Below are 57,671 nucleotides of genomic sequence, written 5' to 3' on the forward strand. Positions count from 1 at the left end.
GTCGTTTGGGAGCGGCCGCCTCGCTGCTCGCGGCGGCCTCCGGCCCCGCTGCCGCACGGCGGGCTTGTTCATCGCGGCGGCATTGCTCGACAAGTTCGCGACGCTCGTCGTCATCGGCCAGCGAGAAGGCCTCCCACCACTGCGACAGCTCGGGATCGATCTCACCGGCTTGGGCTCGCAGGCGCAGAAAATCGAAGCCTGCGCGGAAACGCGGCTGCTCCGCCAGCGTCACGGCAGCAGCGAATTGACGCCGCTCGAAACGCGGCTGCATCAGCCACATTTCGCGCATATCCAGCCCCAACTTGCCGCGCCCCGAGATATCCCCAATGCGGGCATCGAACACCGCATCGACCGCTTCTTGCAGCGCGGGCATCAAGGGTGCGCCCGTGGCGGCACGGATCTCATCCCAGCGGTGCAGCACGTCATGCCAGAGCATGCACGCCAGCATGAAACTCGGCGCCACCGGCTTGCCTTCCGAAACCCGTCGATCGGTATCGCTGAGCGCCAGCTGGATGAATTTTTCGCGGCCGTTGTGCTGATGCGCGTCATCAAGCACCGCGTCAAGGATCGGAAACAACCCGCGATGCAAGCCTTGCTTGCGCAGCTCTTCCAAACTGGCCAAGGCGTGACCGGTCTGGAGCAGCTTGATCATCTCGTCAAAGACGCGTGATGCGGGCACGTTGGCGAGCAAATCGGCCATCTTGCGCATCGGCGCCCGGGTATGCGGCTCAATCTCAAAGCCGAGCTTGGCGGCAAAACGAACCACCCGAATGATGCGCACCGGATCTTCGCGGAAACGCGCACTCGGGTCGCCGATCATGCGCAACACACGCTTGGCAACGTCCTCGATACCGTGGTGGTAGTCGATCACCACTTGGCGCGCTGGGTCGTAGTAGAGCGCATTGATCGTGAAGTCGCGCCGCGCCGCATCTTCATCCTGCGGACCCCAGACGTTGTCACGCAAGACACGACCACTGGCATCGACCGCGTGGCTCTTGCCCACCAACTCCGCCTTGGACGTCCGCTCGTTGCCGCGCACCGGAGGAGCAACCTCGGCTGGCTCCATCAAGGCCCGGAAGGTCGAGACTTCGATCACCTCGTGTTCACGCCCCCGGCCAAAAACCACATGCACCAGCTGAAAACGCCGGCCGATGATGAAAGCGCGCCGAAACAAAGCCTTGACTTGGGCAGGCGTGGCGTTGGTGGCGACATCGAAGTCCTTGGGCCGATGGCCCAACAACAAATCGCGCACCGCGCCGCCAACGATGTAGGCCTCAAAACCCGCCTCTTGCAAGGTCGAGACCACCCGCGTGGCGCGCTCATCGATCAGGGCGGGGTCCATGCGGTGTTTTTCAAAAGGCACCTCGACACGCCGCCCCGTGACGGATGCGGGGGGGGTGGGCTCTGGCGCAGGGGCCGGGGCAGTCGCTTTGCTGCGCCGAAACAAGGTACTGATGAATTTCTTGATCATGAAAACAATCGCAGGATCTGCCAGCCACGTTCATGGGCCACGGTTTCCAAGGAAGCACCAGGATTGGTCGCCACCGGATGCGTGCCCATGTCCAGCAGAGGAAGATCGTTGATGGAGTCGCTGTAAACGCTGACTTGCTCGAAGTCGCTCAGACGCAGGCCAAGGTCCGCCAACCAAGCGTGCACACGCACGACCTTGCCCTCACGGAAGGTCGGGGTCCCTTGAATGCGCCCGCTCCAACCGCCCACGGCCGTGCGTTCTAACTCGACCGCCAGGAGATGACTCACCCCCAAGGCCGCAGCAATCGGCGTGGTCACAAATTCGTTGGTCGCCGTGACAATGGCCACCAGATCGCCCGCCTCTTGGTGTTGCTGCACCAACGCCAAGGCGCTGCCGTGAAGGGCCGGCCGAATCACTTCCGCCATGAACCGCTCGCGCGCCGCCTCGGCTTCAAGAAGGGGACGGCTGCGCCAAACACGGGTGGCGAAATCGACATAGGCCGCCAAATCCATCGTCCCAGCTTGGTATTGGGCGAAGAAGGCATCGTTGGTGCGCCGAAAGCTTTCGCCATCAGCCCAACCGATCTGCACCATGAACTCACCGAAGCTGTGGTCAGAATCGATCGGCAGCAAGGTGCCGTCCAGATCGAACAAACACAGGCGTTTGGGTTTGACTTTGCCCGTTGAGTTCATGGTTGCTCCTCCGCCGCCAGCATCTGGCGCACCAAAGGCACCGTCACCGCCCGCTGGGCCGCCAAGGCGTAGCGATCAATCCGGTCCAGCACCGCCATCAAGTGGCTGAGATTGCGCGCCAAGCGCCGCAAGAGAAAATCCATCACATCGTCCGAAAGAAAAATACCGCGTCGATCTGCCTCGCGCCGCAACAGCAGTCGCATCTCTTCTTCGGTGGGCGGAATCAACTGAAACACCAAACCCCAGCCCAGACGACTGCGCAAATCATCGCGAACCTCCAAATCGACCGGCGGCAAGTGCCCGGCCGCCAACAAGGGCAACTCGCGACTCACGGCCTCCACAAACATCACGAAAGCCGCATGCTGCTGTGCGGCGTCAAAGCGGTCACAGTCGTCAAGCACGATCAGGCTCGCATCATCGTCAAGCACCCAAGGCATGCTCATGTCCGCATCGAACCAAGCGACTTGTTCTCCCCGAGCCTCGGCTTCAGCACGCGCCGCTCGCAGCAAGTGCGTTTTGCCCGAACCGATAGCCCCCCAGAGGTACACCGGCAACGCCGCCTGCGGCAGACTGAGAATCTGTCGCAAATGGGGCCACTGCGGATGATTGGCGCCAGGCCAATAGGTGTCGAACTGACAAAGACGCTCTGCCTCAAAGGCCAAAGGCACCTGTCGCACGGGGAGAGAGTCGTCAGTTTTCATCACGCCGTCATCAATCAACCGAGATACCACGCACTGCCGTGGTAGAGCGTGCGCAGGCGGCGCAAGGCCACCAAAGCCACCGCGCCCACAGGCAAGGCCGCCAACACACCCACCAAACCGAACAGATGGCCAAAGGCCAACAACATAAAAATCACCGCCAAAGGGTGCAGCCCAATGCGCTCACCCACCAAACGAGGTGTGAGGAAGAATCCCTCCAGGATCTGGCCAGCACCATAAATCAGCATCACCGCCATCGGCCCGTAGAGCCCAGGAAACTGCAACAGCCCGGCCAACAACGCCAACAAGGCGCCGGCGCCAAAGCCCACATAGGGCACCAAGATGGCACAGCCCGTGAGCACCCCCAAGGGCAAAGCAAGATCAAAGCCGGCCAAGGCCAAGGCACCGGCGTAATACACGCACAGCAGCGCGATCACCCGCAACTGTCCGCGCAAGTACTGCCCCAGCACCTCGTTGCACTCCGCCCCAAAGTCACGCATCCACGGTACCAGCCGCAAGGGCACCCATTGATGGGCCCGCTGCATCATGATGGAACGATCCACCAACACGTAATAAAGCACCACCGGCACCAGCACCACGTTGCCTAGCAGCGCCAGCAGAAAACTACCGCCGATGCGGATCGAATTGAACGTGGCCATCAAGCCGTCTTCCAGATTCGCATTCAAATACTTCATCACAAAGGCTTTCAGGCTGGCCTCGTCCAAGGGCACTTGCCAACCCAACTCGGCCAACATCGGTGCCAACCAAGCATGCAACCGCACCGCCAGCAGCGGAATTTGCTCGCGCAACAAGGGCCACTGCTTGGAGAGGACCGGGGCAATCAGCAACACGATGCCCAGCAACAGGCCCAACGCCAACATTTCGACCACCAGCGCAGCCAAAGGCCGCGGCCAAAGCCCCCCCGGACGGGCCAGGCGATCCACCCACGGCAAAAGGATGTAGGCCAAGATCAACGCTTCGACAAAGGGGGTGAGGACCGGCAAAAGCAACCATGCACCCGCCACAAAGGCCAAACCCAAGACGGCCCAACCCATCATCAAGCGCGCGGTTGTCGAGGTGAGGCTCATGGGGGCAGGATTCTAGGCAAGGTGCAGGTCGCGCAATATAGGCTCAGCGCCAGCGCGTCGAGCGCGACGCCCGGGTGGTTCGTTGCCCCGCTTGGCTTTCAAGCTGGGCCGCCTGCAAGAGTTGCCGATGCTCGTCGATGCGCCCCCAATCCGGAGCCTCTTGGGCATGCCGAAGGTACGTGCCCAAATCTTGGATCGCAGCTTCGTTTTGACCCAGTCGAGCCAACGTCAACCCACGGTCACGGTAACGCTCCCAAGCTTGCGGCTCCAAGCTGACCATCCGCCCCTGAACCGCCAACACATGCGACCAGTCCTCTCGATTGCGATGGATCGATTCAAGGTTGCGTAGCAATCGCGCCATCACTTCACGCGGCGATGCCGCACGCAAGTAATCCGCCAAGGAATACGCGGGCAAGCCCACACTGCGTGCCAAGTAAGGCTCCAAACGCTCCCCCATGGCCTCTTTGGACAACGACGTCCCAGACGTCGGGTCGATGATCGCGTCACCCAGGGGCAAACGTAACCGGATCAAGAAGTGCCCCGGGAAGGACACCCCATCAGCGATCAATCCGATTTGTCCGGCCAACTCTAGGTAAATCACGGCCAAGGTGATCGGAATCCCCCGCCGGGTACGCAGCACCTCATGCACATAACTGTTGGCGGGGTTGTAGTAGTCCTCTTGGTTGCAAGAAAACCCACATTCCTCGAAGAAGAACTGATGCAAAACCCGCACCCGTTGCAGCGGACTGTCATCAACGCTCAAGTGCTGACGCAGGCTCAAGGCCAACGCGTCGATCTCCGTCAGGATGTGCTGAACATCCAGATCGGGGTATTCATCTTGGGCGATAGAAAGGGCCGCCTCGGTCAAGGCAAAACCCTCGTCCTCGGCCACAAGGGCGGCGAAGTAGTCGATCGGCGTGACAACAGTCCAATTCATGGCCGCAGTGTAGGGGCAAGCGCTCAAGGTCCGGACGCTCAACCGCGCCGCATGAAGGTTCGCCAAGGCAAACCCAGCGCATGCAAGACGCCGAAATAGATCAGCGCAGCACCACCAAGCACCAACGCCAAGGCGCCGACGCGCCCATCAGCGTGGGCTTGCCAAGCCATCCAGTCGAACCCAGCCTGAGCCCAAGCCAAGAAAGCACCCATCACCCCGACAGCCACCAGCAAACGCCCCAGAAAAGCACCCCACCCGGGTCGAGGTTGATAGTGCCCCTGCCCCACCAAACCTTTGAGCAACCAAGCAGCGTTCACCCAAGCCGCCAAACCAATCGACAGCGCCAGCCCGGCATGCCCCAACCACGGCACCAACACCAGGTTCAGCAGCTGCGTCAGAACCAGCACGCTCACAGCGATCCGCACAGGGGTGCGGATGTCTTGGCGCGCATAAAAACCAGGGGCCAACACCTTGATGCCGATCAGGCCCATCAAGCCCACGCCGTAGCCCATCAACGCGATCACGGTCTGATGCACATCGGTAGCACTGAAGCGACCATAGTGATAGAGCACCGCCACCAACGGTGTGGGAAAAACCATCAGCGCCACCGAACACGGCAGCGCCAGCAAAGCCACCAGACGCAGCCCCCAATCCAACAAAGCGGAATAGCGGCTGGCGTCACCGCTGGCTTGGGCGGCCGCAAGTTGCGGCAACAGCACCACACCCAGAGCCACGCCGAGCAAGGCGGTGGGAAACTCCATCAGCCGGTCGGCATACGTCAGCCACGACACCGACCCGGCTTGCAGATGGGAGCCGATCTGGGTGTTGATCAGCAAGGAGAGTTGCGCCACCGACACGCCCAACAAAGCCGGCCCCATCTGACGCAGGATGCGGTGCACACCCTCATGCCGCCACGCAGCCCGAAAGGCTGTGGGCCCCAGACCCATCCGGGGCATCAGGCCCAGTCGCGCCAAGGCGGGCATTTGCACGCCAAGCTGCAACACACCTCCAGCCATCACGCCCAAGGCCAAGGCATAAATCGGCGGCCAGCCATGGCGCTGCAACCACGGCGCGCCCAGCCAAGCAGCCACGATCACGCACACATTCAGGATCACGGGCGTCACCGCTGGCACGGCAAAACGCTTCCACGTGTTCAAAATGCCGGCCGACAAAGCCACCAAGGACATGCAGCCGATGTAGGGAAACATCCAGCGCGTCATCACGACCGCCGCATCAGCCCCTTCGGCCGGCAAACCAGCCGCCATCACCCAAACCAGCACCGGTGCAGCCAGCACGCCCAGCACACTCACCCCCAGGAGCACCCAAGCCAGCACCGTGGCCACCGCATCGATCAGTCGGTGGGTCGGCTCATCGCCCTCTTGGGTGCGAGAGGCGACCAAAATCGGCACAAAGGCCTGAGAAAACGCCCCTTCGGCAAAGAGGCGGCGCAACAGATTGGGGATCCGAAAAGCCACTTGGAAAGCGTCCGTCAGGGCACTCGCGCCAAAGGTCGCGGCGATCAACTGCTCACGGACCAAGCCCGTGATGCGCGAGGCCAAGGTCAGCAAGGACACCAAAGAGGCGGCGCGCAACAGATTCATAAGGGATTCATCCTGACCTCGAAGGGGCCTGATTATCCCGTCATTTGAGATGGCGGTAGCGCGCAAGCCGGTACGTGCTACAATCCCAGACTTTCCATCATCCGGACACTGCATAACCATGGCAACCGCAAAAGCCAAAAAGAAGACGGTCCGCCTTGCCTCAGGTCGCAAGCGCGCACGTCAGGACGTCAAGCTGAACGCCCAGAATTCTTCGCTCCGCTCCAAGTTCCGCACCGCCATCAAGAGCGTGCTGAAGGCTGTGGCGACTGGCGACAAGGCCAAGGCCGGTGACACCTTCAAGTCTGCCCAAGGCGTGATCGATTCGATCGCCGACAAAGGCATCTTTCACAAGAACAAGGCCTCTCGCTTGAAGAGCCGCCTGGCAGCCAAGGTCAAGGCCCTGGCTGCTCCCGCCGCCGCCTAAATCAGCTGCTCCGGATGGAACGAAAGGCCCGCCTAGCGGGCCTTTCTTCATGGCGACATCACTCGGCAGCGTTCACGGCCGCTTTGTCCGCTTCTGATGTAAACGCATCCGCAAAGAACGCCTCGGCAGGCAACGCGCACTGCGCCACAAAATCGCGCTGCGCCGCGTCAACCATCACCGGCACACCGCAGGCATAGACCTGATGCTGGGCAAGGTTGGGGTGATCCTGCATCACCGCCTCATGAACCAGCCCCGTGCGGCCCGCCCAAGCTTCTTCAGCGCGCGGCTCGGAAAGCACGGGCACATAACGCAGCTGCGGCAGCGTCGTCAAAGCCTGCTTGATCCAATCCTCAGCATACAAATCCGCCTTGGTGCGACAGCCCCAATACAGACTCACGGGTCGGGTGGCCGCTTCAGCTTGCAGGACTTCAAGGATCGCCTTGATCGGCGCAAACCCCGTGCCCGAAGCCAGCAAGATGATCGGCGCCTCACCCGCTTGCACACCAAAGCTGCCAAAGGGGCCTTCTAGGCGGAGGATTTCCTTCTCCTTCATCGCCCCAAACACGTGATCGGTGAACTTTCCACCCGGCAAATGGCGGATGTGCAACTCGATGCTGATCTGCCCGTCACGCGGAGCGCTGGCCATCGAGTAGCTGCGCCGCGCGCCGTCGCGCAACAGCACATCCACGTACTGCCCCGCTTGGTACCGAAAGGTCTGATTCGCCGGCAGTTGCAGTTGCACCACGGCGACATCGCGGGTCAGCTTGCTGATGCTGATGACCCGGGCCGGCATTTTTAGCACCGGAAACTGATCCACCGCCGTCACTTGGGGCGCATCAAGCACGCAATCGGTCTGCGGCACCGCCCGGCAGCTCAAAATCTTGCCGGCCGCTTCTTCCTCAGGCGTGAGCGCCTTGGCTTGATGAGCGCCATGCACCACCGTGCCGCTGATCAGCTGGCATTTGCAGGAACCACAAGCACCATCCTTGCAACCATAAGGCAGTCCAACGCCTTGGCGAATCGCCGCTGCCAGCAGGGTTTCATCAGGCTGAGCCTCAAAATGGCGGCCCGACGGTTGCACCGTCACGCTACAGGTCATGTCGCTATCCTTCGTTCACATCCAAACCATGAGGACCGCGATTGTGCCTTCGTCTTTTTCATCCCTCGCCGGCCGCACCCCGGCGTGCAACAAGCCCCGAGCCTTTCGTCAACCCCGGCTCTTGATCGTCGGCTGCGGGGATGTGGGTCTGCGTGTGGCCCAAGCCTTGGGGGGACGCCTGCGGCTGCGGGCGCTCAGCTCCAGCCCCGAGCGCTTTGCCTTGCTGCGCCAACACGGGCTCCTACCCATCGCCGGTAACTTGGATCAACCCCGCAGCTTGAAGCGCCTGCGGGGCCTAGCTGCGTGGGTGATGCATCTGGCCCCGCCACCCACGCAGCCGTCAACGCCCAACCATGCCACCCAAGACCCACGCACGCGCCACTTGCTGAACGCCTTGGGTGCGTCGGTTGAACGCCTGATCTATGCCAGCACCACCGGGGTTTACGGCGATGCGGGCGGCGCACGTTTTGATGAAACCCGCCCTGTGGCCCCGGCCACAGCCCGCGCAGCGCGACGGGTGGACGCTGAGCGCCAACTGCGTCAGCGCGGCAAGCACCGTGGGGCGCCGTTGCAAACCGCCTTGCTGCGCATCCCCGGCATCTATGCCTTGGACCGCGAAGGCGGTGACCCGCGTGAACGCGTGCGCCGCAGCGCGCCCGTGCTGCGCCCTGAGGACGACGTCTACACCAATCACATCCACGCCGATGATCTCGCTCGGGCCTGCATCGCCGCGCTGTGGCGTGCCAAGCCGCAGCGGGTGATCCACGTCTGCGACCAAAGCGAGCTGCGCATGGGCGACTATTTCGACCTTGTGGCCGATCTCAGCCACCTGCCACGCCCGCCGCGCCTGAGTCGGGTGGACGCGGCCCAACAGCTCGGGCCGATAACGTTGAGTTTCATGAGCGAATCACGCCGGCTCGACGCCACCCGGCTTGAGCGCGAATTGCGGCTGGTGCTGCGTTATCCAGACATCAAGGCCGGGCTGGCGAGGCCGGTGACAGCGGCGCCAACGGCTCGTCCAGATGCGCCTCCACATCCAGCGGCAGCAACTGGATCGTTGCCCGCAGCCCTGGCACCGCGTTCATAAGGGCGTGTTCGACCGAACTGCGCACCGCCGCCGCTTGGCCCAAGGTCCAAACTGAGGGCATATGCATGTGCAGATCGACATAACAGCGGTGCCCTGCCCGGCGGGTGACCAAGTGATCGAAACGAATCGGCAGATCGCGAAAGGTGTCGAGCACCGCGTCGATCTGCTCACGCACCTCGGATTCGACCGCCTCGTCCATCAAACCGGAGGCCGAGCGGGCGATCAACGAGGTGCCTTCGCGCAGGATATTCAGCGCCACGCCGATGGCGATCAGTGGGTCCAACCACCACCAACCGCTGAGCTGCACGGCAAAGAGTCCGCCCACCACGCCGACCGAGGTCCACACATCGGTCATCAGGTGACGTGCATCGGCTTCGAGCGCCATCGAGCGATGCTCTTTGGCCTTGCGCATCATCGCCCACGCCAAGCCGCCGTTGAGCGCCGTGCTGATCGCTGACAAGGCCATACCCCAGCCGATGGCTTCCATGGGCTGGGGCGTGAGAATGCGCTCGATGGCCGCCCAGATGATGCCAAGCGAGGCCACAAAGATCAGCACGCCCTCAAAGCCGCTGGAGAAATACTCCGCCTTGAAATGGCCGTAAGGGTGTTCTTTGTCGGGCGGCTGCGCCGCCAAGGTCACCATGACCAAGGCAAACATCGCCCCGGCCAAATTGACCAGCGACTCCATCGCGTCCGACAGCAACCCGACCGAACCTGTCAGCCACCAAGCGCCGGTTTTCAAGGCGATGGTGGCGATCGCCACGGCGATCGAAAGTTTCAAATAGGCGCTGACTTGCATGGGCGCCCTTTACCGACTCAGCCTAGCGTGACACGCGCGAACTTGCGCTTGCCGACCTGCACCACAAAGCTGCCGGCGTCCACCTTCAGGCCCTTGTCGCTGATCACCGCACCGTCGATGCGCACGCCGCCCTGCTCGACCATGCGCAGGCCCTCGCTCGAAGAAGCCACCAAGTTGGCTTGCTTAAGCAGCGCGCCGATGCCCAGCGGTGCGCCGGTGAGGCTCACTGCGGGCACATCGTCCGGGATGCCGCCCTTGGCGCGGTTGTTGAAGTCTTGCTCGGCCGTATCAGCCGCCGCCGTGCCATGGAAACGCGCGGTGATCTCCTTGGCCAGCAGCACCTTGGCATCCTTCGGATTGCGACCGGCCTCGACCTCAGCGCGCAAACCGGCGATCTCGGCTTCGCTCCTGAAGCTCAGCAAGGTGAAGTAGCTCCACATCAAGGTGTCGCTGATCGAGAGCAACTTGGCGAACATCTGATTGGCTGGCTCGCTGATGCCGATGTAATTGTTCTTCGACTTCGACATCTTCTCGACGCCGTCCAAACCCACCAGCAGCGGCATGGTCAGGATGCACTGCGGCTCTTGGCCGTATTCGGCCTGCAAGTGGCGCCCCATCAACAGGTTGAACTTCTGGTCGGTGCCGCCGAGCTCCAAGTCGCTCTTCAAGGCCACCGAGTCGTAGCCCTGCATCAGCGGGTAGAGAAACTCGTGCACCGCGATCGAGGTGCCAGCGTGAAAGCGGTCGTGGAAATCATTGCGCTCCATCATCCGCGCCACCGTGTAGCGGCTGGCCAGTTGGATCATGCCGCGCGCGCCCAGCGGATCACACCACTCGCTGTTGTAGCGAATCTCGGTCTTATCGGGATCCAGCACCAAGCTGGCTTGGCGGTAGTAGGTCTCGGCATTGAGCTTGATCTGCTCAGGCGTGAGCGGTGGGCGCGTGGTGTTGCGGCCGGAAGGGTCACCAATCATCGAGGTGAAGTCGCCGATCAGGAAGATGACCGTGTGACCGAGATCTTGCAACTGCCGCAGTTTGTTGAGCACCACAGTGTGGCCGAGGTGGATGTCGGGCGCGGTCGGGTCGAGGCCAAGTTTGATGCGCAGCGGCACGCCGGTGGCTTCAGAACGCTGCAATTTACGGATCCAGTCGCCTTCGGGCAGCAGCTCGTCGCAGCCCCGGCGGGTGACCTCCAGCGCTGCGCGCACCCCCGCCGACAAGACAGCGTCCACAGCAACCGCCCCCGCAGGAGCCCCAAAAGTTTCAGACGACGGAGATGACATGCAACAACAACCGCCACAGGCGGGATACGGGTGAGATACGGGTTAACAGAAGTGTGACTTTTGTCACAGCCGATATACTGCGCCGGCTTCCAAGGTGGCCCGGATTCTAGAGCTTCGGCTCAGGATGCCCATCGCTTTGTCGCTGATCATCGGGCAGATCAGGGGCAGCAACGCGAAGGACGGCCCTTGAACATGCCCAAACACCATCTCGACACCCCCGCCAAACGCGCGACAGCCATCACCGTCGTGCTGGCCGTGCTCCTCGGCTTCGGCGCCACTGCGTTCAGCGTGGCACCGCTCACCGTCACCGACAGCGCACCCGTCACCGTGCGCATCCTGACCGAAGCCTTGGCAACGCCGGAAGATCTTGATGATCAAGCCGAAGCCTTGGCGGATCAGCCCGTGATCCTGCATCGCAGCCACCACACCCAAGTGGGTGACACCATGGATACGCTGCTCAAGCGCCTGGGTGTGGATGACCCGCAAGCGGCCCTTTTTCTGCGCCAGCATCCCGTCGCCCGCAAGATCCTGAGCGCGCCCGCCGGCAAGTTGGTTCAAGTCACCACTTCCGGCGGCGGTGTTTCCGGAGCCAGCCTGAGCGACATGGTCGTGCTTGGGCCCCCCAGCCAAGCAGAGCGCCAAAACAGCCACGCCAGCCAGATTCACATCACTCGCCAAGGCAGCACGTTCAAAGTCGAAGAAAGCTTGCAAGCGCTGCACACCCAAACCCATGTCAGCAGCATCCACGTTGCATCGAATCTGTTCACCGCCGCCGACCAGGCCCAATGGCCCGAATCGATCACTCGCCAAGTGAGCGATGTGTTCGCCAACGACATCGATTTTCGCCATGGGCTGCGCCCCGGAGATCACTTCACCGTGATCTATGAAACCTTGAGCCTGGATGCCGAAACCGTCCCTTGGCTCGAAGATCCGCATCACCTGATCGCCGCCCAATGCGTCCATCAAGGCCGCAGCTTCGAAGCCTTCTGGTTTGCCCAAGCGGGCCGAGGCCACTACTTTGATGCCCAAGGTCGGAGCAAAGAACATCAGTTCTTGGCAGAACCCTTGCCCACATCGCGCATCACTTCCGGCTTCGCAGCACGGATGCACCCGATTCACCATCACTGGCAAAACCATCTTGGCATCGACTACGCCGCCCCCAAGGGCACCCCGGTGCGGGCCTTGGGCGCCGGTCAGGTGATCTTTGCCGGCTGGCAAAAGGGCTACGGCAACGTCATTCGCCTGCGCCACAGCGACACCCAAGAAACGGTCTACGCGCACTTGAGTCGCAGCAACGTCAAACTGGGTCAAAACGTGATGCGGGGTCAGTCACTGGGCATGGTGGGCGCAACCGGCTGGGCCACCGGACCGCACCTTCACTTTGAATTCAAGGTGGACGGCCATCAGGTCAACCCGGTCAACGTGGCCCGCCAAGCCCCCGCGCTGACCACCTTGGCCAACAGTTCACGCAAAGCCTTCCAAAGTGCGGCCAAAATCGCCTTGGCTCAACTGGCCGCCACCCAAACGACCGAAGAAGCCCCCCAAGTCGCGATCGCTCGCATGGAATGAACACCACACCGCACGCCCCTTACTTCATCGGCTTGATGTCCGGCACCTCGCTGGACGGGGTCGATGGCGTCCTTTGTCAGGTGGGCACCGACGGCACGTGGCAAGGCTTGCTCGCCCACACCCACCGGCCTTTCTCGCCCACGCTCTATGACGCACTGCAAGCGCTGCAAGCACCGGGCATGAACGAACTGCATCGCGGCGCCTTGGCCGGCAATGCCTTGGCGCGGGTCTACGCCGAGACATGCGCGGCACTCCTTGAACAAACAGGGCTTGGACCGCAAGACATCCGCGCCATCGGCGCCCATGGTCAAACCGTGCGCCATCAACCCGGCATGCACGACGGCACGGGCTACACCGTGCAGCTCTTGCAAGGGGCCTTGTTGGCCGAGTTGAGTGGCATCGATGTGGTCGCCGACCTGCGCAGTCGAGACCTCGCCGCAGGCGGCCAAGGCGCCCCCTTGGTGCCCCCTTTTCATCAAGCCTTGTTCGGCCGAGGAGATCGCATACGCGGCGTGGTCAACATCGGCGGCATCAGCAACATCACCCTGCTCCGTCCCCACCAAAGCTTGATCGGGTTTGACTGCGGACCAGGCAACACCTTGCTGGATCACTGGTGTCAAACCCACCGCCAACAGCCTTTTGACCGCAACGGCGCATGGGCCGCCCAAGGTCGGGTGGATCCAGCCTTGCTTGATCACCTGCATCAAGAAACGTTCTTCGCGCTACCTGCGCCCAAAAGCACCGGGCGTGATCTCTTCAACGCCGCGTGGTTGGCGCATAAGCTCGATACATGGGATGAACCCATTTCAGCCACAGACGTGCAAGCCACCCTGACTGAACTGACCGCCCGCAGCATCGCCAACGAGCTGCTGCGCTACGCGGCAGACGTTCAGGATGTCTTGGTCTGTGGGGGGGGTGCCTTCAACACGCACCTGATGCAGCGCCTGCAAGCAGCTTTGCCGCAAGCCAAGGTGCTGAGCACCGCTGAGGAAGGCTTGGCGCCCGACCATGTCGAAGCCGCCGCCTTTGCTTGGCTGGCTTGGGCACATACCCAACACCAGCCCGGCAATCACCCTTCAGTGACGGGCGCGAAAGGTTTCAGAGTCCTCGGCGCGCTCCATCCGGCCTGAATCAAACTGAGAAGCTTGAACCACACCCGCAGGTGGTGGTGGCGTTCGGGTTCTTGATGACAAACTGCGCACCTTGCAGGTCTTCCTTGTAGTCGATTTCAGCCCCGACCAAGTACTGCAAGCTCATGGCATCGATCAACAAAGCAACGCCATTTTTCTTCATTTCGGTGTCATCTTCATTGACGATTTCGTCGAAGGTGAAACCGTATTGAAAACCCGAACAGCCGCCGCCTTGAACAAAGACGCGCAACTTCAGATCGGGATTGCCCTCTTCGGCGACCAAATCAGCCACTTTGGCGGCTGCGGCATCGGTAAAAAGCAGCGGAGCCGGCATTTCTGTAGCGACCGGGACAGCAACTTCACTCATGAAAGATCTCCTGCGTAACGATGGATGGATATGTGTGGATGGTCAGCGTCAATGGGCGTGCTCAATTGGTCGCGATCAACGCCGCTTTTTCTTCTTCGGTCATCTTGTTCAGCGCCCCTTCAATGACCGCACCTTGATGCATTTCCAGCGCAACGTAGCGAATATCGCCTTGGATATGGGCTCGCGACTGCAATTCCAGCATCTTGGTTGAGATGACTGGGCCATTCACTGCACCGTTGATGATGACATGACCCGCTTTGACCGTGCCGTTGACCTTGGCTTTCTCACTGATAAAGAGCATGTTGTTGCTGCCCCCCAGAGCAAGGACATCGCCAAGCACTTCGCCATCGATGCGCAACCCATCACTGAAGCGCAAAGTGCCCTCAAAAAGAGCACCTTCACCGACCAAACTTCGTATCGCTGGTTGTTTTTTTTGCCCGAACATGTCGGATTCTCCTGACAAACCTGAACCGTGGCCCCAAACAGGCAGTGTACGACGCAGGATCAGAACCGCTGCCCAATCCCGAGCAAGGGGACTCAAGGAGCTTTGCGAGGGAGATGCGAACTCGTGGCTGCTGTGGCGGGACGTTGTTTGCTGGGCACCAGTTTTTCGTAAAACCGGACATCCTTGATCAAGGCCAAGTTCTGCTCTTCCAAAAGATGGACTTGGGCCGCCAAGCGGTCTTGGGTGGCTTTCTCCGTCTTCAACAGGCTGTCGGCCGTGTTGGCCACCGATTGAGCGGCATCTCGCTCACTGCGCACCTTCTGGATCTCTTCGCGCAACTTGGCCAGTTCCTCGTGGGCTCCGACCTCCACCCCAGAAAGCTCCTTACCGATTTCAAACGCCCACAGCGCCAAGGCGGCGGAGAAACCAAGAACCAAAGCAGACAACGCCCAACGCATGGGCCACGGCGTGTGGGTCCGCACCGAGAAACGCGATGAATTGACCGAAAGACGACGACGAAAAACTTTCCAACGCATGAGCAAACCTCGAACGCTCGACGCTGCTGCCAAGCAAGCAACGCACGATTTGCCGCGACGATACACGAAGGGCTGCCATTGGCAGCCCTTGGGTCTGGAACCTTGTCACGAAGCGCGACAGGCACCGACCCCTCAGACAAGGGATCGAAACCTTCGCACTCAGGACATCAGCGCTTGCTGAATTGCTTACGACGACGAGCGCCGTGCAGACCGACCTTCTTCCGTTCGACTTCACGAGCGTCGCGGGTCACGAAGCCAGCGTGGCTCAGATCCGGCTTCAACGTGGCGTCGTACTCGATCAGGGCGCGGGTCACACCGTGGCGAACGGCACCGGCTTGACCGGATTCACCACCACCGTGGACGTTGACCTTGATGTCAAACGTTTCAGCATGATTGGTCAACAGCAAAGGCTGCTTGACGATCATGATGGAGGTTTGACGGCCGAAATACTCTTCGACCGGCTTACCGTTGACAGTGATCTGGCCAGTGCCCTTCTTGATGAAGACACGAGCGACAGACGACTTGCGACGGCCAGTGCCGTAATTCCATTCTCCGATCATGGCAGCTCCTTAGAGAACAAGCGTCTTGGGCTGCTGAGCGGTGTGCGGGTGCGTCGCACCGGCATAAACCTTCAGCTTCTTGATCATCGCGTAGCCGAGCGGGCCCTTGGGCAGCATGCCCTTGACAGCCTTTTCGATGGCGCGACCCGGATGCTTGATCTGCATGTCCTTGAACTTGGTCGCATAGATACCGCCCGGATAACCGGAATGACGGTAATAGACCTTGTCTTCGGACTTGGTGCCGGTCACGCGGATCTTGTCGGCGTTGACGATGATGATGAAATCACCGGTATCGACGTGCGGCGTATAGATGGGCTTGTGCTTGCCACGCAAACGGAGAGCGACTTCGCTGGCCACTCGTCCGAGAACCTTGTCGGCTGCGTCAATCACAAACCACTCGTGCTGCACTTCGGCCGGTTTGGCGCTGAAGGTTTTCATGCTTGTATCGAGTTAGTCATGGTTTCCATCCTGTCGGGCTCGGTGCTGCTTCTGAAAGGCAGCCTCTTGCCCCAGGCCCTGGCCCCTTCCAAAGAAGAGACTTTCTTTCCGGGAAACCGTTTCGGAAAAGCCCTCGATTATGCCTCAAAGCGATTTAGAACCCCGGCGAGTCGGCCTCCATGGCCGCCAAGAACATCTCGCTGCCACCGGCTTTGTCCAGATTCTGTTGACGCTCGGTAGGCGGTGCCCAAGCTTCTTGCAACGTTATCGGCAAGGCAAAAGCGCCATCGGTCCATTGCTGGTTCTGGCGAAACAGCGTCGCGGTCAGGAAATGAAACATCGTCATGGCCGCCTTGCCGATGAAGGGGTGTTCATCAAGCTTGTCGGCAATATCCGCCACCACATGGAAGGCCTTTTCCCAGAAATGCTGAGAGGCATGTTGCGGCTCGTCGAGCGCGATACCAAGCAGCGCAGCGTCTTCTTCACCGATGAGCTGAACAGTCAACTCGCGAGGCAAGGACTTAAGCGGGAAAGGGAGCACATCTTCCATCCACTGCATCAGCGCGTGAGCCATCTCCTGGCTGGCAGCCGAAGCGCCCTTGCGGCGGCGCTTGATGGTTTCGAACAAAAACTGGGCCTCGTCATAAGAACGAGCCAGCAGATCTTCGCGCACACCCATCACATGGCCGATCACGCTCCAAGTGTGGACGTAGGCCTCACGCATCTCCAAGGCGTGATCCTCCGGGTCATCCAGATCAATCAGGCCGAGCGTTTCGATGGCGCGGATGCCGACGTAGGAGAAAGTCAGGATCACGAAGGCCATCGACTCCTGATTGATCGGCTTGCCGTGGGCGCCGTCCCAGTACGCCGAAGTGCCTTCCGCCTTGGCCTTGGCTGCCTGCTGGGTCAGTAGGTGGCGCACGGCAGCGTGCATCAAGCGCACGCGCTGCGCTGCGATCAGGCCGGGGCCGTTCGGGCGCATGCCCCCGGGCTGCATCGTGCTGACCACCATGTGGGCGGTCTGCAAAACGCGGCGATTGACGTGCTTGACCAGCTGCGTGGTCGAGGCCAACACCGGGGCGTCATAGGCGTCGAGATAGCACTCGGGCAGGCTGGCGCAGCACAGGATGGCCGAGGACAGCAGACCGTGCTCCGAGAAGAATCCCTCGCAGCGCTCGATCAGGGCTTCATCTGCCCACGACGGCAGCACGGCGGTTTCGGTGAGGAAGCGATGAACGATGCCCTGTAGCTCTACTGGCAGCGTGGCCGCCGGGCAGACCGCATTCATCAGCAGACGGTTGACCCCATGGACGGCGTCATGGGCATAGACATCAGCCGCCACCTGATCGGCAGCCGAGTCGGCGTCCTGTCGTGCCTGATCGAGAAATTCTTGGGTCCAACGCTGCTGGGCTGTGCTCACTTCTCCGCTCCTTAAGAAAAGAAGCGGCCATTGTGGCGAGGCACTCAGGCCTCGGGCAGAGCGGCGAGAACGGCCAAAGCCATTTCTTGGTCCTTTGTCACGGTTGGATCAGGGTAGCTGGACAACAGCGACGCTAGGCGCTGGCGAACCGGCTCAATCGCACGGCCCGCATGGACTGAGGCCTGCGCCAAGCCGGCCAGTGCACGCAGGGCAAAGAGGCGGTTGCCTTGCCGACGTGCCGTCCGAGCCGCGAAATCGAACAACTCGCAGATCTCGTCGAGTTCTTGGAGACGCTGCGGTGGATCACCGTCAGGACCGTCCATCAGCTGTTGGAAGCGGATGCTCGCTTCAAGCCGTTCGACTTCGGCAGCCATGAACGACTCGTTGGACGTTTCGATCACCCGTCGTGCCTCGGCCAGATGAGCCAGTGCTTGGGCTGGATGGCGATCGAGTGTTTCGACTTCGGCCAGCATGGTCAGGAAGAACGGTACCACCATGCCACTGCCAATACTTCGGTAGGTGAGTAGCATCTGCTCGATATGACGGACCCCAGCTTCAGTTTGACCGTCAAAGACCCAAGCCCGACCAGCAAAGATGTTGCTCCAGATCGTCCAAAACCCGAGGGACTGTTGGGTCGAGATGTCGATATTGCGGGCAGCGTGCTCGGCCATCGACGCCGGGCTCTGGGCATAGGCGTCAAGCCAAGCGGCACAGCCCAAGGCATAACCTTGGCTGAAGGGATGGCGCAGCCGGTCGGCCAGCTCCACGGCATCGCGGGCACGTGCCAGACCGTTGGACGAGTAGCCACGCAGATACAACACCATCGCAGAAACGGCGCGTGCTGACACACCAACATCTTGCCCCGTCAGATAGGCCTGCGGATGATGCTGATCCGGGTTGTAGATCGCAATAGCGGCTTCGAGGTTCTCGTGGGCGAAATCGAGTTGCCCCATGTAGTACTGACTCAGGCCGACCGCGAAATGCGCTTCCAAGCGCATGGCGTCGCTGCGCTCGGCATCGGCAATACGCATCATCTGATGGGCAAATTCGATCGCTTTGCGCTGCTCACTCTTGACCAAATAGAACGCCCAAATGCCCCACAGCACCCAGAACAGCTGCGGCGTCGAGCCGACCCGATCGGAAATCTGCTGCGCACGCTGATAGACCTCGGCCACATCAGGCGCAGCCCAACCTTTGAGCATCGTCAACGCGACACCCAGCGTGGACAACAGCGCCAGTTCAGTACGGTGGCGTTCCTGTTCGTCGGCTATCGCGGCCGCAGCGTCCAAACCTTTGCGCAAGTGATTTTCTGCTTCGACCATCGCCGAGGATGCAACAGCGCGTCGGCCCGCTTCGAGCCAAAACGGCACCGAGCGGACCGGCTGATCGGCCTTGACCCAGTGCTGGGCGATTCGTTCGGGTACGGTGTCACACAACCGGCTATCCCCTTCGAGAAAGGCAGCGATCTGCGCGTGATAGCCCTGCCGGGTGCGCCGCAGCATCGAATCGTAAGACGCGTCTTGGATCAAGGCATGGCGGATGGTGTAGGCGTTGCCGGAAGCATGAATGATGTCCTTCTCGATCAGCTGATCGATGCCCATCGACAGCATCGACGCCTCCTCGGGAAAAATCGCATGCAGCTGCTCAAAGCTCCAGTCGCGGCCAATACACGAGCCAAGTTGTAGCGCCTTGCGCGCTTCAGGCGGCATGCGATCGAGACGGGCCATCAGCAAATCTTGGAGCGAAGCTGGCACGATCGAATCGGGCAACGGACCGTTGATCTGGTACTGCCCCTCAGAGACTTCGCGCAGCGTGCCCGAATCGAGGAACATCCGTGTCATTTCTTCGACGTAGAGTGGATTGCCATCGGTTTTTTCGATCAGCAACGACACGACGGTAGGTGGCAACTGATGGCAGCCGATCACGCGCTGGATCAGCATTTCGGTATCAGCCGCCGACAATGGGCTGACTGGGAGCAAGGTCAGCGAAGCGTTGTGAATCCAGCTTGGCGCAAAACCGGGGCGAGAGGTCAACAACAACAACAATCGGTTGCGAGGCAGCTCCCGCAGCAAGCTGCCCAAAAGCTCAACCGTGGTCGCATCCATCCAGTGCAGGTCTTCGATCACCACCAGCACAGCTTTGGATTGGGTTCGTGAGAGCAAAAGGGTCATCAACGCATGGAGCATCTTTTGCTTTTGCGTCAGCGGATGCATACCGAGCACCGAATAGCCGGTATCGCCCTGGATGCCCAGCAATTTGGCCAGCAAGGGCAAAGCGGTGCTGATGTCGCAATCACACCGTTCCAGATGACTGCGCAAGGCTGCGAGGGCCTCGGCGGGCGTGAGAGCTTGCTCCATGCCCAGCATGGCACGCAGCGGCGCCACCAGTGGGTACAACGCCGTGTCAGCGTAGTACGGCGAGCAGTAACACTCGATGACATCGAACGCGCTAGCCTCGGTATCGATCTCCGTATCGATCTCGGCGCTGATTTTGGTGTTGATCGACTGCCTGAACTCCGACAACAGCCGCGACTTGCCTACCCCAGGGTCACCGGTCAGCAGCACGGCATGACCAGGACATTCGCGTGCCGACAGCCAAGCATTGACCAACGATGCGATGGCGGCAGAACGGCCCACATAGGGAGCCAGCCGATGCTGCGCTGTCGCTTCAAGGCGATGACGAGCACCGCTGGCCCCTTCGACTTCGAAGCATTCGAGCGACCTGTCCATGCCCTTGAGCAGATGGCTGCCTAGGCTACGCAGCCTAAAGTAACCCGACACCAGCCGCTGAGTGAATTCCGAGATCACCACGGTATTGGGCTGAGCCAACTGCTGAACCCGAGCCGCGATGTTTGGGGTGTCGCCCAAAGCCAAGCGGCCGACCCCGGCGAAACCATCGGGATCGCCAACGATGGTCAACCCGGTATTGACTGCGATGCGCACAGCCAGATCGACACTGTGGTCACGGCGGCGGTGCGAACCTTGAAGCGCGCGGATTTCCTGGATGATGTCGAGCCCGGCTTGGACAGCGCGTCGGGCATCGCCTTCTTGGGCCGTGGGATAGCCGAAATAGACCACCACCCCGTCGCCATGAAACTGAGCGATCGTGCCGCCGTGCCTCTTTTCAACGACATCAGCACAGAGGGTGCGGTAGGTCTGCACCAAATCACGGAAATCTTCGGGATCGAGACGGCGCGACAGCTCGACCGAGCCGACCAAATCGCAAAACAGCACCGACAGGTGGCGTCTCTCGGGCACCACGGATTCGCCCGTCGCGACCCTGAGCTGCTGCGGTGCCAACAAGGAAACCTGCGACTGAAGTGAGGGTTGTTGTGGCGTGGCCCGCGAGGGGGCTGGACTCGCTGCTTGGGATGCAGCGTGGGATGCCGTTTGAAGCGATAGCCCACACTCACTGCAAAAACGCGCCCCGACTGCCACGATGGTTTGGCAAGACGAGCATTGGACGCGTTGGCTGACGCCGCACTCCGAACAGAACTTAGCGTTGTCGATGATCTCGGCCTGACAGCTGACGCACTTCATGTGGGGAGTTTCCGTTGAGCAATGGCATGAGCCTGATCGACGCACGATCGGCTCAGTAACCCGGGGGGAAGGACGAAATGGCGGGGAAGTTCAGGCAGCTCCCAGACTCTGAGTCGGGGCCAGAGGTGATGCTCGCGATGGCGGATCAGAATGTCCATAGGTTCATTCCCGAAAAGCCAGCGACCAAGGGTCATAAGAACGGTCGGAGCAGGCAGGGCAAAGGTGCCGTATTGCCCGTCGCGGGCGTGAAGCAGGTGGTGAAAGATGAAGCTTGACGCTCCGATACTCAGCCGCAGCATCGCCCAGTACATCAGAAAGACAGTGGGATTCAGGGCCGCTAGGACGACAAAGAGCAGCGTACGTAGGATCAGCTGAGCGATCTGGTGTGAACTCACTCCATGGCAGAGCACCCAGTGCAGGAACGTCCGCTCAGGCACCAGCAAAGCATTGACAAAAGCTTGGGCATGACTGCCAACGATCTGAAACCGTTCCGGGTCGCGCTCGCCACTGCTCCAACGGTGATGTTGGCGGTGAATAAGCCGGAGCTCGCGGTAGCCCAGCCCCAAGGGGGTGTCGAAGATCGGTGCCCAGCGGTGAAATGCCGGAACTTGCGCTGCGGAGCACACATGCAGCAACTCGTGCAGTCCGAGCGCCAACCGGACGTAGACCAGCGGTATGAGCCAGAGCTGCCACCGGGCTAAGCCGCCGAGCGCGCACAGCAGCATCGCATACAACACCAGGCTCCAGCCCAGCGTGGAGCGGATGTAGCGACGGGCATGGACAGCATCGATAGCATTCATCGGCAACTCAGAACAAATCACGATACGGGGTCTGGCCGAACAAGGTCCGGTGGATGGCACTGCGCAGACGCTGTGGGCCAAGATTGAGCACACAGGCGGCCAGCTCCTTGGACATCGTGGGCGTCAGCATGCTGCGCAGCACGACAGCACGCCGGAATTCGGGGCGGAAATGCCGGTCGAAGCGATCCTGCCAACGTTGTGTGACATCTTGCTTGCCAGAAAGCGCAGAGGATGGCGGATCGGTTTCCTGCGCATCGATGATTTCGGCCACGTTCCGACCGCTGGCAAGCGCATTGCCAATGCCATCGCCGGTCAGCGGGTCCGCCAGCCCAGCAGCATCACCGATCAGAAAGACCCCGTCGCGACTCACCTGAGCCTGTGGACGGCCAAGCGACAGCGGATAGCCAGCACGCTTGCCAACCTCGACGGCCTGCCTGGCGATCGCCCGGGGGATCGGATGGCTGTCGAGGAAGCGCTCGAAGAAGGCTGTGACGCTCGGTGGGGATACTGTCGGCCCCGCTGTCAAACCTTGCACACGTTCACGGCCCTTCCACAGACCGACGCCGATGTTGAAGCGCAGGAACTGATCCGTGCTCTCGACCGGAAAAACCCAGCCATAACCACGCAGGTGTTGCCGGTCGGTGATCAGCGATACCTGTGCAGCCCGATCGGTAAAAGGCGCAATCTTGGGCACCGTCCAGTACGCCCGCAACCCCATCGCGTTGGTGGGGCTGACCGCGGCGCCGCGTGCGTCGATCAAGTGATCGAAATCCGACCATGCAGGGTCTTGGCGATCAAGCCGACGGACATCCTTGCGCACGAAGGTGCAGCCAGCCTGAAGGGCGTTGCACATCAGCAAATGATCAAGCGTGCGCCGAGGAATGCAGCGACCCGGTGTATCGAGCGGATGACGGCTTGATCGGCCCGAAGGTGCGACCAATTCGGTTTGGCGAATGATGACTTGGTGGGGTACCTGGTGCGCAAGGGCCTCAGCATTCAGTCCTTGCCGGGCGAGTTCGTGCAGCGCCATCGGCGTCAGCCAGTCTCCGCAGACCTTATCGCGTGGAAAGTTGGCGCGATCAAACCATGTCACGGCATGTCCGCGCATCGCCAGATGCCATCCGGCCGACGCACCTGCAGGGCCTGCGCCAACGATTGCAATCTGAGCCACGGGTCTTCTTTCTGCGCTGTCTGGTTAAGGCGGGCGATTCTACTGGCCCGTCATCAGGGCGAACCCGTGTACAAATCCATCGCACGACCCTCGACACCCTTGACATAGAAGTTCATGCCGTAGAGAAATTTATCGCTTGCAACCTCATCACGGCGCAGCACCGGCTTGCCGTCTTGCCCCCACAGAGGACCACGCCAAATCACCATCTGGCCCTTTTTGATGTCGTCGCGAACACGCTCGACGTGGGCTCGCAGAGGCGGCGCAATGGCGGGGGACATCGAAGCCAAGACCACAACGTCCTCTCTCAAACCCCACCATAGATCTCCGGAAACCCATGTCTGGGCCAAGGCGGCCTGAATGGCTTGGCGGTAGTACGGTGCCCAATGGACCTCAAAGGTGATCAAGGGCTCACCCCGCGTGCCCAACGGATTCAAATTCAACTGCAACGACACGCCATCGGTGCTGCGCAACACCATATCGACCCCACCATCCCGGTCCCAACCCCGGTCGCCCCAGGCCACACGCGTGATGCTTTTGGGCTCAACCGATTGCGCCCCGAGCGTGAAGGCATTGACGATGCGCACCCCTTCCAAACTCGACGACAGGATCGGCATATCCACGCCCAAGGTGTGGGTCTGACTCAAGGTGCCAGCCACCACCCCCGCCAGATAAGCACCTTCGTAGGTTCTGGCCTCAAAAACACGCAGGTTGGCGGTGCTTCGGGGCCCGCCCCATTGCTCGAAGTGAACAGTTTGCGCATCCGCTGCCACATGACGTGTGGCCGCCATGGATCCAGAACTTCGTTCGGCCATGCTGAAAATCAGGCCGTAGCCCTCGTTCACGAAGGTACGTAACGACTCTTCGGTTTGAACTTCATCCCGAAGTTGCTCCGCAGCTTGGACTTGGATGCGGGCACCAAACTCAGCAACGATCGCTTCACGGGCAAGATCAGCATGCGCATCGGCATAAAGAAAAGCCACTTTGAGCGGCGCGGGTTGCGTCGGTGACACCTCGGAAGGGCGGCAGCCGGCCATGCCAACCACCAACACCGATCCTACGAACTGAAGCCAAGGGTTCATGGCGGACCTTTCTGAACAAACCCGGTACGTCGCGGCGGATGAAGGGGCACAACAAGGACCGTGCGATTATCACGCGCCTCAAACGTCCGGAGTTGTCATGTCCTGTTGCCGCCCCCCTGCCCTTCGAAGTCTTGCCACACTGGTTTTTTTGGCCATGGCCTTGAACACGATCGCACAAGCGCAACCGGTTTATGCGCTCTACGGCACGCTCGATGTGGCCGTGGGATCGTTTCAAGCCGCTGGCAGCGCACGCCTGAGCCAAGTTCAAAGCGGAGCCATGCACACCAGCTTCATCGGCTTGAAGGGTGAAGAGGCCTTGGACAGTGGCGCCAAGGTCCTGTTCAACTTGGAAGGATTCTTGAGACTGGACAGCGGTGAATCAGGTCGCTGGACCGATACCCCGAACGACGGCGCGTGGTCACGGGCGGCGAATGTGGGCTTTGCCGGCTCATTTGGCACGGTCCTCCTTGGCCGCGTACCCAATCTGATGTTCACGCACTCACGCCCCTTCAACAGCTTCAGCGCCCGCTTGGGCGATGCCCCCACGCTGTCCCTGGCTTGGTCAGACCCCCGAGGATCGATGGCACACATCGACGGTGACACGGCGTGGAGCAACGCCCTGAGCTACGTGGGCCGGCCCCAAGGCCACTGGATCTTTGCCCTACAAAGCGCAGCCCCTGAGGGCAACGGCCACCGCAATCTCGGTGTCAACTTGGACTACACCCCTTCGGGGCCCTTCAAAATCAATGCAGCGTGGCAAGACGTTCAAGTCGGCTTGGGGGGCCAGAAAGAAAGCACCGGCAGTTTGGGGCTGAGCTACGACGCTGGGCCGATCCAGTTTTACGCCCAAGCCGCTAGCATTGACGACCGTGCTCAGGGCTCACTCACGAAGGTGGTGGACATGAGTCTGGCGCTCCCCATGGGCCTCAACCACACCCTCTTGCTCGCATGGAACCACGCTGATCTGAACACAGACCGTAGCCAAGCCAGCACGCTGCGTTTGGGCGACACCCATGACGTGAGCCAGCGCACCACGCTGTACGGCGTGATCCAACGCGATCAACGCACAGGCTTGGCAGCGGGTCACAGCTTGGCGGTGGGTTTGCGACACCTTTTTTAATGCCGCATTCGTATCAAATTGTGCACAATCGCACCTCATTCTTGTTCGCCCATTCGCATGAAATTGCTGCGCCGCGTCGCTTGTTTCTCCCTCGTCGCCCTGTGCTACGCCTCAGTTCAACCGGTTGGTGCCCAAACGGCCGATGCGAGCAGCACGTTGCAGGCGCTGCAACAACTTCAGCAAGCCCAACAGCTTGGTAATGCCACGCAGCCTCTGAGCCCCCGCACAGTACCGCTGCCTCAAGGCACCCTCAACCCCAACACCATCAGTCCGGCGACGATTCAACGGATGCTCAGCATCGACCCCAATGCGGGTCAGTCGCCACACCCCCCCAGCAACGATCCGAACAATCCGCCCCAAGACCCCAACAAGGCGGAGGTCCCACTGATCAGCGCCCACGATGCCCTCCCCGATAACGAATTTCAGCGCTTCGTCTTCAGTGCCACGGGCAGTCGGCTGGGGGTGTTCGGGCAGAGCTACTTTATGCAAACTGAGCGCACCTTCGCGCCCAGTGAACGCATCCCCGTCCCGGCGGACTACGTTCTCGGCCCCGGCGATGAGCTGTTTGTGCGGGTCTGGGGCAGCATCGATGTGGATCTGCGCGTCACGGTGGATCGCAACGGCTTGATCAACCTGCCCCGCGTCGGTGCCATCACCATGGCGGGGGTCAAGGTCAGCGAGGCTGAAACCGTTCTGCGCAGCCAAATCGGGCGGGTGTTTCGCAATTTCAGCCTCAATGTGACCTTGGGCCAGTTGCGCAGCATGCAGATCTTTGTGGTCGGCCAAGCGCGCAAACCCGGCAGCTACACCGTCAGCAGTCTCTCGACCCTCATCAACGCCATCTTCGCCAGCGGCGGCCCCAACACCAACGGCAGCCTGCGGCATATCCAACTCAAGCGCAACGCTCAGGTGGTGAGCGAACTGGATCTGTACGACTTCATCCTCAACGGCGACAAAACCCAAGATGTCCGTCTGCAAAGCGGCGACACCGTGGTGTTCTTGCCCAAGGGCCCACAAATTGCCTTGCTCGGCTCGCTGGATAACCCCGCCATCTTTGAACTCAAAGGCAGCACCGAGTCTGCGGCCACGGTGTTGCGTTACGCCGGCCTGAGCCGGATTTCTGTCAATCGCCCCACCGCCTTGCTTGAGCGGGTGGACTCGCTCAACACCAAGTCCCCGCGCAGCGTCAACACCTTGAAGCTTGACGATCAAAGCGCTGAGGCCGCCCTGTTGCGCGACGGTGACATGTTGACCCTGTTCGGTTTGGCCCCGGCTTTTGGCAACGCCATCACGCTGCGCGGCACGGTCGCAGCGCCCTTGCGCTATCCCTATACCGCTGGCATGCGCATCAGCCAGCTGATCCCGGACCGCGAAGCGCTGATCACCCCGGACTACTACCAGCGCAAGAACCGCTTGGTGCAATTTGCAGCACCCACCACCCAAGCTGCTGCTGCCGTGGATGTCAACCAAGTCAACGTCGAACACGATGTGCGCAACATCGTCGATGAGCCGAACTGGGAATACGCGGTCGTTGAGCGCCTGAACCGCGACGACCTGACCATGCAAGTGCTGCCCTTCAATCTGGGCAAGGCGGTGATCAAACACGACCCGGAGCACGATTTGGTGCTGCAACCCGGTGATGTGGTCACCATCTTTGGCATCAACGATGTCAGCAACCCGATCAGCCGGCGCACCCGCTTGGTTCGGGTAGAGGGTGAAGTCCAAGCCCCGGGCATCTACCAAGTCCGTCCGGGCGAATCGCTGCGCAGCTTGATCACCCGCGTGGGCGGCATGACCCCCGAAGCCTACGTCTTTGGCACCGAATTCAACCGCGCCACCACCAAAGCCACGCAACAAGCCGCCCTCAACGAAGCGGTGAACCGGCTGGAAAATCAATTGGCCAGTGCCGGTGCCGACCAAGCCGCCAACCTCGTGACCAGCGATGCCCAAACCGCCATGCAGTTGCGTGCGGCCCACGCTGAGGCCCGCAAAGCACAGATCTCCCGCTTGCGAAGCATCAAATCGACCGGTCGTATCGCCCTTGAACTCGACCCCACCACCAACACACTGAACGATTTGCCCGATATCCCGCTCGAAGATGGCGACCGCATCTACATCCCTCACCGCCCCGGCTTCGTTTTGGTGGTGGGGGCGGTGGCCAACACCAATGGTCTGCTATGGCGTGATGGCAAGCGACTCCGCGACTACCTGAATGTGGCGGGTGTCGAACCCGATGCCAATGAAGCCGGCCTTTTTGTCGTGCGAGCGGATGGTTCGGTCGAACACAACCATGCTCACCGTGGCTGGTTGGATAGCTCACTCGACAACCTGAAACTCATGCCCGGCGACACGGTGGTCGTGCCTGAAAAGACCGATCGTGAAACGTTCTGGACCACCTTGGTTCGCGGCCTGAAGGACTGGAGCCAGATCTTCTACCAGTTTGGTCTGACCGCAGCGGCCATCCACACCCTGAGACTATGAGCGACGAGCGTATCCAAGACCAAGAGACCCACGAAGAGGTCTCCCTGCTGGACCTTGCTTTGGTCTTGCTTGAACACCGCAACATCGTGCTGGGCATGCCGCTGGGCGTGGCCGTGCTGGTGCTGGGCCTGAGCTTCCTGATTACGCCGAAATTTGCCGCCACCACCCAGATCATGTTGCCCCAGCAACCCCAAAGCGGGGCAGCGGCGCTGCTCGGCTCGCTGGGCGGCGGTGGTCTCGGCGGGGCCGCCGGAGCCATCGCCGGGCTGAAAAATCCAGCGGATCAATGGATCGGTTTACTCAAAAGCCGCACCGTGCAAGACGGCATGGTGGCGCGCTTTCATCTGCGCGAGCGCTATGAAAGCAAGTACCAGTTCCAAGCCCGCCAAACGCTGGAGGGCCTGACCCAAATCAAGTCCGGCAAAGACGGTCTGATCAGCATCAGCGTCGAGGATCACGACCCAGCCACCGCCATGGCCATGGCTGATGCCTACATCGACGAGCTGCAAAAACTCAGCAAAACCTTGGCGGTGACCGAAGCTGGGCAACGACGCCTTTTCTTCGAAATCCAGTTGAAAGAGGCGAAAGAGCAGCTGATCAAAGCTGAAGTGGCCCTGCGCCAAAGCGGGGTGAGCGAGAGCGTGCTCAAAACCAGCCCGGATGCTGCGGTGGCCGTGCTCGCCCAGATCAAGGCCCAAGTGGCCGCCGCTGAAGTCAAAGTTGCCGTGATGCGCGGTCAATTCACCACCGACAGCCCCGATCTGAAACAAGCCCAGTTGGAGCTGACCTCCGTCCGCAGCCAATTGGCCAAAGCCGAACAAAACGACCCCAAGAGCGCCCAAGGTTCAGGCTCGCAATACGTCGCCCGTTTTCGCGAGTTCAAGTACCAAGAAACCCTCTTCGAGCTGCTGGCCCGCCAATTCGAAATGGCCAAGGCCGACGAAGCCAAGGACGGCGCCATCATCCAAGTGGTGGACAAAGCCACCCTGCCCGAATGGAAGTCCAGCCCCAAGCGCGGCATGATGACGGTGCTGGCCGGTGTGCTGAGCCTGATCCTCGGCACCGCTTTCGTCCTGATCCGCCAAGCCCTGCGCAACGCCCGGGAACGCGACCCGGTGTTTGCCGAGAAGCTGAAAAAGCTGCGTTGGCGACGTCCCTCTTGATTGGGTCAACGCGATAACTTTGCGACACCCCATGCCGCCCCCCCGTTCGAGCTGAGCTTGTCGAAGCCAGCGTGGGGCACAACACGGCCCTTCGACAAGCTGAGGGCGAACGGGGGTGTGGTGGCGCCGCGCATGGGATGCTTCAAACCCGTCCCACCCGCTCCAGATAGCGCTCAATCACCTGTTCTTCCGAGAACTCGCGCTGCATCTTGAACGCAGAGTGCGCGCCCATGGCGTCCAGCGCCGTGCGCGGCAGCAGGGCCATGCGGGTCAGGGCATCGGCCAGGGCACCGGCGTCGCGGGCCGGGCAGAGCCAGCCGTTGCGGCCGGGCGTGATGGTGTCGCGGCAGCCGGGCACGTTGGCGGCGATCAGGGGGCGACCCATGGCGCCAGCTTCGAGCAAAGTGCGCGGCACACCCTCGCGGTAGGACGGCAGCACCACGCAATGCGCCTCAGCAATGAAAGGCCGCACATCGCCGTGATGGCCCAAATAGCTCACCACCCCCTCGGCCAACCACGCGCTCAATTCTTCAGCGCGGATCGCCGTCGGGTTGTCGGCCGCCGCCAAACCCAGCAGCTGAAAGCGCATCTGCGGCAACTCTTCGCGCACCATGCGCGCAGCTTCGACAAATTCGCGCACGCCTTTGTCACCCAGTAACCGAGCGATCAGCAAGAAGGTGCGTGGCTCGGGACTGCCCGCAGCCGGGGCAACCGCCGGCAACGGTGTGGGCTGAAAGTGCTGCAAATCGACGCCTGAGCCCGGAATGCGCTCACTCTTGGCCTCAGACACCAAGCCAGCTTGGAGAAAAATCTGCCGGTCGTCCTCGTTCTGAAAAAACACCCAGTCGATGCGCGCAAAGGTCAGGCGATACAAGGCTTGCACCAGCTTGGTGAGCAAATTGCTGGCGATGAACGAACTGCCCAAGCCTGAAACATTGGCGATCTGCCGGCACGGCAAACACGAGCGGGCCAAGGCGCTGTAGATGTTGCCCTTGGGGGTGTAGGACAGCACCAAATCAACCCCCTCCTCGTGCAACCAGCGCCGCAGACCCAGCACTGCGCCCAATTCAGCAACCGGATTTTTGCCCCGGCCAGACAGCGGCCAGACGCAGTGCTTGAAGCCCGCAGCGGTGATGCGCGCACTGTCATGCGCGTGCGCCGCATCTGGCGGAGCGATCGCCACCACCTCATGCCCGGCATGGCGCAGCGCCCGCATCAGGTTGAGGCGGAAGTTGGCCACGTACCAAGCTGTGTTGGCCACGATGGCGATCTTCATGCTGTTAAGCCAACGATGACAAAACAGGTCCAAGCATGGGCGTGGGACATCTTTAAACTGCCTACTGGGTACAAAAAAGAACGCGCATCGTAACGGTCACCGATATGTTTCCCCCCGATTGTTGGAACCCGAAGGTCTTTCGCCTCAGCAGCATCGCGCGCGCCGCAGCGCTTGCCTGCGGCCTCGGCAGTGGTCATCCGGGGGTTTGGGCTTTGCCCAGCAGCCTTGCGCCCACCAGCCTGCCGACCCAAGGCGCGGTGATCGCGGGCGCCGCCGCCTTGCAACCCGTGGCCGCAGGCGGCGCCAACTTGGTGATCACCCAAACCAGCCCCCGGGCGATCATCACGTGGGGCAGCTTCAACATCGGCAGCCAAGCCAGTGTGACGTTCCAGCAGCCCGACGCCAACGCCGTGACGCTGAACCGGGTCATCGGCAGCGGCGGCAGCCAGATCGACGGGCGGATGCAGGCCAACGGCCAAGTCTTTTTGATCAACCCGAACGGCATCCTTTTCAGCGCCAGCGCCCAAGTCAACGCGCACGGCTTGCTGGCTTCATCGCTGGACATCCTCGACGCCGATTTCAACGCTGGGCGGCTCCATGCCCAAGACACCCTCGGCTCCAACCAAGCGGCCAGCGTCAGCAACGCCGGCACCCTGGTCACCGACAGCGCCAGCGGCAACTATGTTGTCTTGCTCGGCGGCCAAACCAGCAACAGCGGCCAGATTCAGGCCAACAACGGCACGGCGGCGCTGATCTCCGGCAGCGATATCACGCTCAATATCGGATCCACCGGCCTGATCCAGGCGGTGATCAACACTGGTGCGCTTGAGGCCCTGACCGACAACAGCGGCACCCTGCAAGCCGACAACGGCCTGATTCAGCTGCGCGCCGCCGCTGCGCCATCCTCGTTGGCGCTGACCAGCGCCTTTGTCAACACCCACGGTGTGATCCAAGCCCGGGGGTTGAGCGCCACCTCAGACGGCACGCTTGAATTGAGCGCCGATGTCGTCCAAGCCTCGGGGAGCATCGACGTCTCGGGGCTGCATGGCGGCAAGGTTTTGGTCCAAGCCGGACGCAGCATCATTCAAGACGGTTTGATCGACGCCCACGGCACGGTGGGCCAAGGCGGCACGGTGCAACTCGACGCCACCAGCAGCGCGATTTTGCAAACCCTCAGCAGCCAGATCAACGCTGACGGCCCGGCCGGCGGTGGTTCGATCACGTTCAGCGGCAGCGCGTTGGCCGACATCGCCGGCAACAACCATGCAGCCGGCGGCACGCTCACCAACAAGCTCAGCGCCATCAATCACCGCAGTCTGGATTGGGTTCTCAGTCAACCCACCACCCTTGCCGACGGCAGCACCCTCTACCCGCTGGCTCAAGATTCGCTCGGCGCGGATGCTGGCGGCGCCGTGCTTCAACTGGACCCCCAAGGCCATCTCAGCTCGGTGTTCTACGGCCTGCATCCCAAGGATCACGTCGGCAGCGGCGGCATCACGCCGCTGTCGGGCCTGTCGGGCACCAGCAACAGCACCACCAGCACCAACGCTTTTGTCATCGCCAGCCCCGAGTGGTCCGGGGGTTTGGGCGCCGTGACGTGGGTCGGCTCAAGCGGCGCCCAAGCCATCACCGCTGACCATGCGCTCATCGGCGCCCAAAGCGGCGACCGCGTTGGCAGCGGCGGGGTGGTCGCGCTGACCCATGGCAACTACGTGGTCAGCAGCCCGGATTGGGGCCCAGCCTATGAAGGCGCGGTGACCTGGGGCGACGGTGCCACCGGCTTGGTCGGCACCGTCTCCAGCACCAACTCGCTGGTCGGGGAGATTGCCGGCGACCGCGTTGGCAAAGGTGGCGTGATCGCCCTGACCAACGGCAACTACCTGGTGGTCAGCCCCGACTGGGGCACCAACTATCAAGGGGCCGTGACCTGGGGCAGCGGTGCGGGCGGCTTGGTGGGCCTGATTTCAAGCAGCAACTCGCTCGTGGGCGGCAACTTGGATCGACTCGGCAGCCGAGGGGTGATCGCCTTGGTCAACGGCAACTACGTGATCAGCAGCCCCGAATGGGGGCCGAACTACGAAGGTGCCGTCACTTGGGGCAACGGCGCCACCGGCTTGGTTGGCACCGTCTCCAGCGCCAACTCACTCATCGGCTCGATCTCGAACGACAAAGTCGGCAGCGGCGGCGTGATTGCCTTGGCCAACGGCGACTACGTGGTCGCCAGTCCCGATTGGGGCCCCAACTATGAGGGCGCGATCACGTGGGGCAACGGTGCCACCGGCTTGGCGGGCACGGTCAGCAGCAGCAATTCGCTCATCGGTGCCCCATCCGACCATCTCGGCAGCGGCGGTCTGACACGACTCTCCGCACCCAACAACAACGCTTTCGTGATCGCCAGCCCCGAGTGGTCCAACGGCATGGGCGCGGTGACGTGGATCGGGCCGCAAAGCACCCGGATCAACGCCATCGACGCCAGCAACTCGCTCATCGGCAGCCAAGCGGGTGACCGGATCGGCAGTGGCGGTGTGGTCCCCTTGACCCGTGGCAACTATGTCGTCAGCAGCCCGGATTGGGGATCCAACCGTGAAGGTGCGGCCACTTGGGGCAACGGTGCCACCGGCTTGGTCGGCAGCATCTCAAGCACCAATTCGATGCTCGGCTCGATGCCGGGCGATCGCGTCAGCAGCGGTGGTGTGATCGCCTTGGCTCACGGCAACTACGTGGTCAGCAGCCCGGACTGGGGCGCCAACTACGAAGGGGCGGTCACTTGGGGCAACGGTGCGACCGGCTCAGTGGGGCAGCTCTCCAGCGCCAACTCGTTGATCGGCAACCCGGCGGAGCAACTGGGCCACAGTGTCTGGCCCCTGGCTGATGGTTCGTATCTGGTGATCAGCCATGGCGGCGCCAATTTGCAGTGCTTTGGCGACCGGGGCTGCATCGGCGTGATGCTGCCGTCCAACCGTTCCTTCGCCATGAGCACGAGCACCCAGAGCCAAAGCACCGATCAAGGTGGTACGGTGATTGAGGAGCGCAGCAGCACCGAATCAACCACCGGGTCCAGCGCTGGATCAGGCGGATCAAGTGGATCAGCGACCAGCGCAGCTGCTCACACTGCCCCACCCCCCGTGCCCCAAGCGCCCCAGCGGCCCATCACTGCCGCGCTGGACTCGCTCCACCCCATCTCACGGCCGCCCAGCACTGCCAGCTTGCCCGTCATTTCAGCGGACATGGCGGCGGCCTTGAAGCAGGTGGAGAGCGCCAATGCAGCGGGCATCTCGATCGCGCCCAACCTCGCCCACCCGCAAACCAACACCGCTGCGCCGCCAAACGGTCACGCCGCCGGGCCCGAGAAGCCCTCCACCTTGAGCAGCTTGAAGAGCTTTGCCAACACCATGAGCCACCCAGAAAAGGTGGCCGCTGCCGGACTGGCTGCCGCTGTCGGGGTCACGGCCGCTGGCGCTGGTCTGCTCGGCTCCGGCGCCGCCGTGGCGACCAACAGCTTGATCAGCGTTTTGGGCAAAAACGTCTTGATCCGGGGCGTGCGCTTTGTGCTCAAACAAGGGGTGCAACGCTTGGCCAAGATGCTGCTCAGCCCCAGCAACCCGATTCACCATGTGATCAATCCGGCTGGGCTGGTGCTGGCTTATCTGCGCCCACGGGCCTTGGCGCTGTGGCGGCGCTGGCGGCCCCTGAAAACTTGACGGGCTTGCCCGACTTGCCCCGTCAAGGCAAGTGGTCCTTGCGCGCTTGCTCATCCAGCCAAGCTTGGAACATCAGCACGTCCCACACATGCGCCTGCCAATCGCGCCGACCGTGGACATGGTCGTCCCACTTGCGCCGCACTGCGGCCGCGTCAAAGTAGCCTTCGCGCGCCAAGCGGGCCGGGTCCAGCAAGGCTTCGGCCCAGTCTTTGAGGGGGGCGCGCAGCCAACCCTTGAGCGGGATGGCAAAGCCCATCTTCGGGCGGTCGATCAAGGCTTGGGGCACATGGCGATAGAGCACTTGGCGCAGCGGCCACTTGGTCACGCCGTCATGCAGCTTCAGCCCCTGCGGCAAGCAAGCGGCAAACTCAACCACGCGGTGATCGAGCATCGGCACGCGTGATTCGAGCGACACGCCCATCGCCGCGCGGTCCACCTTGGTCAAGATGTCGCCCGGCAAATAGCTGAGCTGATCGAGCACCATCATGCGTTCGACCTCGCTCAAGCCCGGCATCAAGCTGGCCGAGCATTCGCTCAAGATGGTGGTCGGCTCGCTTGAACCCAGCACCACCTTGGCCGGATCCGGCCAGTGGCTGATCAGCCCCCGGTACAGATCACTGAAGTGCGCACTGCCCAGCAAACCCGCGCCCTTGTAGATCTTGTCGCCCAAAATCGGGTGCCGACGCTTGGCCGGCAGGGCCGACTCCACCACGTCAATCAAGCGGTTCCACTGATCGGGCGAGAGCAGCTGCAACGCCGAGCAAGCCAGATGGCGCAGCGGCCGGGGCACCTTGGAGATGCGATGCCAGAGTTTGTGCGCCAAGCGATAGCGCTCGTAGCCGCAAAACAGCTCATCACCGCCGTCGCCCGAGAGCGACACCGTGACGTGCTGGCGCGCCAGTTGCGAGACCAGAAAAGTCGGGATCTGTGACGAATCGGAAAACGGTTCGTCATAGAGCTTGGGCAGATCGGGGATCACCGCCAAAGCCTGCGCGGGCTCGATGTAGAGCTCGGTGTGTTCGGTGCCCAAGTGCTGCGCCACCGCTTTGGCGTGCTCAGCTTCGTTGTAACCCGGCTCATGAAAACCGATGGTGAAGGTTTTGACCGGGCGGCTCGATTGCGCCTGCATCAAGGCAACCACAGCGGAGGAATCGATGCCGCCCGACAAAAAAGCCCCCAGCGGCACATCAGCCATCATCTGCTGGCCCACGGCGTCTTTGAGCAGCGCTTCCAAGCGATCTACCGCGTCGTTTTCGCTCCCCACAAAGGGCTCGGCATGCCCCTTCAACGCCACCTCAAGCGCCGACCAGTAAGCGTGGATCTGCGGCTCAGGCTGCGCCTGCGACACCTGCAACCAGCAGCCCGGCTCCAGTTTGTGGATGCCTTGATAAATGGCATGCGGCGCACCGATGTAGTTGTGACGCAGCAGCAGCGCAAGCGCGTCGCGGTCCACCACCGCCGCAAAGGCCGGGTGAGCGCGCAGCGCCTTGAGTTCTGAGCCAAACAACAAGGTGCGCGCGTGGCCGCCCACCCCGCCCTGCCAACCCCAGTAAAGCGGCTTCTCACCCATGCGGTCGCGCGCCAAGCTCAGGGTGCGCTCTTGGCGATCCCAAAGCGCGATGGCAAACATGCCCACAGCGCGCTTCAAGGTCGCCTCCAAGCCCCATGTCTCGAAGCCGGCCAACAAGGTTTCGGTGTCCGAATGCCCGCGCCAAGCGGGTGAACGCCCCAGCTGCGCCAGCTCAGCACGCAGTTGGGTGTGGTTGTAGATCTCGCCGTTGAAAGCGATCACATAGCGCCCGCTCACGGACGTCATCGGCTGATGCCCGGCCTCGCTCACATCGACAATCGCCAAGCGCCGGTGCCCCAAGCCGATGCCCGCCTCCCGATCCGACCACACCCCGGCACTGTCCGGCCCCCGATGCCGCAACGCCCCCGCCATCCGCCGCAGCAACGCTTCAGCATCTAGACGAGGCCCGATATCGCCCAAGGACAAAAAACCTGTCAATCCGCACATCAGGTTGATCCCTTCTTGGTTGACGCCACAACTTGGGCGTACACCGCTTCAGTGCGCTCACGCGCCCGACGCATTGAAAACTCGCGCTTCACCCGAGCATGCGCTCGGCCACCGAAAGCAGCGCGGTCATCGGCACTCATCGCCAGTAGATCGAGCAAACCTTGCGCCAAGACTTGCGGGTTTTCGCGTTCGACGACCCGTGCGGTATCACCCACCAGCAAGGCGGTATCGCCCACATCGGTGACCACACTGGGACGCGCCATCACCATGGCCTCGCCCACCACGAGGGGGAAAGCTTCGGTGCGCGAAGAAGAACAAAACACATCCATCGCCGCCAGCAAGCGCGGCACATCGCTGCGTTCACCGAGCAACACAAAACGCTCCGCGCACCCGGTGGCCGCAATCCAAGCGCCCAAAACAGCGTTGTCGGAGTCAAGCCCAGCACCCACCATCAGAAAGCGCGCCTCGGGCCGACACTCGGCCACCCGCGCGGCAGCTTGGACAAAATTGCGGTGATCTTTGGCGGGGTTAAAACGCCCGACACAGCCGATCAGCACCTGGCCCGCCGTTATGCCCAGCTCAGCGCGCAAGGCAGCGGCCTCTGCGGCAATCGGTGCGACATCGGCGTCAAAACCATTCGGCATCACGGTGATGCGCGCTGCGTCATAGCCCAGCGCCACATGCACACGGCGTGAGGCTTCAGCCACACACAGGATGCGGCTCGGCAGCCAAGACGAACTCCAAGCGCACAGCTTTTGCACCACCCGGGTTGGGTGTGAGCCGCTGCGTTTCAGGTCCAGCGAATGAATGCCCCAGATCACCGGCACCCCACCGGCCATCTTGGCCGCCAAGCCCCCCAACAGATCGGCGTGATACATCCACGTTTGCACCACATCGGGCTGGATCTGACGGATCAGGCGCTGCAAGGCCCAAAGCGCACGTGGCACACCCAGCGCACTACGCAACCCCAAGGGATGCACCGGCACCCCCATGGCTTGCAGCACATCACCGTAGACGCCCATGGTGGTGAGCGAGATAACCTCGTGCTGATAACTCGTGTTGCCTCGATGGGCTTCCACCAGCCGCTTGAGCATCATTTCTGCCCCGCCGCGACCCAAGCCAATGATGACGTGGACAACCTTCAAGGTTGCACCACCGTGGGTGTCGAGCGACTCACCGTCGCAAACAAGCCGTCCCAAACGTTGAGCACCGCTTCCAAGGCATAGCGATCAATCACCGAAGCGCGCGCATGGCGGCCTAAGTTGTGGCGCAAAGCCGCGTCGCCCATCAATTGCGCCAAAGCAGCACGCAAGGCATCGCGGTCATGCACCCCGACCAACAAAGCATCGATCCCGCCGCGACTCATCTCGTATGGGCCGCTGGGGCAATCAGTGCTAACACAGGGCAAGCCCACGCCCATGGCTTCGAGCAGCGCATTGGGAAAGCCCTCAAAGCGCGACGCCATAACAAAGGCATCGGCCTCGCTCATCACTTGCCAAGGGGCATGGGTACGGCCGCGCAGAAAAATGCGCTGCCCTAGCCCCAAATGCACGATCTGCGCTTCGAGTTCTGAGCGTTGTGGCCCTTCGCCGTAGATCGCCAGATCCCAGTCCGGAAACTTAGGCACCAACTGGGCAAAGGCTTCGATGATCCGTCCGACCTGCTTTTCTTCCGAGAGCCGTCCAAGGCTTAGCAGGGTTTTGCGGCCGGTGTTCTCTTGCTCCAAATGGTTGGCCTGCCAGCCCAGAACATCCATGGGCAAGGGATTCGGCACCACGGCCACCCGCTCCAAGCCGCCATAAACCTGATGGATGCTGGCTTGCACCGCCTCGGTTTGCACGGTGACCCAATCAGCATGCCGATACAACCACTGGCACGCCATTTTCCAAACCCAACCCACCGGCTGGATCGACGGATCACTGCGCTCGCAAACGATGCATGGCACGCCCGTAAAAGCGGTCGCAGCCAAGGCGGCGATATTCACATTCGGCAAAAACGAAATCACCACATCTGGTTTTTTCTCTTTCACCATCTGCCGCAGCGCCCTCAACCGCGCCCCATACCTTTTGCCCCCACCTTGAACAACCCCAACCCGCTCTGACAAATAGATCAAGTTAATATTAGGATGCAACTGATAGAACGGTTTCCCGCCGCCCGAAAACGTTGGCACCAACGTCACGTCATCCCCCCTCTGTGCCCACGCATTACAAAGCGTGGCCGCCACACGTTCTGCACCACCGGAGCTGAGAGAACTTATAAGAAAAAGAATTCTCACTATTTGGACCTTTTGTGCATTTCATCATTTGCAACGTATGACGCAACAAGTACAAACATGATTGCATACTTAAATAAAAAAGGTTCTTTCACTTCAATAGCAAAGAAGATACCCATTAAAGAATAACGAACAACATATGGCAACCACTTAAGCAATCGCGACAAAATATATACGTACAAAGCATAAAACAACACAACAACCACAAAACCCATAGAATAATAATTCTGAATAAAGCCACTATCATGATTACTTGGATTATATCCATCCACAACACTAACAAGACCATACCCAAACATAGTTTCCAAACCAAGCGGCGCGATAGGCATGGATGACAATTCACCAACAGTCACATCTTTGCCGGACATAAATCCAAAAGCCCAATCCAGGAAAAAGTCAACAGAAAAACCAGGCGGAAGCATATCTTTAATATAGCACAAACTACCGCCAACAATAGGAATCAAACCGAGAAAAATAATAAATATCTCTCTCCATGCTAGGCCGGCACGAATAAATATCAAACAAAACAAGCCTGACAATATAAGACCCGTACGACCAACAACAACACACGAGGTCAGACAAAGCAACATTAAAAACAAAATGCAATACCTAGAAAAATCCCGGCAATCCTTAGTAAACCAAAGCAAGAATCCGCCAGACAAAACACCCATTGACTGAATAACAGACAAACTACTACCTGAATCACTTGTAAAACCAGGTGCGCGATAAATATTATCCGCACCGAAATTCCCACCAGACACAATATAAGAATCAACCCATAGACGATACTCAATACTCACAAAAGAAAATAGCAATATAATCGACTGCAAAGAAACAGCTCCAAGCACCGCCCACAAAACAACATCTAATCGACCAGCATATCTAGCAACCAACGCAGCACCAACAAAAGAATATAAGTACAAATGCATAAATCTACTCAATTGACCAAAATCATGAACAATCGCAAATTGAACGAAAACATAAGGTACCGGCAAAAATATAAGCAGCAATCGCCAATCAATTAAATCAAAGCCTCGCCGATCAACAGCCGCCCAAAAAACAATCAAGAAAAATATAACCATCCGAGCAGACGTCAAGCTTTCATTAAATTTTGTAGATATATTGTATAAAATACAAAAAATAATTATAGCCAACAATACAATTCTACCCAAAGGTAGTCGATCAGATAATTTTTTCGACTTCAAATTCATAGGTCAGGCCATAATATGACGCTTAACAAAAGCAACGCCATATTTTGTAGCAAAAAACCATTTAAGCAGGAATATTACCCTATGCGTCCAAGTAGCATAAAACCAATCACCACCACCAAGACTAATCAAACGGAAAAACCCATTTTTATCACCAGCAACAAGCCTACTAATTGCAAAAGATTTATGCCTAATTAATCTACCAGCTTTTACATCAGCAAGCGATGCCCCCAACTCAATTGCACGATCAAAAGCAGCACCATATGCCAATTCAATTTTTGATCTATAAGCTTCACTCTTCGATACACCGTCAGCATGCCAACGATAAGCACCCAAACAATTTTTATTAAGATGAATAGTACCTCGACTAGCCTGTTCAATATGAGAACAATAATCAATTATATCGACAACGCCCTCATGATCAAAGGCATTAATAGCACGATACATAGTACTACTATTAACAAAATATGTACCCAACTTAAGTAATGCACGCATATCACCCCATTCCGGCAGATCAACAGATGACCCAATACATCTCTTTTGACCAACAACCTCCACCGCATGTACAGAAAGTGCGACTTCTGGAAAACTATTTAGTAGAGCAACTTGCGCAGCAAGTTTACCCGGCAAAGCATAATCATCTCCATCTACATGGGCCACATAATCACCTCTAGCTAATGAATGAACATCAATATAATTTTTTGCTGGCCCAATATTTTTTTCTCGAAGAACTGGGCGAATAATATTTGGGTATTGAGTGGCGAAGTCGCTCACAATGGCGCGAGTACTATCTGTTGAACAATCATCCCCCACAATGATTTCAAATGGGAAATCTGTTTCCTGATCAACCAAACTTTGCAGACATTGGGCGATGTATTTTTCTTGGTTATACGTCACCACGCACACCGAAACCTTCGGGCGAGGGTTTTCTGGGGATGAAGGTGTCGTGGTGGTCATGGAGATGCGGTCAAAAGGTTAGAGCCAGCCATTTTTGGCGGATGAAGCCTCGGCATGGGGCGGAACTGAGGGCGGCCAAGGTCATCACCGCCATGCCGATGAGCAGCAAAAGCGCCACCAGCCCGAGACGGGATGCAGGAGGACTCAGGAAGGCCATGGCTGACAGGGCGGCAACCGCCGTGACCAAGGCCACAGGCCCGACATCCTGAAAAAGCCAGCGCCCATGCAGTCCCGGCGCAAAACGTCGGTGAACCAAGGGCACCCAGAAGAGGAAATAGGCTGCGTTGGCACCCAACCAAGCCCAACCGGCGCCAGTGGCACCAAAGTTCAGCGTCGCCCAAATCACGGTGGGGATCAGCACCACCACGAAAAGCACGTTGCCAAGCAGGTGCAGACGCACATCGCCCTTGGCGAACTGGAGGTAATAGGGAAAAGCGCCCAGGGCCAAGATGCCGTTGCCCAAGGCGTAAAGGCTCAGGATGGGTGCGGCGTGCGCGGCGGTGGTGGCGTTGCCGGTCCAGGCCCAGAGCAGCGACTCGGCAAAACAAGCCAGCATCAGGGCCACCGGCAGCGCAATCACCGCCACCCACTGCGTGGCCTTGCGGTAAAGGTCGATCAAGCCTTGCTCGTCGTGCTGCGCTTGCAGCCGACTCAGGCGCGGCAAAAGCGCGGTGCTGATCGGACCGCTGACGATCGACACCCCACCCGCCACCAACACCGCCAAGGTGAAATAAGCGTATTCGCCCAAGGGCAAGAGTTTGGAGAGCACCAACTTGTCGGTCTGCGTCACAAACACCCACACCGCACTGGTGAAAGCGATGCTGAGCGAAAACTTGAGCACGCCGCGCAAGGGTGCCCACGACCAACCCACGCGTGACCCCGAAACCGATGAAGGCAAAGCCGGCATCAAGCGATAGGTTTTGACCGCCAGCACCGCCGTTTCAACACCCGCCACCGCGAGCTGATAGCCGAAGAAATGCGCTGGCGTGGTGCCCCATAGATAAAAGACGGGCAACACCAAGACAAAACGCGCGGTGGCCATGGTGGCGTTCAACTGACCGAGCCAAACTTGCTGCTCAAAGCCCCCAATCGCGCCGCGATACAACCCGGCCACCCAACGCAGGCCGATGATGGCCGCCATCAACTCAATCGCCAGCCGCACCTGATCCAGCGGCAAATGCTCCACCTTGAGCCAGCGCGCCGCGATGGCGTCGGCCCCCACCATCAGCGCCAGCGCCCCAAGCAAGCCCACGGCATAGAAAACGCCTTCCAGCGCGCGCAACAACTGCCGCAGCTGCAAGGCGTCCATCGCCCCCCCGGCAAAGCGCGCCGTCTCACGCGACATCGTGGGTGCCAAGCCCATATCGAGCAGCAGAAACCACGCCTGCAACATCGCATAAAAGCCAATCAACCCATAGGCCTCAGCACCCATGAACTGGATGTAGACCGGCACGATCACGATGCCGATCAACGTGACGTAGATCTGGCTGGCGTAGCTGGCGAGGACGTTGCGCTTGAATGACATGCCAACAACTGAAGAAATCAATCCCAATACTTGTTCTTGGCGACATGAGAAACATAGTCCTCACGCGTCACCCCGACCACCACTTTGTCGTGGTGTTGGCCCTCTCTGAAAAACCAATCGCGGCGAATACCCTCGTGCTGCCAACCACACTTATCGATATAGAACTTAATGGATCGATGATTGTAGGCAATCATGTCACCATCAAGACGATGAAGCCCAAGCTCCATGAATGCATATTTCATGATGGCATGAACAGTATCCAAGGCGTAGCCTTTTCCACGAAGATTGGCTTTACCAATCATCATACCGTGATACGCATTTTTATTTTTCCAATCGATATTCACAAGATTGGCCGTACCAATCAAGCCTTCTTCGGGCGTATCGATGCAAAAAACATGGTCGGTTAGATTGCCGTCTTTTCGACCTCGGACCCAATCTTCTGTGGATCGACTCGAGAACGGAAAATGCCATCCACCCAGCATGCGCCATATTTCTGGATCATTGCTCCAACGGTGCAAATCAGGAATATCAGCCAATTCAGGGGCTCGCAGTGTGACAATTTTTCCGCAAATATTCATAGAGCACCTTGGTGAGTCAAATTATGCGCAAAGAATCATTGCATCCATGGTCGAACAAGTTTAATCATTCGATCCATATCTTCCGAACCATACCGTTGATCGCAAGGCAAAGCCAAACACCGATCAGCGTAATGAACGGCCCATGAGGACGCATCGGCACGTGTGCGAACGTCTGGCCAATAGGTGGGCACAAAAATGCGTTCGGCAATCAATTTTTGCCTCAACGAGGCGTCATGAACAAGCCATGGATAGCTCAAAGGTCCGTTGACCGTCTCTGCCCGGATCTGGAAAAGATTGCTGGTACCGAGCGCAGCATGCAAAACACCGAAATTGGCATTGCGCTTGATCCGGGCTTGTTCAACGTCGAGTGTTTGAAAGAGCTTGCTTGTCAAGCAAGACATCGCCTTGGGTTCGATGTCTTCTTCAAGACTGGCTTCGGCACGCTGATAGTCGCTATAGCCCGACTCCGGCGTCTCAGAGCAACGACGGAGCAAATGCCGCATACGGTCTAGGCTGCGCTCATCCACCGCCACAGCCGGTTCAATGGGCTGCGCGGTGAACATCAAACCGCCATCGGGCAGAGGGAAGAATTTTCTGGGCGAATAGATGGTGGCCAAACATACCCGAGGTTGCGCATAAAAAGCTTGGGAATAATCCAGCACCACCTGTTGCGGATCAAATCGGGCCAACACTTTGTCCACTTCGGCGTCACAAAGACCAAAGTAATTGACATACAAGAGCATGTCGGTTGACGCCAAGGTGATATCGGTCGCGATGCCCAAATGGGCATCCACCGCATAGAAACAAAGCTCGATCCCCGCCTGACGCACCGGAGCAAGCATCGCGTCACAGATATAAGTCGGCAGCCATACTCTTTGAGGCCGACAGGTCCGCAGCAAGGCCAAAAAAGCCGACCGGGCGGATTGATACTTCAGTGCAGCCGAATATGTGTCATGGGTTCGATCAGGAAGAGCAAGCTCAAAATAGCCACCCATGGCCTTAGGGGTTGCCATCATTTTCCTCAAGCTCATAAATTCCCAGCAAATCAATCACATGACTGGGACTGCACCACATCAAAGTATCAATCATGGAGAGGTAGGGCACAAAGTCGGCCGAGCCTTGGGCATAGGGCTGCAGCAGCGGCTTGGTAAAGCGAAGTTCAATGCCAGCAGCCTGGAAATGCTCGGTGCTGTACAGGCTCTTTCCACCGATGGAGTTGTGATAGTGGGTGGCCTTTTTTTGACGGCAAACCTCTATCACGCGATCTTCAGCGCGGCAATCATCAGCCACTGTCAGATCGGAGGCAAAAGAAAAGACCCGAGGCACCTTCAAATAATCAAAAACCGCCGTGATGCTCTGGGCATTCTTGCGGGCAACACCAAGGTCTTGGTCGTTGATCACACCTGCAATGATCGGATACACGGCCTCAAAAAATGGTGCCTTGGTGTAAGCCGAGCGAATCTGTTTGAGAAACACCTCAAATCGGCCGGTGTAGTTGTGTTGCGCAATCGTTCTGAAACTGCTGATCGAAGCCACCGGCAGACTGAAATCAAAGCGCGCGCGATTCAACAAGATGGCGTTGCGATTGATGAAGCCCTGCTTGATGAAATTGGCATCGTCATAGAAGACGAATTCATCGACCGAAAACGCCAGCTGGTAATAGCCGATGTACGGAAAAACATAGGGCTGCATCAAGGCAAGCTTCATGCCGACTTCATCAAGCGCAAGCGCGAATCTGCGCCACCACGCGGTCTTGATCCGCGTCGCTCAAGGCGGGATAGATCGGCAGGCAAAGCACTTTGCGGGCGATCTCGCTGGCCACCGGCAAGTTGCCGGGGGCGGCGGAGGGCAGGCCGCGATACATGGGGAAGTCGGAGATCAGCGGGTAGAAGTAGCGCCGGGGAAAGATGTTGTGCTCGCGCAAACGCTGATAGAGCGCGTCGCGGCTGAGGGAGAAATCGGGCTCGATCAGGATGGGGAAATACGAGTGGTTCGCCACCGCTTCACCGGCGTCCCCCACACAGCGGATGCCGGGCACCTCAGCCAGCGCAGCGCGGTAGCGGGCGGCGATGGTCGCGCGGCGCGCCATGGCGGCATCGATGTGCTTGAGTTGCAACAGGCCAAACGAGGCGTTGAGCTCGCTCATCTTGCCGTTGATGCCGGGGGCGACCACGGTGACTTCATCGACAAAACCGAAGTTCTTCAGGTGGTCGATGCGTTGCTTGGTTTTGGCGTCGGGGCAGACGATGGCCCCGCCTTCAAAGGTGTTGAACACCTTGGTGGCGTGAAAGCTCAGCACCGACAAGTCGCCAAACCGCAGCACGCTGGTGCCCGGCGTGGTTTGCACCCCAAAGGCGTGAGCGGCGTCGTAGATCACCTTCAAGTTGTAGTTGTCGGCCATCTTCTGGATGGCGTCCACATCACAGGGGTGGCCGTAGCAATGCACCGGCAAGATGGCGGTGGTCTGCGGCGTGATGGCGGCCTCGATCCGGCGCGGGTCGAGGTTCAAGGTTTGTGGGTCGATATCGACAAACACCGGCTTGATGCCGTTCCACAGCAGCGAGTGCGCCGTGGCCACAAAGGAGTACGGCGTGGTGATCACTTCCCCCGTGATGCGCAGCGCCTGCAAGGCCGTGACCAGCGCCAACGTGCCGTTGGTAAAGAGGGCAATGTGCTCAACGCCAAGGTGCTCACACAAGGCCTTTTCAAGCTGCTGATGAAACGGCCCGCCGTTGGTGAGGATCTTGTTCGACCAGATCTGCTCTAGGTAGGGCTGAAACTCGGCCAGATCGGGCAAAAACGGCTGGGTGACGTAGATCGGCGCGGGCACAGGCGCGGCGGCGGGGGGCGTCGTCGTCATGAGCGGTCAGATCACTTCGTGATGCAGCAGGTGGTCCACGTACCACGTCATGGCCAAGGCCAGGCCTTCGGCAACACGGTGCGTGGGCTGGTAGCCGAGCAAGTTGTAGGCCTTGCCGATGTCGGCCAGCGAATGGCGCACATCGCCAGCGCGGAACTCGCGGTATTGCGGCGCAACGTCTTGCAGGTGCGGAAAACGCGGCAACAACGCTTGGCGCAAATGGCCGTAAAGCTCGTTCAAGGTGGTGCGGTCGCCCACCGCCACGTTGTAGACCTGATTGACCGCCGCCGGATCGGTGGTCACGGCCGCCAGCAAATTGGCTTGCACGGTATTGGCGATGAAGCAGAAATCGCGGCTGGTTTCGCCGTCACCGTTGATGTAAACCGGCTCAGCGGCGATGAGGCTCGCAATCCACTTCGGAATCACCGCCGCATAGGCGCCATTCGGGTCTTGACGCGGGCCAAAGACGTTGAAATAACGCAGGCCGATGCTTTGCAGCGCATAGGTGCGGTCAAAGACGTCGGCGTACATCTCGTTGACCGCTTTGGTCACGGCGTAGGGCGAAAGCGGCTTGCCGATGCGCTCTTCGACCTTGGGCAGCCCGGGGTGATCACCGTAGGTGGAGCTGGAGGCGGCGTAGACAAAGCGCTTGACCTTGGCGTCACGCGCAGCGACCAGCATGTTCAGAAAACCGCTGATGTTGACGTCGTGGGTGGTGATCGGGTCTTGAACCGAACGCGGCACGCTGCCAAGGGCGGCCTGATGCAAGACCAGATCGACCCCAGTACAGGCTTGGCGGCAGGTGTCCAGATCACGGATATCGCCCCGGATGAAGCGCAGCCGCGCCCACTGCTCGGGGCGCACCAAGCTTTGGACTTCATCCAAGTTGTGCTGATGGCCGGTGGCGAAGTTGTCCAAGCCCACCACGTACTGATCCAGCTTGAGCAGGGCTTCAAGCAAGTGACTGCCGATGAAGCCCGCCACACCCGTGATCAACCACCTGCGCGGCTGGGCTTGGAGGCTGGTGCGAACCGCTTCGAGGCCAGGGGGCGCGGCGTGGCTCATAGACGCCACAGGGTATGGCCGGCCGCCACGATGGCGTGCGCGTCATAGGCCGACTTGATGTCGATGAAAACCCCGCCGGTCTTGAGCAGCGCCAGCACGCCCCCCAAGGGCTGGCCGGTGTAGGCGTGGTGCGAAACGGCCGCAACCACCGCATCGGCTTGGGTCAGCGCCGACCACGGCGCCAAGGTGATGCCGTATTCGTGCATGGCTTCAGCGGGCTCGGCCAGCGGGTCATGCACGTGTACATCGCAGCCGAAGTCGTGCAACTCAGCCACCAAGTCGGCGACTTTGCTGTTGCGCAGATCGGGGCAGTTTTCTTTGAAGGTCAGGCCCAGAACCACGACCTTGGCGTTTTTCACCGAAGCGCCGGTTTGGATGAGCTTTTTGACGGTTTGCTGGGCCACATAAGCGGCCATACCGTCGTTGATGCGCCGCCCCGCCAGAATCACCTGCGAGTGGTAGCCGAGCATGTCGGCCTTGTGTGTCAGATAGTAAGGATCGACACCGATGCAATGCCCGCCGACCAAGCCGGGACGGAAGGGCAGGAAGTTCCACTTGGTGCCTGCGGCTTGGAGGACTTCGAGGGTGTCGATGCCGATGCGATCAAAGATCATCGCCAGCTCATTCATCAAAGCGATGTTCAGATCGCGCTGGGTGTTCTCGATCACCTTGGCGGCTTCGGCCACCTTGATGCTGCTGGCGGGGTAGACACCGGCCGTGATCACCGATCCGTAAACCTCCGCGACATAGGCCAAGGTTTCGGGGCTATCCCCCGACACGACTTTGGTAATTTTGGTGACGGTGCGTTCTTTGTCGCCCGGATTGATCCGCTCAGGGCTGTAGCCGACAAAGAAATCCTTCTTCCACGTCAGGCCGGAGAACTTCTCAAGGATCGGGATGCAGATTTCTTCCGTCGCGCCCGGATAGACGGTCGATTCATAGACCACCGTGGTGCCAGGGCGAAGATGGCGGCCAACACTTTCAGAGCTTTTGACCAACGGCGTGAAATCGGGTTGGTGCGCTTGATCCACGGGCGTAGGCACAGCGACGATGATGAAGTTGGCTTGGGCCAACACCGCTGGATCGGTCGAGCACTGCAAATGCACCGCAGCCGCCAAATCAGCACTGGCAACCTCGCCTGTCGGGTCAACGTGCTGCTGATAAGCCGCAACCTTGTCCGCCGACAGATCAAAACCCAGGGTTGGCAGCTTTTTGCCGAATTCCACCGCCAAGGGCAAGCCCACGTAGCCCAGTCCAACGACGGCGAGGATTGTTTCTTTCAAGGAACCAGCTTGCATAAGCCAACTTGCTTTCAGTGCGGGAAGAGGAAGATCCCTCTTGAGAGTCTTGAGAGGTTTGTCACGAATTTTATCGTTCGAGCTGAAGCGAAAACCCGATCTGTGTCAACTGAGCGCTGGAACTCAACACCCACACGGCATGCGCTGATGGCCGCAATGCGCATGCCATGCTTGATGCGTGGTTCACACATGACCCACGCAGCACCCCCCCTATTTACGGGGCCTTTTTGGCAAAAAACATAACGACACGATTATTACAGATCAATCGACATCACTCGCCGACACGCTGCCAAGGTGACGGCCAAAGGCGTCGGCTGAGAAAACCCCCAAGGAAAGGGGATTTTTTCCCATCTCTCAAGACGTGAACGACGCAACAAGACGGATGAACACGGGCGAAACAAGCTCGCAGACTGCAACAACCTACAATGAGGAAAGAGTATTTGTGAGCATTTCTTAATGCTTTTTTCAGCAAAAAGCGCCTAGATTACATCCAAAGTCCTCTCCAATCCCTTAGATTGAGCTGCTTGCCCATCGTTGAAAATAGCCCCGTCATCTTTGACGGGCGGAGCACGTCAGCGGCAGTTCTAGTTTTCACAACTTCTTAGAGCATCACATATGAACGAGCGCACCAACCCACGTGACATCACGTCGCAAGCTTCTTCTTCAGCTGCGGCTCCGCAGGAGCACGGTGCCCATGGCATCAAGCCTGTTACTGCCCCGATGGTTTCGGCTGGCGCACAGCCGTCCGTGGTGGTGAAGGCCCGTGCAGCAAATACGCTGCGCCCAAGTGACGAGCTGCTGGACGCTCTAAGCGACGAATCCACGCTGATCAATGACACCGAAGCGGCTGATCCGGCACCGATACCTGCTGTGGATCCCGCACCCGTGGTGGCCGAGGTCGCAGGCGCTGCCGCAACCACCACCGCACCGGCCGCCCTTGATGCCGCAGGCGCTGGTGCCGCCACAACCGGCGCCGCTGCGGCAAGCACCGCCGCAGAAACAACAGCCGCCACCGCAGGAGTCACAGCGGCCGGCACGGCAACTGCGACGGGTAGCTTCTTTTCGACCACCGCAGGCATTGCCACCATGGCCGGTGGTGGGGTGGTTGTTTTGGGTGCAGCAGCAGGCGGTGGTAGCAAGGCTGCACCGGCACCGACCCCAGCTCCTGTTGTCGCCCCCACAGCACCCACCGTTGCGCTGGCCACCGATTCCGGCAGCAACCCCACCGACAAAATCACCAACAACGGCGCTCTGAGCCTCTCTAACCTGGCCACCGGCGCCACCGTTGAATATCGGTTAGACACAGGCTCTTGGACCTCCGTCACAGCAACCAATGGCTCTGCCACGGTGCCAACGCCGACCACCGATGGCGCACATACGATCGAGGTACGCCAAACCACCAGCGGCGGCCAATCACCGATCAGCACGATCACGTTCACCCTCGACACCCAAGCCCCGGCTGGCGTAACCCCGGTCTTGGCCAACGGTGCCACCACCCTGACCAACAGCGCCGCCTTGGCTGCCATCACCCCGGCAGCAGGTGCCACGGTCGAATACCGTGTCGATGGCGGTACTTGGGGGGCCTACACAGCACCCTCAGCGCAAGGCGCCCACACCGTTGAAGCGCGCCAAGTCGATGTGGCCGGTAACGCTTCGGCCATCAGCACGGCCAGCTTCACCCTCGACACCGTGGCTCCCGCAGCCCCGGTGGTCGCCTTGGCCAACAATGCCACCACGCTGACCAACAGCGCAGTCCTGACCACCGTCACGCCTGAAGCCGGTGCCACCGTTGAATACCGTGTCGATGGCAGCAACTGGGCCACCACCTACACCGCCCCGACTGGCAACACCGCCCACACCGTCGATGTGCGGCAAACCGACGCGGCAGGCAACATCTCGGCATCGACCACGCTCAACTTCACGCTCGACACTGTGGCTCCGGCGGGCGTGACCCCGACCTTGGCCAACGGTGCCACCACCCTGACCAACAATGCTGCTCTGACGGCGCTGCCCGCGACGGAAATCGGTGCAACGGTTGAATACCGCGTCGATGGCGGCGCTTGGGGAGCCTATACAGCACCCTCAGCCCAAGGCGCTCACACCGTTGAAGCCCGTCAAGTCGATGCCGCAGGCAATGCTTCGGCCGCTTCGGCACCACTGGCCTTCACGCTCGACACCCAAGCACCCGTTGCTCCAACGCTCGCTTTGGTCAATGGTGCCACCGCGGGTACAACCACCAACAACGGTAGCGTCAGCGTGAGCGGCGTCGAAGTGGGCGCCACCGTCGAATACCAAGTCAACGCTAGCGGCACATGGTTGCCCTTGGTGGCCGATGCTCAAGGCGCCTACAACGTGCCCTCGCCCACGGTGCCCGGCCTGAGCTACACCGTCGATGTGCGTCAGACCGATACCGCCGGTAACGTTTCGACCAGCTTCGGTTCGATCAACTTCACGTTGTCCAGCGCCGGTTCTGCACCGACCGTGGGCTTGGTGAACGACACCGGCGCCAGTGGAACGGATCTGATCACCAGCATCGCCCAGCTGAAGATCACCCCGGCAGCCAACACAGCACCCAACTCGACCGTCATTGAGTACAGCACCGACGGTGGCCGCACGTGGGGCCCGAGCTTCACGCCGACCGCCAATGCGGTCAATGTCGTGGAAGTGCGCTACAACAATCCAGCCGACACCACCGGCAACAGCGCCACCCTGCCTGCATCCTTCACCTTCACCCTCGACACCCAAGTCGTGGCGCCCACGCTCAGCCTGCAAACGGGCACCAGCGCCCTGACCAACAGCAGCGCTGTCACCTTGGGCGGTATCGAAGCCGGTGCCTTGGTCGAATACAGCACCGACGGCGCAACTTGGGCCGCTCAGCAACCTGCTGCGGTTCAAGGCGGCAACACGCTCTACGTGCGCCAAACCGACGTGGCGGGCAATGTCTCCGCAGCCTCAGCCGTGCTGACCTTCAATCTCGACAGCATCGCACCAACAGCCCCCGTCGTGGCGCTGGCCAACGGTGCCACCACCCTGACCAACAACGCCGGTTTGAAGGTCACCAGCGAACCCGGTGCCACGGTCGAATACAGCGTCGATAACGGCGCTTGGTCCAGCGCCTACAGCGCACCTGTCGGCGATATCGCTCACACCGTCAAGGTGCGTCAGACCGACGCCGCAGGCAATGTTTCCGCCACAACGTCGATCGCCTTCACGCTGGATACCGTTGCCCCCATAGCACCCGTCGTTGCTTTGGCCAACGGTGCCACCAGCCTGACCAACAACGCCACCTTGGCGGCGATCACCCCAGAAGCGGGTGCCACCGTTGAATACAGCGTGAATGGCAGTGCTTGGTCCACCACCTACACCGCTCCCACGACAGCCACCAACGGCACGGCCTACACCGTGAACGTGCGCCAGACCGACACCGCCGGCAATGTCTCGGCATCGACCGCGCTCGCCTTCACGCTGGATAACGTCGCTCCAACCGCTCCCGTCGTGGCCTTGGCCAACGGTGCCACCAGCTTGACCAACAACGCCACGCTGGCTGCTGTGGCCGCCACGGAAGCCGGTGCCACCGTGCAATACAGCGTGGACGGCAGCACAACATGGGGTGCGTACACCGCGCCAACGATTGACGGCGCACACACCGTCGGTGTGCGTGAGGTAGACGCCGCAGGCAACATCTCGACATCGACCACCCTTGCTTTCACCCTCGATACCCTTGCCCCAGCAGCGCCGTCGCTGGTGCTGTCCGGCACCCAAAACGCTGTCAGCGCCACGGCCCCGGTGACCAATTCGGCCATCGATCTGGTGGGCGTTGAAGCCGGTGCTACCGTGCAATACCGGGTCTACACCGGTGCGACACCGTCGGCCTGGACCTCCTTGGTGGCCGTCGGCGGCGTCTATACCGTGCCGTCGCAACCGACCAGCGGTCTGTATACGGTGGACGTGCAAGTCACCGACGCCGCCGGCAACACCAGCTCCTTGAGCAGTGCTTCCTTCAATTTGCAAGGCACTCCCGGCCCAGTGGCTCAGTTGGCCAGCGATACCGGTATCGCGGGCGACTTGATCACCTCCAATGGCGCACTGAACGTCCCAGCCTCCACCACAGCAGGTCTGACCCAAGTCCAATACAGCGCCGATGGCATCACTGGCTGGACAGCGGCCGCTCCGACATGGGTTGAAGGTCTCAACACCACCCATCTGCGCTACGTTGATCCGAACGGTGCGACGCCGGTGAGCTTGGTCACCACCTTCCAGTTCACGCTTGACACCGTGGCACCCAATGTCAGCACTTCCAGCCTGACCTACACCCCATCGACCCTGCCTGCCACTCAAGGCACGCTGGTCGCCAGCGTCGCTCTGGGTGCCAACGCGGCGGTGGGTGACACGCTGACGCTGACCATCGCGAATGCCTCCACACAGCCGGTCGCTAGGGCCCTGTCGGCAGCGGACATCGCCGCCGGCTCGGTGTCCATCACCATCGACCAAGCCACGCTCGTCAGCGGCACCACCACCAGCGCCAGCGCCCATATCACCGACGTGGCGGGCAACAGCTTGCCCGCTGTGGTATCCACCGCTTTAACCTTCGACAACGTCGCTGCCACGCCCAGCAACTTGGCCTTGGCGGTAGACAGCGGTTTAGTCGGTGACAACATCACCAACAACGCCACTTTGGCAGCGCTGGTCGGTGTTGAAACCGGTGCTACCGTGCAGTACAGCGTGGATGGCGGCATCAGCTGGTCGGGCACCTACACCCCACCGACGGTCGATGGTCAGCACAGCGTCGAAGTGCGCCAAATTGATGCCGCTGGCAATCTTTCTGCCGCGTCTACACCGCTGGTCTACACCCTGGATGCCACCACCCCCAATGTGACTTCAGTGGGTCTGAGTTACGTGGCTTCAGCCTTGGCGGCCACAGCCGGTACCGTGACCGCCACCGTCGCTTTGGGAGCCAACGCTGCGGCTGGCGATACGCTGACCCTCACCGTGACTGGGGCCTCGGCGTCACCGGTAGCGGTGGTCCTGACCACGGCAAACATCCAGTCGGGTACCGTCAGCTTCACCATCGACCAAGCCACCCTCACCAGTGGCTCGTCGTACACCGCCAACGCCCATATCACAGACGTTGCGGGCAACACCTCCACCACGGTGACATCGGCCGCCTTGGCCTTTGACAATGTGGTGGTTGCTCCCACGGGTTTGGCCTTGGCCACCGATAGTGGCACGCCAGGCGATTTCCTCACCAACAACGCCGCCTTGGCTGCGCTGGTCGGCGTTGAAACTGGTGCGACCGTCGAATACAGCCTCGACAACGGTGCTTGGGGGGCATACACCGCCCCGACCATCGGCGACGGCACCTTGGCCTCACAACACACCGTGGCTGTACGTCAGATCGACGCTGCGGGCAACATCTCTGTCGCCTCGGCTCCGCTGACCTTCACGCTGGACACCATCGTCGCAACGCCAACCATCAGCTTGGTCACAGACACGGGGGTGGTCGGTGACAGCATCACCAGCGTTGCAACGCTGAATGCCCCCACGGGGATTGAAGCCGGCGCCACGGTGCAGTACAGCGTGGACGGCGGTGCATGGGGGGCGGCTTACACCGTTCCTGCGCTCGACGGCCCGCACACCGTCAGCGTTCGTCAGACCGACGTCGCAGGCAATGTCTCCACGCCTTCCACCCCGCTGGCCTTCACCCTTGACACCGTGGCCTTGGCCCCGGGCGTGAAGCTACTTGCCGATACCGGCGTCTCCGCGACCGACGGCCTGACCAACAACGCCGCACTGGCTCCACTCACAGGCGTGGAACCGGGCGCTTTGGTGGAATACAACCTTGACAACGGTGGCTGGTTAAGCTCGTACACCCCGCCTACGGCCAATGGTCTACACAGCGTCATCGTGCGTCAAACCGACGTGGCCGGCAATGTCTCACTGGCATCCACGCCGCTGGCTTTCACCCTTGATACGGTGGGCCCAGTCGCATTGACCGTCGCCTTGCGTACGGATTCCGCCGATGCAACGGCAGCGCCGGCAGTTTTCGGTGCACAGCTCACCGACAAACTCACCAACGACCCAACAGCGAATTTCGTACCGGAAACCGCAGGTAATCTGGTCGAGTACAGCGTGGACGGCATCAACAACTGGCAACCGCTCTCGGCCTTGGCCCCAGGGGTGCTGGCCGATGGCACCTACAGCCTCTTCATGCGTGAAACCGACGCTGCCGGCAACGTGACCACTTCGGCCACCGGCACCTACAACTTCACGCTGGACACGGTATCCACATCTCCGACCTTGGCGCTGAATGCCCCGGTCGTGGCAGGCGGCGTAACGTACTCGCAAACCGGCTCGTTCTGGGATCCGCTTGGGGGCCTGCTGACCGGCGGTACCTCAACCAGTACCATCACCGACCTGCATCCCTCGACCGAGCACTACACCTATACCGATGCCACCACGGGTACGCCGATCACCACTGATCTGCTTGGCATGCAAAACTACCTGTTGACACTGGGCGGTTTGATCAACCCGACCACAGGGATCGGCATCCCCGTCTCGGTCACCGTCACGCAGACAGATGCGGCCGGTAACGTCTCAGCGCCGAGTGCCCCGTTGTCATTCACCTTCGACAACATGACCCCGGCACCCGTGATTGGTCTGGCAACAGACAGCGGTCGGCTCAACGATGCCACCACCAATCAGCCTACCTTCTCGTTGTTGGCGACTGAAGCCCATACAACACAGGCGTACAGCTTCGATGGAGTGAACTGGACCTCGATCCCCACGCTGGTGAACGGCACCTTCACACCGACTGGGTTACCCATCCCGGCACAGGTGGCAACACCAACCGCCGTTCCCTTCTGGGTTCAACAGACCGATGCCACGGGCAACGTTGGTACCTTTATGACCACGTTCATGGTGGACAACTTCGTGGCAGCACCCACGGTGCAAGCCACCGATTCAACAGGTGCGTTGGTAGGTTCGGGAACACTTGTCTCTAGCGGCACATTGACACTCACAGGCGAAGCGTCCCTTGCTCCGCACTACCAAGTCAGCACCGACGGCATCACTTGGGTGGATTCGAGCATCTACACCCCGACCGCGATGGGTGCCAACAACCTCTTGGTGCATCAGATCGATGACGCTGGCAACATTTCCGCCGCGACAACGTTCAATCTGAACCTGCAAGGGATGGCTGGCCCGACTGGTGGTGTGTTCAACCCGGACGGTGCCTCGCTGTTCACCGCTTTGCCACATCTAAGCATCACTGATACAGGTGCCTCAGCCACCGATCACATCACTAACAACACGGCCATCAGCTTGGTCGCAGCGCAACCCGCTTTGATCGGTGACGCGCTGTTCTACAGCCTTGATGGTGGTGTAACTTGGCCTTCAGCGACAGGATTTGTACCCACTCAAGGGCTCAACTCCATCTTGGTGAAAGAGTCTTACGTGGCCGGCGCAACAACGCACGAAACCCCGATCATCCCGATGTCCTTCACGCTGGACACCGTCTTCCCGACGGCTGGTGCCACAGCCAACAACATTGCTGAGCTATACACCTCAGCATCAAGTGGCCTCTCGACCGCAGTGGTTCGTGTGACGTACAGCGAGGCGGTTTCGGTCAATGCTGCCACGTTGAACTTCAGTGGTGGTGGTGCAGCTGGCGGGTACACCTCGCAAGTGGTCACATCGGGCGCAAGCTTGGACGGTGCAATATCTCTTGGCGTACAAGTAGACGGCTCCACCGTGATCGAAGTTCGCTTGGCAGAAACAACACTGCACGCCTTCACCACAGCCCAAGTGGTCCCGAGCGTCTCACTGCTGGTGACCGACTTGGCGGGTAATCAAGCGACCGTGCCGATCGCCGTGACCAACAACCCCGCACCGGTCTTTGCCGACTGGAACTTGGGCATGCTCCCCTGATGGACTAGCCTTCGGAGACGATTCAGTCGAGCCCCCAGCTAGACGTGGATCGTCTCCAGAGCCCGCGTTAGAAACCCGATGGCCTGCCTTGTACAGGCCTTTTTTTCGCCGTTAGCTTATGGGTACGTCACTTTTTAACGACAAACCACCATGCGACATCAAGCACTCACCTTCTGCTGCGATGCGCCCCCCTGCTGCATACACTCGTTCACACGTTTTACGGCATGGTTCATCGGAGTGGCGTTAGCCTTGACTCCTATACGGTCACGCTCCGCGTTGCAGCATTCTCAGGAATCCAACACCTTCACCAAGAACACTGCCCATGCGGTGAACTTGCAGCAGACTGGGCGTGTTTGTGAGTGATTCATAACGATTTACTAAGCATTCTTTTTTTAGATTACGAACAAGCCCGATGCCCGCAGTGACACGTGCGCCGACTTCTTTCATACGTCCCTGACTCGGCCCCCCACTGCTGCCATCACCGACCTTCTTTTCAGAGAGCACCCATTCCATGAACGAGCAACTCAACGATCGCAGCGCCACAGCGCAACAGTCTTCCCCCGTTCATGCTCAGCAAACCGCACAGGCGGTTGTGCCGGGCCATCGGGCAGCTCAATCGGCACCAGCGACGGCTCAGCAACAGACTCAGGACGTCGTCGCAGCGCCCAAGCAACGCCGCCTGAAAGTGGGAGAAGATCTCCTCGACACCGAAGCCGGTGAGCCCGTCGAGAACGGCGCGACACCTGCTGCAGAAGCGGCCGATCCGGTTCCAGAAACACCTGCGGCACCGGCAAGCACCAAGACGGACGACAACACCCCGCCTCCAGTCGTGCCGCCGACCGCAGGCGCAGACGCGGCAGCCGCTGCAACCGCTCCAGCTCCGGTCACTGCGCCCGCTGCTACAGCACCCATCACCCCGGCTGCACCCGCTGCGGCCTCTGGCGGCATTCCGATGTGGGCCTATGGCGCAGGCGGCGCAGCCGTCCTCGGCTTGGCTGCCGGTGGTGGTGGCGGTGGTGCCGCCGCACCTGGGCCTGCTCCGGATACCACGCCACCCACAGCGGCAGCTCCCACCGATATCACCTTGGGGGCCATCAAGACGGCCGCCAATGCCAGCACCTTCAACGTCACGGTCGCCCACGTGCCAGCAGATGCAGCCACCGTCAAGGTGGAGCTGCTGAACAGCGCAAACACAGTTGTTGCCACCACGACCACCGGTACCAACGGCGTCTACAGCTTCCCTGGCATCGCTGACGGCACGTACTCGGCACGCGTCAGCTACAAGGACGCTGCAGGCAACCCGTCAGCACCCACCACCTCGGCCACGACGCTGACACCCGACACCATCGCACCGACGCTGGCGACCGCCGCTGATGTGGCCTTGGCGCATACCTTGGTCAGTGCAGGCACCAGCAACGTCACGGTCACCTTGGCCAACGTGCCGACCGACGCCGCAACGGTCAAGGTGGAACTGCTCGACAGCACAGGCGCTGTCGTTGGCACCACCACCACCGGTGCAGCGGGTGTCTATACCCTGAACAACATCGCCGACGGCGCCTACACCACCCGCGTCACCTATACCGACGCTGCGGGCAATGCTGCGATCTACACACCGACTGCCAGCAATCTCGGTCTCGACACCATCGCTCCGGTGGCCACCAACACCGCCGTGGCCCTTGCACACACGATCGTTGCACCCGGTACCAGCAACGTCAACGTCACCCTGACGGGCGTACCTGCTGACGCCGCAACCACCAAGGTTGAACTGCTCGACAGTACCGGTGCAGTGGTCAGCTCCACCACCACCGGCACGGCTGGCGTCTACACCCTGGCTAACGTCGCTGACGGTGCCTACACCACCCGCGTCAGCTACACCGACGCAGCTCAGAACACCTCGACGTTCACATCCACCGCCGGCAATCTGGCCCTCGACACCATCGCTCCGGTAGCGACCAACACCACGGTGGCCCTCGCGCACACCATCGTCACAC

Annotated in this window: 43 protein-coding genes (2 of these 43 running past the window's edge); 10 read left to right on the plus strand and 33 right to left on the minus strand. The window is 60.4% G+C overall.

Annotated features, from left to right (window positions below):
• The 6 genes in view from pcnB to murJ are tightly spaced (at most 43 nt apart) and all read right to left on the minus strand, a layout consistent with a single transcriptional unit that may run on beyond the window.
• Positions 1 to 1,471, minus strand: the 5' portion of a protein-coding gene (gene pcnB / locus AB3X39_RS05190) for a polynucleotide adenylyltransferase PcnB (protein ID WP_369416297.1). 233 nt of this gene lie to the left of the window's left edge; only the first 1,471 of its 1,704 coding nucleotides appear in the window; it begins with the start codon at positions 1,469 to 1,471; its stop codon lies beyond the left edge, outside the window.
• Complete coding sequence (locus AB3X39_RS05195) at positions 1,468 to 2,163, minus strand: HAD family hydrolase (RefSeq protein ID WP_369416298.1); 696 nt, start codon at positions 2,161 to 2,163, stop codon at positions 1,468 to 1,470. The genes pcnB and AB3X39_RS05195 overlap by 4 nt, the downstream gene beginning before the upstream one ends.
• A complete protein-coding gene (hda, locus tag AB3X39_RS05200; protein ID WP_009453616.1) occupies positions 2,160 to 2,864 on the minus strand; it encodes a DnaA regulatory inactivator Hda in 705 nt (234 codons plus the stop codon). The genes AB3X39_RS05195 and hda overlap by 4 nt, the downstream gene beginning before the upstream one ends.
• A 14-nt stretch (positions 2,865 to 2,878) precedes the next feature.
• Positions 2,879 to 3,949 carry an AI-2E family transporter gene (locus AB3X39_RS05205; RefSeq protein WP_369416299.1) on the minus strand — a complete coding sequence of 357 codons (1,071 nt, stop codon included), beginning with the start codon at positions 3,947 to 3,949 and terminating at the stop codon, positions 2,879 to 2,881.
• Between the two features lie 43 nt (positions 3,950 to 3,992).
• A complete protein-coding gene (locus AB3X39_RS05210; protein ID WP_369416300.1) occupies positions 3,993 to 4,886 on the minus strand; it encodes a SirB1 family protein in 894 nt (297 codons plus the stop codon).
• A gap of 38 nt (positions 4,887 to 4,924) precedes the next feature.
• Positions 4,925 to 6,487: a murein biosynthesis integral membrane protein MurJ gene (gene murJ / locus AB3X39_RS05215; RefSeq protein WP_369416301.1), complete on the minus strand. Its 1,563-nt coding sequence runs from the start codon at positions 6,485 to 6,487 to the stop codon at positions 4,925 to 4,927.
• Between the two features lie 118 nt (positions 6,488 to 6,605).
• Between murJ and rpsT the strand changes: the two genes are divergently transcribed.
• Positions 6,606 to 6,911, plus strand: coding sequence for a 30S ribosomal protein S20 (gene rpsT / locus AB3X39_RS05220; protein WP_369416302.1), 306 nt, complete (start codon positions 6,606 to 6,608; stop codon positions 6,909 to 6,911).
• Positions 6,912 to 6,969: 58 nt separating this feature from the next.
• Here the strand turns inward: rpsT and AB3X39_RS05225 are convergent, their stop codons facing one another.
• Positions 6,970 to 8,010: a CDP-6-deoxy-delta-3,4-glucoseen reductase gene (locus AB3X39_RS05225; RefSeq protein WP_369416303.1), complete on the minus strand. Its 1,041-nt coding sequence runs from the start codon at positions 8,008 to 8,010 to the stop codon at positions 6,970 to 6,972.
• Positions 8,011 to 8,038: 28 nt separating this feature from the next.
• Here AB3X39_RS05225 and AB3X39_RS05230 point away from each other — a divergent pair, with 28 nt between their 5' ends.
• Positions 8,039 to 9,097 (plus strand): NAD-dependent epimerase/dehydratase family protein, encoded by a 1,059-nt coding sequence (locus AB3X39_RS05230; protein ID WP_369416304.1) that lies wholly within the window; start codon positions 8,039 to 8,041, stop codon positions 9,095 to 9,097.
• On the opposite strand, the gene AB3X39_RS05235 is transcribed toward AB3X39_RS05230, so the two are convergent.
• Positions 8,982 to 9,896, minus strand: coding sequence for a cation diffusion facilitator family transporter (locus AB3X39_RS05235; RefSeq protein ID WP_369416305.1), 915 nt, complete (start codon positions 9,894 to 9,896; stop codon positions 8,982 to 8,984). The two genes, AB3X39_RS05230 and AB3X39_RS05235, sit on opposite strands and share 116 nt — an antisense overlap.
• A 17-nt stretch (positions 9,897 to 9,913) precedes the next feature.
• Positions 9,914 to 11,179, minus strand: a complete 1,266-nt coding sequence (tyrS, locus tag AB3X39_RS05240) for a tyrosine--tRNA ligase (protein WP_369416306.1) — start codon at positions 11,177 to 11,179, stop codon at positions 9,914 to 9,916.
• A gap of 192 nt (positions 11,180 to 11,371) precedes the next feature.
• Between tyrS and AB3X39_RS05245 the strand changes: the two genes are divergently transcribed.
• Positions 11,372 to 12,748, plus strand: a complete 1,377-nt coding sequence (locus tag AB3X39_RS05245; RefSeq protein WP_369416307.1) for a M23 family metallopeptidase — start codon at positions 11,372 to 11,374, stop codon at positions 12,746 to 12,748.
• The gene (locus AB3X39_RS05250) at positions 12,745 to 13,878 is read left to right on the plus strand and encodes an anhydro-N-acetylmuramic acid kinase (protein ID WP_369416308.1); all 1,134 of its coding nucleotides are present in this window, start codon (positions 12,745 to 12,747) and stop codon (positions 13,876 to 13,878) included. The genes AB3X39_RS05245 and AB3X39_RS05250 overlap by 4 nt, the downstream gene beginning before the upstream one ends.
• Position 13,879: 1 nt before the next feature.
• On the opposite strand, the gene erpA is transcribed toward AB3X39_RS05250, so the two are convergent.
• The 10 genes from erpA to AB3X39_RS05300 form a co-directional block, all read right to left on the minus strand.
• Positions 13,880 to 14,245 (minus strand): iron-sulfur cluster insertion protein ErpA, encoded by a 366-nt coding sequence (gene erpA, locus AB3X39_RS05255; protein WP_369416309.1) that lies wholly within the window; start codon positions 14,243 to 14,245, stop codon positions 13,880 to 13,882.
• Positions 14,246 to 14,306: 61 nt separating this feature from the next.
• On the minus strand, positions 14,307 to 14,690 hold the full coding sequence (locus AB3X39_RS05260) for a bactofilin family protein (RefSeq protein ID WP_369416310.1): 384 nt from the start codon (positions 14,688 to 14,690) through the stop codon (positions 14,307 to 14,309).
• Positions 14,691 to 14,782: 92 nt separating this feature from the next.
• Positions 14,783 to 15,226, minus strand: coding sequence for a hypothetical protein (locus AB3X39_RS05265; protein ID WP_369416311.1), 444 nt, complete (start codon positions 15,224 to 15,226; stop codon positions 14,783 to 14,785).
• A gap of 167 nt (positions 15,227 to 15,393) precedes the next feature.
• Positions 15,394 to 15,786, minus strand: coding sequence for a 30S ribosomal protein S9 (gene rpsI / locus AB3X39_RS05270; RefSeq protein ID WP_009453602.1), 393 nt, complete (start codon positions 15,784 to 15,786; stop codon positions 15,394 to 15,396).
• A 9-nt stretch (positions 15,787 to 15,795) separates the two neighbouring features.
• Positions 15,796 to 16,224 carry a 50S ribosomal protein L13 gene (rplM, locus tag AB3X39_RS05275; protein ID WP_009453601.1) on the minus strand — a complete coding sequence of 143 codons (429 nt, stop codon included), beginning with the start codon at positions 16,222 to 16,224 and terminating at the stop codon, positions 15,796 to 15,798.
• 154 nt (positions 16,225 to 16,378) lie between these two features.
• Positions 16,379 to 17,644, minus strand: coding sequence for an oxygenase MpaB family protein (locus AB3X39_RS05280; protein WP_369416312.1), 1,266 nt, complete (start codon positions 17,642 to 17,644; stop codon positions 16,379 to 16,381).
• Positions 17,645 to 17,688: 44 nt separating this feature from the next.
• Positions 17,689 to 21,183 carry an AAA family ATPase gene (locus AB3X39_RS05285; RefSeq protein ID WP_369416313.1) on the minus strand — a complete coding sequence of 1,165 codons (3,495 nt, stop codon included), beginning with the start codon at positions 21,181 to 21,183 and terminating at the stop codon, positions 17,689 to 17,691.
• A complete protein-coding gene (locus tag AB3X39_RS05290; RefSeq protein ID WP_369416314.1) occupies positions 21,180 to 21,983 on the minus strand; it encodes a fatty acid desaturase in 804 nt (267 codons plus the stop codon). The genes AB3X39_RS05285 and AB3X39_RS05290 overlap by 4 nt, the downstream gene beginning before the upstream one ends.
• Before the next feature lie 7 nt (positions 21,984 to 21,990).
• Positions 21,991 to 23,154 carry an NAD(P)/FAD-dependent oxidoreductase gene (locus tag AB3X39_RS05295; protein WP_369416315.1) on the minus strand — a complete coding sequence of 388 codons (1,164 nt, stop codon included), beginning with the start codon at positions 23,152 to 23,154 and terminating at the stop codon, positions 21,991 to 21,993.
• Between the two features lie 53 nt (positions 23,155 to 23,207).
• Complete coding sequence (locus AB3X39_RS05300) at positions 23,208 to 24,233, minus strand: BMP family ABC transporter substrate-binding protein (protein ID WP_369416316.1); 1,026 nt, start codon at positions 24,231 to 24,233, stop codon at positions 23,208 to 23,210.
• A 154-nt stretch (positions 24,234 to 24,387) separates the two neighbouring features.
• On the opposite strand from AB3X39_RS05300, the gene AB3X39_RS05305 reads away from it, so the two are divergent.
• From AB3X39_RS05305 to AB3X39_RS05315, 3 genes are read left to right on the plus strand one after another with little or no spacing between them, the layout of a single operon-like run.
• On the plus strand, positions 24,388 to 25,353 hold the full coding sequence (locus AB3X39_RS05305) for a porin (protein ID WP_172632736.1): 966 nt from the start codon (positions 24,388 to 24,390) through the stop codon (positions 25,351 to 25,353).
• A gap of 57 nt (positions 25,354 to 25,410) precedes the next feature.
• Positions 25,411 to 27,834, plus strand: coding sequence for a polysaccharide biosynthesis/export family protein (locus tag AB3X39_RS05310; protein ID WP_369416317.1), 2,424 nt, complete (start codon positions 25,411 to 25,413; stop codon positions 27,832 to 27,834).
• Complete coding sequence (locus AB3X39_RS05315; protein WP_369416318.1) at positions 27,831 to 28,997, plus strand: GNVR domain-containing protein; 1,167 nt, start codon at positions 27,831 to 27,833, stop codon at positions 28,995 to 28,997. Before AB3X39_RS05310 ends, AB3X39_RS05315 begins: the two co-directional genes overlap by 4 nt.
• A gap of 142 nt (positions 28,998 to 29,139) precedes the next feature.
• On the opposite strand, the gene AB3X39_RS05320 is transcribed toward AB3X39_RS05315, so the two are convergent.
• Positions 29,140 to 30,273 (minus strand): glycosyltransferase family 4 protein, encoded by a 1,134-nt coding sequence (locus tag AB3X39_RS05320; protein ID WP_369416319.1) that lies wholly within the window; start codon positions 30,271 to 30,273, stop codon positions 29,140 to 29,142.
• A 104-nt stretch (positions 30,274 to 30,377) separates the two neighbouring features.
• On the opposite strand from AB3X39_RS05320, the gene AB3X39_RS05325 reads away from it, so the two are divergent.
• Positions 30,378 to 33,974, plus strand: coding sequence for a two-partner secretion domain-containing protein (locus tag AB3X39_RS05325; RefSeq protein ID WP_369416320.1), 3,597 nt, complete (start codon positions 30,378 to 30,380; stop codon positions 33,972 to 33,974).
• A gap of 22 nt (positions 33,975 to 33,996) precedes the next feature.
• On the opposite strand, the gene asnB is transcribed toward AB3X39_RS05325, so the two are convergent.
• Genes asnB through AB3X39_RS05385 form a run of 12 tightly spaced genes read right to left on the minus strand, consistent with a single transcriptional unit; the run spans position 33,997 to position 47,754 of the window.
• Positions 33,997 to 35,991, minus strand: a complete 1,995-nt coding sequence (gene asnB, locus AB3X39_RS05330; RefSeq protein WP_369416321.1) for an asparagine synthase (glutamine-hydrolyzing) — start codon at positions 35,989 to 35,991, stop codon at positions 33,997 to 33,999.
• Positions 35,991 to 37,190: a glycosyltransferase family 4 protein gene (locus AB3X39_RS05335; protein ID WP_369416322.1), complete on the minus strand. Its 1,200-nt coding sequence runs from the start codon at positions 37,188 to 37,190 to the stop codon at positions 35,991 to 35,993. The genes asnB and AB3X39_RS05335 overlap by 1 nt, the downstream gene beginning before the upstream one ends.
• Positions 37,133 to 38,266, minus strand: coding sequence for a glycosyltransferase family 4 protein (locus AB3X39_RS05340; protein ID WP_369416323.1), 1,134 nt, complete (start codon positions 38,264 to 38,266; stop codon positions 37,133 to 37,135). Before AB3X39_RS05340 ends, AB3X39_RS05335 begins: the two co-directional genes overlap by 58 nt.
• Positions 38,266 to 39,474 carry a hypothetical protein gene (locus tag AB3X39_RS05345; protein ID WP_369416324.1) on the minus strand — a complete coding sequence of 403 codons (1,209 nt, stop codon included), beginning with the start codon at positions 39,472 to 39,474 and terminating at the stop codon, positions 38,266 to 38,268. The genes AB3X39_RS05340 and AB3X39_RS05345 overlap by 1 nt, the downstream gene beginning before the upstream one ends.
• Positions 39,475 to 39,477: 3 nt before the next feature.
• Positions 39,478 to 40,428: a glycosyltransferase family 2 protein gene (locus AB3X39_RS05350; protein ID WP_369416325.1), complete on the minus strand. Its 951-nt coding sequence runs from the start codon at positions 40,426 to 40,428 to the stop codon at positions 39,478 to 39,480.
• A 10-nt stretch (positions 40,429 to 40,438) separates the two neighbouring features.
• On the minus strand, positions 40,439 to 41,953 hold the full coding sequence (locus AB3X39_RS05355; protein WP_369416326.1) for an oligosaccharide flippase family protein: 1,515 nt from the start codon (positions 41,951 to 41,953) through the stop codon (positions 40,439 to 40,441).
• 17 nt (positions 41,954 to 41,970) lie between these two features.
• Positions 41,971 to 42,531 carry a GNAT family N-acetyltransferase gene (locus tag AB3X39_RS05360; RefSeq protein ID WP_369416327.1) on the minus strand — a complete coding sequence of 187 codons (561 nt, stop codon included), beginning with the start codon at positions 42,529 to 42,531 and terminating at the stop codon, positions 41,971 to 41,973.
• A 35-nt stretch (positions 42,532 to 42,566) separates the two neighbouring features.
• On the minus strand, positions 42,567 to 43,544 hold the full coding sequence (locus AB3X39_RS05365) for a hypothetical protein (RefSeq protein WP_369416328.1): 978 nt from the start codon (positions 43,542 to 43,544) through the stop codon (positions 42,567 to 42,569).
• Entirely contained in the window at positions 43,531 to 44,238 is a 708-nt protein-coding gene (locus tag AB3X39_RS05370) for a WbqC family protein (protein ID WP_369416329.1), read from the minus strand. Before AB3X39_RS05370 ends, AB3X39_RS05365 begins: the two co-directional genes overlap by 14 nt.
• A 10-nt stretch (positions 44,239 to 44,248) precedes the next feature.
• A complete protein-coding gene (vioA, locus tag AB3X39_RS05375) occupies positions 44,249 to 45,391 on the minus strand; it encodes a dTDP-4-amino-4,6-dideoxy-D-glucose aminotransferase VioA (RefSeq protein WP_473964890.1) in 1,143 nt (380 codons plus the stop codon).
• 6 nt (positions 45,392 to 45,397) lie between these two features.
• Positions 45,398 to 46,456, minus strand: coding sequence for an NAD-dependent epimerase/dehydratase family protein (locus AB3X39_RS05380; protein ID WP_369416330.1), 1,059 nt, complete (start codon positions 46,454 to 46,456; stop codon positions 45,398 to 45,400).
• A complete protein-coding gene (locus tag AB3X39_RS05385; protein WP_369416331.1) occupies positions 46,453 to 47,754 on the minus strand; it encodes a nucleotide sugar dehydrogenase in 1,302 nt (433 codons plus the stop codon). Before AB3X39_RS05385 ends, AB3X39_RS05380 begins: the two co-directional genes overlap by 4 nt.
• 615 nt (positions 47,755 to 48,369) lie before the next feature.
• Here AB3X39_RS05385 and AB3X39_RS05390 point away from each other — a divergent pair.
• Entirely contained in the window at positions 48,370 to 55,680 is a 7,311-nt protein-coding gene (locus AB3X39_RS05390) for a beta strand repeat-containing protein (protein WP_369416332.1), read from the plus strand.
• Between the two features lie 264 nt (positions 55,681 to 55,944).
• Here AB3X39_RS05390 and AB3X39_RS05395 read toward each other — a convergent pair whose 3' ends face one another.
• Complete coding sequence (locus AB3X39_RS05395; RefSeq protein WP_369416333.1) at positions 55,945 to 56,193, minus strand: hypothetical protein; 249 nt, start codon at positions 56,191 to 56,193, stop codon at positions 55,945 to 55,947.
• On the opposite strand from AB3X39_RS05395, the gene AB3X39_RS05400 reads away from it, so the two are divergent.
• The coding region annotated (locus AB3X39_RS05400; protein WP_369416334.1) for an Ig-like domain-containing protein crosses the window boundary (this coding region is incomplete at its 3' end): on the plus strand, positions 56,192 to 57,671 show 1,480 of its 6,282 nt. Its footprint extends 4,802 nt past the window's final position. The genes AB3X39_RS05395 and AB3X39_RS05400 overlap by 2 nt on opposite strands.

Source organism: Leptothrix ochracea, assembly GCF_041083635.1.
Classification (GTDB): domain Bacteria; phylum Pseudomonadota; class Gammaproteobacteria; order Burkholderiales; family Burkholderiaceae_C; genus Sphaerotilus; species Sphaerotilus ochraceus.

What these genes read in the sequence shown, in the direction of transcription:
- AB3X39_RS05245 (WP_369416307.1), top strand. Translation starts at nt 11,372, where the DNA reads ATGCCCAAACACCATCTCGACACCCCCGCCAAACGCGCGACAGCCATC.
- AB3X39_RS05235 (WP_369416305.1), bottom strand. Translation starts at nt 9,896, where the DNA reads ATGCAAGTCAGCGCCTATTTGAAACTTTCGATCGCCGTGGCGATCGCC.
- AB3X39_RS05355 (WP_369416326.1), bottom strand. Translation starts at nt 41,953, where the DNA reads ATGTCATTCAAGCGCAACGTCCTCGCCAGCTACGCCAGCCAGATCTAC.
- hda (WP_009453616.1), bottom strand. Translation starts at nt 2,864, where the DNA reads ATGAAAACTGACGACTCTCTCCCCGTGCGACAGGTGCCTTTGGCCTTT.
- AB3X39_RS05315 (WP_369416318.1), top strand. Translation starts at nt 27,831, where the DNA reads ATGAGCGACGAGCGTATCCAAGACCAAGAGACCCACGAAGAGGTCTCC.
- erpA (WP_369416309.1), bottom strand. Translation starts at nt 14,245, where the DNA reads ATGAGTGAAGTTGCTGTCCCGGTCGCTACAGAAATGCCGGCTCCGCTG.
- rpsT (WP_369416302.1), top strand. Translation starts at nt 6,606, where the DNA reads ATGGCAACCGCAAAAGCCAAAAAGAAGACGGTCCGCCTTGCCTCAGGT.
- AB3X39_RS05210 (WP_369416300.1), bottom strand. Translation starts at nt 4,886, where the DNA reads ATGAATTGGACTGTTGTCACGCCGATCGACTACTTCGCCGCCCTTGTG.
- vioA (WP_473964890.1), bottom strand. Translation starts at nt 45,391, where the DNA reads ATGACGACGACGCCCCCCGCCGCCGCGCCTGTGCCCGCGCCGATCTAC.
- AB3X39_RS05380 (WP_369416330.1), bottom strand. Translation starts at nt 46,456, where the DNA reads ATGAGCCACGCCGCGCCCCCTGGCCTCGAAGCGGTTCGCACCAGCCTC.
- AB3X39_RS05360 (WP_369416327.1), bottom strand. Translation starts at nt 42,531, where the DNA reads ATGAATATTTGCGGAAAAATTGTCACACTGCGAGCCCCTGAATTGGCT.
- AB3X39_RS05290 (WP_369416314.1), bottom strand. Translation starts at nt 21,983, where the DNA reads ATGAATGCTATCGATGCTGTCCATGCCCGTCGCTACATCCGCTCCACG.
- AB3X39_RS05365 (WP_369416328.1), bottom strand. Translation starts at nt 43,544, where the DNA reads ATGGCAACCCCTAAGGCCATGGGTGGCTATTTTGAGCTTGCTCTTCCT.
- AB3X39_RS05345 (WP_369416324.1), bottom strand. Translation starts at nt 39,474, where the DNA reads ATGAATTTGAAGTCGAAAAAATTATCTGATCGACTACCTTTGGGTAGA.
- AB3X39_RS05305 (WP_172632736.1), top strand. Translation starts at nt 24,388, where the DNA reads ATGGCCTTGAACACGATCGCACAAGCGCAACCGGTTTATGCGCTCTAC.
- AB3X39_RS05320 (WP_369416319.1), bottom strand. Translation starts at nt 30,273, where the DNA reads ATGAAGATCGCCATCGTGGCCAACACAGCTTGGTACGTGGCCAACTTC.
- AB3X39_RS05325 (WP_369416320.1), top strand. Translation starts at nt 30,378, where the DNA reads ATGTTTCCCCCCGATTGTTGGAACCCGAAGGTCTTTCGCCTCAGCAGC.
- AB3X39_RS05385 (WP_369416331.1), bottom strand. Translation starts at nt 47,754, where the DNA reads ATGCAAGCTGGTTCCTTGAAAGAAACAATCCTCGCCGTCGTTGGACTG.
- tyrS (WP_369416306.1), bottom strand. Translation starts at nt 11,179, where the DNA reads ATGTCATCTCCGTCGTCTGAAACTTTTGGGGCTCCTGCGGGGGCGGTT.
- rplM (WP_009453601.1), bottom strand. Translation starts at nt 16,224, where the DNA reads ATGAAAACCTTCAGCGCCAAACCGGCCGAAGTGCAGCACGAGTGGTTT.
- AB3X39_RS05225 (WP_369416303.1), bottom strand. Translation starts at nt 8,010, where the DNA reads ATGACCTGTAGCGTGACGGTGCAACCGTCGGGCCGCCATTTTGAGGCT.
- murJ (WP_369416301.1), bottom strand. Translation starts at nt 6,487, where the DNA reads ATGAATCTGTTGCGCGCCGCCTCTTTGGTGTCCTTGCTGACCTTGGCC.
- AB3X39_RS05195 (WP_369416298.1), bottom strand. Translation starts at nt 2,163, where the DNA reads ATGAACTCAACGGGCAAAGTCAAACCCAAACGCCTGTGTTTGTTCGAT.
- AB3X39_RS05390 (WP_369416332.1), top strand. Translation starts at nt 48,370, where the DNA reads ATGAACGAGCGCACCAACCCACGTGACATCACGTCGCAAGCTTCTTCT.
- AB3X39_RS05350 (WP_369416325.1), bottom strand. Translation starts at nt 40,428, where the DNA reads ATGACCACCACGACACCTTCATCCCCAGAAAACCCTCGCCCGAAGGTT.
- AB3X39_RS05370 (WP_369416329.1), bottom strand. Translation starts at nt 44,238, where the DNA reads ATGAAGCTTGCCTTGATGCAGCCCTATGTTTTTCCGTACATCGGCTAT.
- AB3X39_RS05265 (WP_369416311.1), bottom strand. Translation starts at nt 15,226, where the DNA reads ATGCGTTGGAAAGTTTTTCGTCGTCGTCTTTCGGTCAATTCATCGCGT.
- rpsI (WP_009453602.1), bottom strand. Translation starts at nt 15,786, where the DNA reads ATGATCGGAGAATGGAATTACGGCACTGGCCGTCGCAAGTCGTCTGTC.
- AB3X39_RS05230 (WP_369416304.1), top strand. Translation starts at nt 8,039, where the DNA reads ATGAGGACCGCGATTGTGCCTTCGTCTTTTTCATCCCTCGCCGGCCGC.
- AB3X39_RS05205 (WP_369416299.1), bottom strand. Translation starts at nt 3,949, where the DNA reads ATGAGCCTCACCTCGACAACCGCGCGCTTGATGATGGGTTGGGCCGTC.
- AB3X39_RS05285 (WP_369416313.1), bottom strand. Translation starts at nt 21,183, where the DNA reads ATGAAGTGCGTCAGCTGTCAGGCCGAGATCATCGACAACGCTAAGTTC.
- AB3X39_RS05260 (WP_369416310.1), bottom strand. Translation starts at nt 14,690, where the DNA reads ATGTTCGGGCAAAAAAAACAACCAGCGATACGAAGTTTGGTCGGTGAA.
- AB3X39_RS05250 (WP_369416308.1), top strand. Translation starts at nt 12,745, where the DNA reads ATGAACACCACACCGCACGCCCCTTACTTCATCGGCTTGATGTCCGGC.
- AB3X39_RS05300 (WP_369416316.1), bottom strand. Translation starts at nt 24,233, where the DNA reads ATGAACCCTTGGCTTCAGTTCGTAGGATCGGTGTTGGTGGTTGGCATG.
- AB3X39_RS05395 (WP_369416333.1), bottom strand. Translation starts at nt 56,193, where the DNA reads ATGGAATGGGTGCTCTCTGAAAAGAAGGTCGGTGATGGCAGCAGTGGG.
- asnB (WP_369416321.1), bottom strand. Translation starts at nt 35,991, where the DNA reads ATGTGCGGATTGACAGGTTTTTTGTCCTTGGGCGATATCGGGCCTCGT.
- AB3X39_RS05310 (WP_369416317.1), top strand. Translation starts at nt 25,411, where the DNA reads ATGAAATTGCTGCGCCGCGTCGCTTGTTTCTCCCTCGTCGCCCTGTGC.